This window comes from Arthrobacter sp. sptzw42 (assembly GCF_059089685.1).
In genome coordinates, this window is sequence record NZ_JBNHEX010000003.1 from 280,410 (window position 1) to 338,080 (window position 57,671).

Consider the following 57,671-nt stretch of genomic DNA (forward strand, 5'->3'; position numbering starts at 1 on the left):
GCATTCATCCCGGCCCGGGCTTCGGGGGCGAGGCCCGTGACGCCGGTGATGTCGACGAGGAGCGGCAGGGGCTGGTTGCTGCTAAGTCCGGCTAGCGCATTGGCAGCTTCGACGGCGATCTCGTAGGTGACGAAAGTCCGTGGAGCCCATCGCAGCTGCAGCGTGCCGTTATCCTTCGAAGCCGTAAACCATTCCTGGTGTTGCACAGTGTTGTTCCTTGCGGTGTTCTAAATCGTGACGGGTTATGAAGATCAGGGACAGGCTCCGGGCTCCCAGCAGGAAGTCCGGTGGCGAACCTGCGTCCACCACCGGACCTTTATCCTGTGCAGGGCTGCTTGCACTTATGCCGGCAGTCCTGATGCCTGTCGGTTATTATTCCTGCTGCAGGCTAGGCTGAGCGGCGCTTCATAAGAAGCAGCAGGCCAGCAATCAGAAGGACCAGGGCAAACGGGAGCAGTGAAGCGTCGGCACCCGTGTTGGCCAGGGCGCTGGAGCCCTGCGTCTGTGCATTGCCTGCTGAAGCAGCATTGACGGCGTTGCCGGCCGCGAGGCCTCCAGCGCTGATTGAACCAGCGCTGGTCTTAGCCTCAGAGTTGGTGGTGCCGGAGACCAGGGTAACGACGCTGATGCCGGCTCCCGGGGCAACTGTTGCGGTGCCGCCAGTGCCCGTTCCGGGAGCTACGCCAGTGCCCGTGCCGCCCGTGCCCGGGTCCACAGTTCCGGTGCCGCCAGTTCCGCCGCCGGGAACTTCTGTCCCGTTGCCGGAACCACCAATACCAACTCCCAGATCAACGTCCACATTCACGTCTCCGGTGTTCCCCGGGACAGTGGTGCCGGTGCCGTTGCTGCCGCCCAGGCCGAGGCCGAGGTTGATGTCAGCGAGGACGTCGGTGTTGGGGACGGTGGTGCCGTTGGTGCCGCCGAGTCCGAGGTCGAGGTTGATGTCAGCGAGGACGTCGGTGTTGGGGACGGTGGTGCCGGTGCCGTTGGTGCCGCCGAGTCCGAGGTCGAGGTCGATGTCTGCCAGGACGTCGGTGTTGGGGATGGTGGTGCCGGTGCCGTTGGTGCCGCCCAGGCCGAGGTTAACGTCGGCAAGAACGGCTGCGTCAACGAGGCTGCCGGTGTTGCCTGTGCCCGTGACATCGCCTAAATTGACCGCTGCGTCTACGTCTGCGACGGCGGTGGCATCGGGGAGCGCAGTGCCGGTGCCGTTGGTGCCGCCGAGGTTGAGGTCGACATCGGCGAGTACGGCAGCGTCGGCGAGGGTCCCATTGGTGCCCGTCACGTTTCCAAGACCGAGGTTAACGTCGGCAAGAACGGCTGCGTCGAGGCTGCCGGTGTTGCCTGTGCCCGTGACATCGCCGAGATTGACCGCTGCGTCTGCGAGGACTGTGCCATCGGGGAGCGCAGTGCCGGTGCCGTTGGTGCCGCCGAGGTTGAGGTCGACATCGGCGAGTACGCCAGCGTCTGTGTGGGTCCCATTGGTTCCCGTCAGACTTCCGAGGTTGACGTCGGCAAGAACGGCTGCGTCAACGAGGCTGCCGGCGTTTCCGGTATTTGTCACGCTGCCGAGATTGAGGGCGACGTCGGCGGCTACCGCTGCATCAGCAATGCTGCCGTTGGTGGCGCCAGTTTCGGTGATGCCGCCCAGGCCCAAGTTCACGTCCGCGGCAACTGCGAGGCCGGCCTGAGGGGTTTCGGGTGCGGTGGTGGCGTCTGCAGCGTTGGCTGCGGTGCAGCTCAGGGCAAGCAGCCCGCCGGCAAAGAGGGTGCCGATCAGCCCCCTGCGAAGGTTGGTACTCATGATTCGTTTCTCCTGAAGTAGTTGAGGTCGGGCGCTGGATCAGCAACCCGTTAGCCGTGTTCTGCCACACGTGCGGCAGTGGGCACTCAACTAATCAGGAGAGGAACCGGGGTCGAAAAACACCGGTGAAGGAGCGTGCTTGGCGTATTCGCCCAGCAGGCTGTTGCCCGCCAGGGGGAGCTGAAGAATGAAGGCGTCCAGCCAGGCTGCCGGACCGGAACCTGTTCCCGATGCCGTGCTGCTGCCGCCGCCTGAGGCAGGGGGAGCAGGAGCATGGGCAGGGTAAGGCGACCCGCCGGAGGGAACCGTCTGCACGCCCACCACTGCTATCGGGTTTACGCCGGAAGTGGGATAGGACGCGAAGTATGCAGGTTCGGACGTCGCCGGAGCGGCGGTGTATTCCGGGTCTTCGGCGGTCACAGGACCAGCGGAGCTTGGGATCGATTCTGGTACCGCAGTGCCGTCACTGATGCCAGTATTTTCGGCAGTCGGTTCCGCATCCGGTGCGGCCGGAAGTTGCGGGAGCTCCGGGAGGTCGCCAGGCAGGGGTGAGATACCGCCAACCAGATCGGTAATGGGTTGAACCACAGGTTCCGGAACGGGAACAGCTTCGGTCAGCGGTGATACCACCGCGCCAATGGCCCCGGCTGCCACGTTATCGGCGACAGCCGTTACAGGTGCCGTAACGGCAGAGACAGTATTTGCCGGCACAACATGGTTGACCACGGGTACCGAAGTAATGAGGCTGTCGACGGCGCCGGCCACTGGTGCCGCTGCGGGCTGCAGCAGTCCGTTCGGAACGGATGCGGGCGTACGGCCCGTTTCGACGCTTGGCGACAGGGCGGGCAGCACTTCGCCAACGGATGCCACCGAGGATGTGACACTGCCAAGCAGCGACGAAGGCTCAGGAAGCGTGTCAGCGCTGGCAGCAGTGGACGACACTGTGAGCCACGTGAGGGCGGCTGCCCCTGCCAAGAGGGTCGGCCGAAGGGTACGCCACAGAGAACTGGTTCCAGTCACGTGCACCACCCCCCGGTAATGTCTGCTTCAGACGACCGTCCCAGAATATGACGACGGCACAAAGAAAGTCTACTTATTGTCTCGCCAATGTAAAGTACGAAGCACCTTTTTACGGAATTGTCATATTTTGCTGACACTCGTTGGGGGAGTTGGCCGGAAATATCCTTTCCGATGACGAAAATAGCCTGATGCGACTGAACGGGAAGCGGTACTTGTGCTTGCCCCGTCGTCACCTCATCCCAGGTGTACCTCGCAGGGCAGGGCGGCTTCTATGCCGCTGAGCTCGTGGCGTGACGCCATCCGTACTTGTCAGCAGGGTTAGCCCCCAACATCCTCACTCTTGTGGAGGAGTCAGCGGCTGCACATCAGAGTGAGGCCCAGGTGCGCCACCTCGATCGGGATCAATTGTTTGTCCTTCGGGATGTGCCGGATTCTTTCGCCCACCAGGTGCGCGCCGGAGTTTCCTACGACGACGCGGTTGCTTCCGTTGAGGAGGGCAGCATCTCCCGGGATGGCCCGGAGCGCAGGCATGAATATCTCTTCGAGCTTGCGGATCCTGATGTCGCAGCCCGCCACTCCCGCGAATTCTCCACCCACCTGGATCGGCGCTGTGTAGGTGAGGATGTATTCGTCCACGCCCAGATAGTCGACGTAGGGGCCCCACATTGACCGTTCCCCTGTGCGGCTTGCCGAAGTGAAAAATGGCATGTTCTGGTAATCGTAAAAGCGCTCCCCGCCAGGGGTGAGGTCGAATTCAAGTTTCTCGATTCCTTCACCCCGCCTGATCCACCACTCGAGAACGCCGTCCCGGTTTTCGATGGCGTCTGACGAGAAGATGATCCCGGCTCCCACAACGAAACTATGGGTTGCAAGGAAATCCTTGCTCATGTTCTCCAGCTGCCCAACGTCCCGGGGCGTAACGGTGAAAGGGAAAGGGCTTTGGCGATTTGTCCACAAAGCGGCAGTTTGAAAGGCGAACTTGTCGACGTCGAGGCCGAGTGTGTCCGTCCAGGCGGCTATCTCCTGTGCGGCCTTGATCGCAGGGGTAGTGGTTGTCATGGGCGCTCCTGCTGATACGTCGGGTATCCGAGGGACAATTTCGCGTCCACCAAGTGGTGTACGTCATGCCGGATGTGTTTCAGCACCAGTTGTTGAGCGTCCTCAGGTGCGTCGTTTGCGATGGCACGTGCCAAGGCCAGGTGCTCGGCGGCAACCTGTTCGGGATCGCGGGTCAAGGATACCGGTGCCCACAGTGCTTGGACTGTCTCGGCCTGCAGCCTGATCTCTGCATTTGTGAGCCTGGGGGACTGCGCCAAGACCGCCAATTCGATATGAAATCTGCTGTCGGCGCGCGCCTGCAGTTCAGGCTTGTCAGTCATGACAACGCCGCGCGCAAGGTCTGTAAGTCTGTTGATCTCGTGGGGTTCGGCCCGTTCGCAGGCCAGCCTTACAGTTGCGGCGGCGATGGCAGCATGCTCGTCGCCCGCGTCCCGAATTTCGGCAATAGATGTGTCCTGGAACCACTTTTTTATGACATCAGCGGACGTGAAGGGCTGCTTCACAACGAATGTGCCGCCGTTGCGGCCCCGCCGGGTTGCAACAATTCCCTGATCCCGAAGGTCGGACAATGCCTCCCGGAGGGTAGACGGCGCAACGCCAAACATTTCCGACAGTGCCGTCTCGGGGGGAAGCCGCTCGCCGACCTTCAGCAGTCCAAGGGCAATTGCCTTGGAGATCCGGTTGACGATGGCTTCGGAGCGCTCTGTTTCCGGCAATGCCCGGTACACCTGGGCTTGGAAAGCGGTGGTAGATGCCAAGAACGACTCCATGGGGAATAGGGACAGCAGTAACTCTAGTCCGGCACTGACGGACTTCCCCGCCCAGCCGATGCGGCGCCGATCAGCCGGCCCCGCTCAAAGGTCCCGCATGCTTCCTTCTTCCCGCTGACACCTTCGGGCGCTGCTGGTTATGAAGTGTACTGCAGACGGATTAAAAGCGTGGAAACCATAGTTTATCGGGCCGGATTAGGCCGTGAGAGCCCCGAAGATCGCGATTTTCACGGCGTCCACGGTGAGGGTTGCGCGAATAAAGATATGAAACTATGGTTTTTACGACGTGGTCCCGCTCACAGGCAGCGATGTGACCGATTAGAAGGAGTCCAATGCGTGTAGAAGCACCTGAATCTGTTGGGGAAGCTGCGGTGGATGATGACGCTCAGCATCTCGCCAGCCTTGGTTACTCGTACGAGAGGCAATTCAAGCGGGAGATGACGTTTTGGGGAAACGTCTCGCTGGGATTCACGTACTTGTCTCCGGTAGTGGCGATCTATTCCCTGTTCGCAGCATCCCTGAGTGTGGCCGGGCCGCCGATGTTTTGGTCCCTGCTCATCGTCGGGGTCGGACAACTCCTGGTGGCAACAGTCTTCGGTGAAGTTGTGGCGGCGTACCCTGTGGCCGGCGGAGTCTATCCGTGGTCCAGGCGGCTCTGGGGCCGTAAATGGGGTTGGATGAACGGCTGGGTTTACCTGGTGGCGCTCCTGACAACTATCGCCAGTGTGGCGTATGGGGCAGGCCCGTTCCTGAGCACCCTGGCAGGCATGGACAGCAGCGTGGACGCCACGATCCTGTGCGGCTTGGTGGTCATAGCCCTTGCTACGGTGCTGAACCTCGGCGGCACCAAGGTGCTGAACGCCGTGGCCATGATCGGTCTTCTGGCAGAGCTCGGGGGTGCCCTGGTCGTTGGCATCTGGCTGCTTGCTACCGCCAGGCACCACGACCTCAGCGTCCTGTTCCAGACATTCGGTGCAGGAGAAGGCAGTAACTACTTCTTTGCTTTTGCGGCTGCCGGTCTCATAGGCATCTTCCAGTACTACGGCTTTGAGGCTTGCGGCGATGTGGCGGAGGAGGTCCCCAACCCGGGCCGCACCATCCCCAAAGCCATGCGGATGACTATCTACATTGGTGGTTTCGCTGCCATGTTCGTCTGCCTGTCCCTCATCCTCGCCGTTCCCGATTTCGCCGCCGTAATCTCAGGGACCGAGACGGACCCGGTCGGCAACATTCTCCTTTCGGCGTTCGGCCCCATCGGCTTCAAGGCAGTTCTCGCAGTCGTCCTGATCTCCTTCCTTTCCTGCGTGCTGAGCCTGCAGGCCGCAACCTCCCGCCTTGCCTACTCGATGGCCCGTGACGGAATCCTTCCGGCCAGCAAGCTCCTGAGCACGTTCAGCGAATCGCGCCATGTGCCCCCTTACGCACTGCTCCTGGCAGGGTTGGTGCCGGCACTCATCGTCATTGGATCCAAGGTCTCCAGCGACGCGCTGACAGTGATCATCTCCTTTGCTGCCATGGGCATGTACATGGGCTTCCAGATGGTTGTCCTTGCCTCGCTCCGGGCACGCATCCTGGGCTGGAAGCCGAACGGCGCCTTCCGCCTGGGCGTATGGGGCATTCCCGTAAATATCGCAGCTCTCGTGTGGGGCGTGCTCGGCATGGTCAACATGGCCTGGCCGCGGACACCGGAAGACGGATGGTTCGCCAACCATGTGGTCCTGATTTCCGCCGTCACGGTCGTCGTGGTTGGCCTGGTGTACATGGCATGGAAGAAACCGCACCTCAAGGGTGACGCCCCGGCAGCTGATGCAGTTCCCGCGCTTTCTGCCCGTCAGCCGGCGTGAAGGACGAAAGGTAACAAAATCCAATGTTGATCACCGGCATCAAGAGCCGACCCGTCTACGACGAGCTGGCGCCAATGGCGAGCGGCCTTAACCACCTCGCTGCCGCCCAGGGCAGCGGCGGAAAACCCCTAGTGCGCCTGCTTGGAGCGATGACCCCCGAGCAGTTGGCGGCCACCACCGTTCTGTATTCAACAGAGTCGTTTACCGGCCAGAACTATTTGATTGACCTCCAACAGTTCAAGGTGCGGGACCTGGCCGTGTTTTCCAGCAACGCGGAAGCCGTGCGCGGACTCGATGCGTCCCTCGCGATGGCAAAGATGGGCACCCGGCTGTACCTGGCCGGCTCTGAGGGGTTCATTGGTACGTCGATGCAGGTGGCTACCTCGTACGGCATGAACCGGGACGAAGTGCAGCGCGAGCATGCGGGCTCCTTTGTGAGGCGCGTGTGGTGCGCGCACTGTGGCCACTATTCCGAAAATGTCACCCACAGGGTCTTTGTATGCCCTGGCTGTGAACTAAATCTGATTGTGCGCGATCACTACTCCGGGAGGCTCGCAGCCTTCCAGGGAGTGAAAGCAGACAGCGAAGTACCCGGCGAAATGCCGGAAAATGAGGAGTTGGATACGTGAGCGAGTCCCAGCATGGAGCCCTGCGGCTCCGGGTTAAACGGATCGAAGCGGTGACCCCGGAAATCAACCGGTACACCTTCGGCGCAGCCGACGGCTCCTGGCTCCCTCCATTTTCGGGCGGCAGCCACCTTACCGTCTTGATTCCGGCCGACGGAGACACCAGGCGCAATGCGTACTCATTGATGAGTTCGCCGTACGACACCAGCGAGTACCAGATAGCTGTCCGCAGGGTGGATGACGGCAAGCGCGGCTCGCTGGCCATGCACACCAACGTGCGGGAAGGCGATGTCCTCCTCGCAGGTATTCCCGCGAATCTCTTCCCCGTCTCGAAACACGCACGGCACCATCTCTTCATCGCGGGCGGTGTGGGCGTAACGCCCGTTTTTGCCCAACTCGAAGAACTAAGCCTCAAGGGAAGCCCTTTCGAACTCCACCTGGCCGTCCGCGGCCCGGACCACGCCGCGCTTGGCCACGAACTTAAGGAACGCTACGGCGATCGGGTCACGCTCTACGGCCACGACGGCCAGTCCAGGCTCAACACCATGGACATCCTGGCAGGACGGCCGTTGGGTACGCACGCTTACGTCTGCGGGCCCACCCGGATGATCGACGACGTCGTCAGTTCCGCCCATGCCCTTGGCTGGTCGGACGCGAACATCCACTTCGAGAGGTTCGAGGACCTCGGTTCCACGGGAGACCCGTTCTCCGTGACATTGGCACGCTCGGGAGCCGTGATTGAGGTTTCTCCCGAGCAGTCGCTGCTGGAAGCGGTCGAGGAGGCAGGCCACAAGCTGCCCTACCTCTGCAGGGGAGGCGCCTGCGGGGAGTGCGAGACCGAGGTCCTGGAACTCGAGGGCACCATTGATCACCGTGACGACTGGTTGTCCGAATCAGACCGGGCAACATGCAAGCTCATCATGCCCTGCGTTTCGCGGGCCACCTGCACAAAACTCGTTATCAACGCTTAGGAAAGTGACATGACTGCCGTATCTGAACCAGCAGCCTTTAAGACGGATGAAACCTACACGCCGGAGGGCGAATACCAGTTCCGGAATTCACCCGAGGGTGTTCGCCGGCTGCCGTTCCCGTTCCCGGACGACGATTACATGTATTCAATGAACCTGGAACCGCACGTTCCGGCCGGAAACGGTGCCCTCAGAGCCGCATTCGATATTGATGAACACTATGTGTCGGAGTGCGCCCACCGCGCCCAAATGCTCAGCGATATGCCGGACGTACACTACCTTGCACTGCCGCACATGCTGGAAGCGCAGTGGGATCTGCTCGAGCTCATCTTTGAGTCTTACGCCAGGGATTTCCCGGAACACTTCACTCTCACTAAGAACGGAAACGAGTGGCGGTGGCAGAACCGGCTCCTCGGAATCGATGATTCGTTCACGTTCGGTGACCCGGCCACCTTGCCGATGGACCCCATGGAGTACGCCACCCGGCAAGCACAGGGCGAATTCGTCGTCCTCGAGGAAAAGGACAACACGCTCGTCATCGGCGCGGGCATGACCACCCAGCGTGCCGACTACTCCTTGAAGTTCAACCTCGGCATGAGCTTCTTTGAGTTCCACGGCCCGGTACCGAAGCTGCACGAGATGGGCATCCTGGACAGGGCCCTCAAGTTCCTGCTGCGCATGAAGGCCGGCCACCCTGTAAGGAGGGTCAACTGGTCGCTTACCGTCAACCCGCGCCTCGAGACGTCAGTGGAAACGCTCCCGGAATGGGCGCCGGACCGGACCACAGTCACCAGCGAAAACGCCGGCGAGAAGGTGTACCTGCGCATTGAACTGCAGCCGTTGCACCGTCTGCCCCGGTCAAACGCGATAGTGTTCCCCGTCCGTACTTACCTCGTCAGCCTCGCCGAACTGGTGGAGTTCGCTCCCGACTGGGCCAAGCGCATCCACCGGGCCCTCGCGTCGCTGGACTCCGAACTCGTGGATTACAAAGGCTTCCACCGCTACCACGGTGCAGCGGTCGAATGGCTTTCCCGCCACGACGACGGCGCACCCCTGGCCACCGGCTACCCCTGGGCCCCGGATGGAATACAGCCCGGCGATCGCTGACCGACACCGGTAAAAACCTCGACAAGAAAAGCCGATTAAAAGTGGAACCTGCAACACGTACTGCGTGGGCCCAAGTTGAACTTGGCACCGAAGTCTCACTCTCCAGCAACGGCCAACTCCTGCATCACGGGACGGTCGTGGCCAAAACCACGAGTGGTTCGGCGCTGTGGGTACTTTCGCCGACGCTGGAGCGCCGTATGTATCGCAGCAACACCGGGCATCACCTGACCGTGGAGAAAGCACCCACCGCGGGCAGCCGGTCCACCTATCAGCCCTAACCACATCAGACCCTGGACACCAGAAACCGTCAGAGAAGCAACACAAAAGGAGACATATGTCCCGGTACCGGGTGCAGAACCCTGCAACAGGTGAGGTCGTAGAGACCTTTGAAGCAGCTTCGGACGAACAGATACAGCAGGCAGTGGCCAGTGCTGACGACGCCTACGGCCAGTGGCGCGAAAAAAGCATCCAGGACCGGGCTGCCGTTGTCCGCCGCATCGCTGAGTTGTTCGAAGAGCGGAAGGAAGAGCTCGCCAGGATCATTGCCCAGGAGATGGGCAAACCCCTGTCAGAGGGCATCGAAGAGGTCGAGTTCGCCGCTTCGATCCTCGACTACTACGGCGTGCACGGCCCCGGCCTCGCTGTTGATCAGGAAATTCCCAGCACTGTTCCCGGCAAGGCGCTCATCGAGAACTGCCCCGTGGGAGTACTGCTCGGCGTCATGCCCTGGAACTTCCCGTATTACCAGGTGGCCCGCTTCGCTGCGCCCAATCTGGTCCTCGGCAACACCATCCTGCTCAAGCATGCAGACATTTGCCCCCGTTCGGCACTGGCGATCCAGCAGATCATGGAAGAAGCCGGTGTTCCCGACGGGGGCTACACCAACATCTTTGCCACACACGACCAGATCGCTGCGATCATTGCCGATCCGCGGGTGCAGGGCGTATCCCTCACGGGCTCCGAGCGTGCCGGCTCCATCATCGGGGAGCAGGCCGGCAGGCACCTGAAGAAGGCTGTGCTCGAACTCGGCGGAACCGACCCGATGATCGTGCTCGACTCCCATGACCTCGCATCGGTCGCTGCGGACGCCTGGAACTTCCGCGTCTACAACGGGGGCCAGGTGTGCAACGGCAACAAGCGGATGATCGTTATGGAAGATATCTATGACGAGTTCGTGGCCCAGCTCAAGAAACTCGCGGACGGGCTCGTACCGGGTGATCCCCTGAAGATGCCTGAGGGTGCCTATGGTCCGCTTTCCAGCAGGGCAGCCGCGGAGCAAGTGAACGCCCAGGTGCAGCGCGCTGTCGCCGAGGGCGCCACTCTTGAAGTCGGCGGTGTCCTCTCCGAGGGGGAAGGTGCTTACTTCTCACCCGCCGTCCTTACGGGTATCAGCCGCGATTCGGCTTCCTTCCGTGAAGAGATCTTCGGGCCTGTGGCGATCGTGTTCAAGGTATCAAGCGATGAAGAGGCTCTCGAACTTGCCAATGATTCCGACTTCGGCCTGGGCGGCTCAGTCTTCTCGACCGACAAGGCACGTGCCGCGAACATCGCGTCCCGACTGAATGTTGGAATGGCGCACGTCAACATCATCGCCGCGGAGGCAGCAGAGCTTCCCTTTGGTGGCGTGAAGCGCTCAGGTTTCGGCCGCGAGATGGGTCCGTTGGGCATGGGTGAATTCGTCAACAAGCGCCTGTACTTCGTCGCCGAGTAAGGGGATGACGCCCGTTACCAGTCCTGCCCGGTCACCGGTCCATCCCCCTCAACCCCGCATGCGCTGGTCCTCCCAGGCACCCCACCGGCCTCCGTTGGCAAAGCTCGCTGTAACCACCCTTACCAGCGTTGCCGCCCTCGCCTGCCTCGTGCTGCTGGGCAAGCTGTCGGGCCACCTCCTGCTCATCCCGCCGATGGCTGCGTCTATGGCGCTCGTGGCCGCAGCGCCCCATCTGCCACTCTCCCAGCCCAGGAGCGTGATCGGGGGCCAGGTTGTTTCCGCCTTGGTTGGTGTCGGCACGGGCTTGGTCAGCCACTCGTTCTGGGCCGCCGCAGTTGCGGGAAGTCTGGCTATTGGAGCCACCCTGTGGCTGAGAATGCCGCATTCACCGGCGGCTGCCACCGCAGTCATCGGTACCATGGCGACGACGGGCCAGGTCGCCTTTGTGGTGTGTTCCGGGATCGCGGCCTGCATCCTGGTCGGGTTCGGAATGGTCGGGTCCCGGCTCCGCGGAGCCACGTATCCGACCTATTGGTTCTGACAGGACAGTCCATCGTCGGAGTGACATACGCAGAGGTGCCGCTGCTGTCCTGGGAAGGAACAGCAGCGGCGCCGCGCGACGTAGGCCCTAGAACGTCCAGGGCATGGCGTCGTGGTTGAAGTCCCGGAATGATCCGAACTTCCCGGCGTTGAACGCCAGGCCCTCCCCGTCACGGTCACGGCAGGCCACAACCTGGCCGAAGAACACCTGGTGGTCGCCGACGTCGTACTGGTGGACCACCTTGCAGTCCGCCTGGGACAGCGCGCCACTGACCACTGACAGGCCAGCCTCTGTCCTGTCGAAGTCACCAGCTTCGAAACGCGCCCCGCCCCGCTGGGCGAACTGGCGTGCTACGGCTTCCTGTTTTGCGCCCAGGATGGAGATTGCGAATTTCCCGCTCGCCAGCACGGCATCACCGGTCCGGGTGTTGAAATTCAGCGAGATCATCAGGATGGGCGGGTCCAGGCTGATGGACGTCAGCGAGTTGATAGTCATGCCATAATGCTCGCCGTCGTGCTCGGTGGTCACGACGGCAACACCCGTGAGGAACCGGCCCATCGTCCGGCGCATGGCCAGCCCATCCGGCATTGCGAAAACAGCTGGAGTGCCCATGTCAGTTGGTTCCGTCCTGGTAATAGCGCACCTCGAACATCTTGGCACCACCTTCGGAAATCCACGGACCATGCTCCATACCCGGCGGACGGGTGGCCCAGTCACCGGCCTTGAAGGTCCGGCCGAGGCGCTGGTCCACGAAGGAACCTTCGAAGATGAAGACTTCTTCCCAGAAGTCGTGGGTCAGTGCACCGTTGGGGGACGTGTCGGTGCCCGGCTCGAACTTGAGGATCCGGGTGACGGAGTCATCCGAGTCATTGCGGGCCAGGATGGCCTCGGAGAGGCCTTCGATGTGGGGCACGCACGGCGTGAACTCCACCGAAGAGGTGGGCGTGAATTCGAATTCGGGCTTTGCCATTTCTAGTTCTCCTCCTGGCGTCCGTCAACGCCGTAGCCGGCCAGGAACTCGTCGAGTTCGGCGACCTGCGCCTCGTAGCCGTAGTTGCGGTAGGTGTAGACGCCCTTCACCACGAAGGGAGCGCCGGCGTAAAAGAGTTCGTACTGCTGGTGGCGGCCGGCGAACTCCGAGCCGATGATGTCCCAAGCCAGACGGAAGAGCTTGATGCGTTCCTCGCTCGTTACTCCGGGGGAGACGATGTAGCGCTCCACGTCGGGCGACGTCACCGGACTCTTCATGTCCACCACACTCGAAGGCAACTGCAGGACACCGCCGCCCACGAGGTCGCGGAGGATTGCGATCACGCGCGGGTACGTTTCGGATTGCAGGCCCATGACGCCGTAGAGGGCACGTTTGCCGGGGACAAGCATTCCGGCGGAGTCGGCCACAGCCGTGTATTCGGCAGCAATCAGCGAGGATTCCACAGAGGCGACCAGCGCGGCGAGTTCACCGAGCTTTTCCTGGACACCGGGGATCTTGTCCGTGCCGTTGACCTGGGTGATCTTGCGCGCCACGGCTGCGATGAACTGAAGCTTGGTGGTGAGGCGCGTCTGGGCCTGCCAGTTGCCCAGAGCGTGGGCTCCAGTGTCGAAGAACTGGCGGCGCAGGGTCTCCACGTTGCGGTCGATGAAGACGCGGTCCCAAGGAACCAGGACGTCTTCGAAAATGACCAAGGCATCAGGTTCGTCATAGTGGGTGGTAAGCGGATAGTCGAACTCGCTGGTGGCGGCCGGAGCGAACGGGCGGCGGCAGAGGAATTTAAGGCCCTCCGTCGCGGCGGGCAGGGCGAAGCTGATGGCGAAGTCAACGTCGTCCGGGCCGAGCGGCTTGATGCACGTGACGAACACTTCATCGGCTATGGCACCGCCGGTGGCCAGCATCTGCGAGCCGCGGACAATCAGGCCCTCCTCCGTTTCCTTCACCACGCCCACCTGCAGGAAGTCGCCCTCCCAGCCGGACGCCGTCGTCGCACGCGAAACCTGCGGTGGAATGATCGCGTAGGACACGTAGAGGTTCTCGGCGAGGATTCGCTCATGGAACCGGCGGATGTTGCCGGCGAAGTCACGTTCCGGGTGCTCAAAGACTTCCGGATGGGCGCCGAAGGCAGCAAAGAAGGTGCCCACATGGTCGGGGCTGCGTCCCACCCAGCCGTGAGTGTGCTTGGCCCAGCGTTCAACAGCCTGGCGGCGCAACTTGAGCTCCTCTGCGTTGCGGGGGATGCTGAAGACGCGGTTGGCGGTGCCGTTGATTTCTTCGCTGTGGTACTGCATGCCGTTGGCGGGGTCTGCGGCGATGTCGTACAGCTCGGCGATGGTGCGGATGACGTTGCGGAACGCCGGGTGCTCGGCCACGTTGTCCACGGCCTCACCGTCAATCAGTACGGTGCGCCCGTCATTAAGCGTCTTGATGTAGTGGTCTCCGGTCCTCATGACTGGTGTCCTTTCGTGATGGTGTACGTGTGGTTGATGGTGGTGCCGTCCGGGAAGGCGAGCTCCAGCCGCCATTCACGGCCGTAGACAAAGTCGCCGCCAATGACGGGCAGGGTGCCGCCGAGGCAAACGAAGTCGCCGCCCCTGATCCCGGTCCGCTCCAGGAGCAGTTCGACGACGTTGGCCGGCGTACGCAGGCCGTCCAGGGTTCCGTCCTGGTAGAGGCGGCCGTCCACCCAGCTCCGCGCCCGGCACTCATCCAGCGAGAGCTGCTGCAGGCTGCCGACGGGAATGACGGTTCCTGCCACGGGTTTGGGGCAGGCGCGTTTGGACTCGCCAATGTCGAACGTTTCGATATGCCGGTCCGTGTGGTCCGAGGCGATGCCGAGGTAGTAGCGCCCGCTGTGCCGGATGTAAAGGGGTTCGATCTCGCCGGACGTTTTGTCGCCGGTGACAGCCAGCTCAGCCGCAGGGCTGACCGTGGTCCTCTCCACCGGGTAGAACATCGGGACCTCGGGCGGTGGGGCAACGCCGATAGAGGCGAGTTCGTCGATGTGGTGCTGGACGGCTGCCGCATCACGGCCGGTGTATCCGGCGACGACGGCGTGGAACCCTGTGAGTTCGATCGTCCCACCGGTGCCGGCGACGTTGAACGTCAGCGTTTCCGTGCTGGTCTTCATGAGTCTTCTTTCCGGGTTAGCGGGCAAGGCCCGCGTAGTCCGCGAGCCGGTCGGCGATGACCGGGAATTCGCTGCGGGTGGCCTGGACAAGGCCGGGGTCGATGCTGGTGCGGAGGACTTCTTCGCCGGTTCCGGCTTCTGCCACAAGCCGCCCCAGAGGGTCCACGACGCGGCTGGTGCCGCCAAGTTCCACACCTTCCTGGGTGCCGGCGGAGTTGCAGGCCAGGACAAAGAGCTGGTGTTCGACGGCGCGTGCTGACGTCAGGAGTTTCCAGTGCTCCCGGCGGGCCGCCGGCCAAGCGGCGGGTACGACGACGATTTCGGCACCTCGGACGCTGAGCTCGGACCACAGTCCCGGGAAACGCAGGTCGTAGCAGGTGGTTCCGGCGATCTGCCCGAAGGGAGTTGCCGCCACAGGCAGCGAGGTTCCCGGCGCCAGCAGGTCGGCTTCGAGGGACTTGTAGCCGAAGACGTGGAGCTTGGAGTAACGGTGGGCGAGGTTGCCCTGCGGGTCAACCAGGACGGAGGTGTTCCGGTATGCGGGAGATGTCCCGCGAGATGTGCCGCCGATCCGTTCCACGATGCTTCCCACATGGACGTAGGCGCCGAGGTCCTTGGCAACGGCTGCGCACATCGCCACCGTTGGCCCGTCCACGGTTTCGGACAGTTCCGGGTACTGCCCGAAGTGGAAGTACCCGGCGCTCCAGAGTTCCGGGAGGACGATAAGGTCCGCTCCGCGCTGTTCGCGAAGCAGCGCGTCTGCGCGATCAATGCGCTGGTCCTGGGTTTCGTTGTCCGGGCTGGACAGCTGGACGAGTGCAATGTCCATGGGTGCTCCTTGATAGGTGGAAGTAGTGGCGGTCATGGTTGTGACACCGTGTCGGGCACCTCGTCGAGCTCACTGAGTCTGATGTCCCTGGTTTCCCTGGCGAAGGAAACCGCCACGATGGAGATGACCCCCATGACCACCAGATAGAGCGCGATGGCCTGGCCCGAGCCGAACGCCTGGTAGAGGGCAAGGGCAATAATGGGGGATAGGGAGCCTGCGATCAGCGAGGCCACGTTGTACGCCACCGAGGTTCCGCTGTAGCGGACCTTCGTGGGGAACAGCTCAGAAAAGAAGGCTCCGATGACTGAGCTGTAAGCGGCGAAAATCAGCAGTCCGCCCACAGCCGCCAGGATAATCAGGCCCGGCTGGCGTGAGTCCAGGAGGGCGAAGAAGGCGAAGCCCCAGACTGCAGTGGCCACCGAGGCGCCAACCATCATGGGTTTGCGCCCGATGCGGTCGGCGAAGATTGCCAGGAGGGGAATCGCGACGACTGCTACGCCTTGGCCGATCATGACGGCGGTGAGGCCGGTCTGCCGGTCCAGCTTCAGGATCTCCGTGACGTAAGTGATGAGGAACAGCGAATAGATGTAGAAGCCCGCGTTCTCTCCCATCCGGCTTCCGGCGGCGATGAGGATCTCTTTCCAGTGGCCGCGGAACAGGGCCATCAGGGGAAGTTTTGCCTGCTTCGCGTGGTCGGCGTCTGTCTTTGCCTGCGACGCCAGGAAGAGGGGTGTCTCCTGGACATACAGCCGCAGAACCAGTCCGATGATGACGAGCAGCGCCGAGAGCCCGAAAGCGATACGCCAGCCCCAGGCCAGGAATTCCGCCTGCGGCATGGCCGCCGCCAGGACAGCGAGGACGCCGGCCGCCATGAGGTTGCCGAGGGGAGGCCCGACGTTCGGCCACGAAGCCCAGAACGCGCGCTTGGTGCTGTGGTCACTGTATTCGGAGACAAGCAGGACGGCGCCGCCCCATTCGCCGCCGAGCGCGAAACCCTGTACAAGGCGCAGGAAAAGGAGGATCAGTGGAGCGGCGATGCCAATGGCAGCGTAGGGCGGGATGAAAGCGATCAGTGATGTAGCAATGCCCATCAAAAGAAGGCTCGCCACCAGCGTCGACTTGCGCCCGTGCTTGTCACCCAGGTGGCCGAGGACGATCGCTCCCAGGGGGCGGGCCACGAACCCTGCGGCGAAGGTTCCAAGGGCCAGCATGGTACCGACAAAGGGATCGGCGCTGGGAAAGAAGAGTTTGTTGAAAACCAGGGCAGCTGCCGTGCCGTAGAGGAAAAAGTCGTACCACTCCACTGCGGTGCCGGCGAGGCTGGATGCAGCAACTGCGGGGAGCGAGGTGTGCTTGCGCACAGCCCGGTCCTGTTGCGAGACATTGCTCATGGGAATCCTTGGGTTACGGGAAGGTGTCTGCTTCGGCGCACCGTTGCACCGAAGGTAGGTGGCCGACGTCTCGGCTGCATTGTGTTTGGGGAGGGCGGCCGCGCTCTTGACGCAGCATGTGACCCGGGTCAACAATAAGTGAATGGCATTCACTAATCAAGCGGCGGCAAAGACGCCTTCCGCAAACTCCGCCCCTATGGCCGGACTGAAAAAGAACGCAATCGGAACCCGCGATATCGTGTTCATGTTGGTGTCAGCGGCGGCGCCGCTGACCATCGTGGTCGGCATCGCCCCGCTCGCACTTGCGGTGGGAGGCGTCGGCGCCCCCGTGATCTATATAGCTGCCGGCCTGGGCCTGACCCTCTTCGCCATCGGCTTCATGGCGCTTACCCGGCACGTAAAGTCCTACAGCGGCTTCTACGGCTACATCGCCAAATCCCTGGGACGGGTGGTCGGACTAGGCTCCGGCCTTACCGCCTGGATGAGCTATAACGGCATCCAGATCGGGCTCTACGGACTGTTGGGAATCCAGGCCGATCTGGCGGTGAAATCGCTGACTGGCGTTGAACTTCCCTGGTGGGCCTACGCCCTCGTGGCGATCGGTGCCGTCTGGTACCTGGGCTGGCGGGGGATCGACGTCGGCGCGAAAGTCCTCGCCGTCCTGCTTACCCTCGAAACCGCCATCGTTGCCCTCGTCGCGGCCTACGTCCTGGCCCAGGGAGGCGCCGAAGGCCTCAGCTTCGATTCTTTCAGCCCTGACGCCATCTTCTCCCCGCAGTTCGCCGCTGTCCTGGCCCTCGGTTTCTCCGCTTTTATGGGTTTCGAGTCCGGTGCCCTTTACCGCGAAGAAGCCCGTGACCCGGACAGGAGCGTCCCCCGCGCCACCTACTTTTCCATCGCCTTTATTGGCGCCTTCTACGCATTCTCGGTATGGGTTATTGTCCAGGCCTTCGGACCGCAGGCCATCCAGGAGTTCGCTGCCGGACACCTGGACACGGGCGACACCGCCTACATCATGGCTGGAACCTTTGCCGGTGAATGGTGCGTGAACCTCATGAGTGTGCTGATCGTGACCAGCATCTTCGCGTCCCAGCTCTCTTTCCACAACACCATCAACCGGTACACCTTGTCCTTAAGCCGCGAAGGTATTTTTCCCAAGCGCTCCGGCCGCATCAGCCCGCGCCACGGCACACCCTCCGTTGCCGGATTCGAACAGACACTGCTTTCGCTGGCCCTTGTGGCGGGCGCGGCCCTCCTCCACCTTGACCCCTTCACGCAGTTCCTCATTTGGGCCAACACGCCCGGCGTGGTGGGGATCCTGCTCCTGCAGGCGCTCACCGGCGTCGGGGTGGTGGTCTTCTTCGCACGCCGCCGGGACCACGGGCTGCGCTGGTACGTCATTCCTTCCGCAGTAGCCGCAAGCCTGGTGATGTGCGTGGTTGCCTACCTGATGCTGGACAATGCGGAACTGATCACCGGGCTGCCGGACGGCGACCCCATCAACACTGCACTCCTGGTCACGGCGCCGCTGGTCTGTGTTGCCGGGATGGTCCTGGCCGTGGTGTTGCGGCGCATTAATCCGGCCGCTTATCAGCGGATCGGCCACGCAGATTGTTGAGCATAGTCTTGGGACATGCAGACTCCCGAAAAGACCAGCCGAATGGGACGGCCGCTGAGCCCAAGGCTTTCACGCAAGGCCATCGGCAGTGCAGCACTGGAGATGTTCGAGAAGGAAGAAGGACTCTCGATTCCGCGCCTCGCAGAGCGACTCGGGGTCCGGCAGTCTTCGTTCTACAAGCACGTCACAGGTCGCCAGGAAATCATCGAGCTCGCCCGGGGATCCCTGGTGGAGAAGGTCCGGATTCCGGAAATACCTGCAGGCGACCTGGATGGGGCCGTCCGTCAGATTTTCGAGGCGCTCAGGATTGCCTACAGCCAGGTACCTGCGCTTCTCCCGCAACTGCTCGCCCAGCCGGTATCGCATCCGGCGGCGCTCGTCCTCTACAACCGGTTTGCAGCGGCATTCATCCGGGCAGGCGTGCCGGAACACCTTGTTGTTCCCACTATCGAGACGCTGGACAGTGCAGCCATCGGCGCCAGCCTCGACGCCCTCACCATGGAATCCGCCTGGAGCATTGCGGAGGAAGACCGGCCGATGTACCCCCATCTGTCCGCTGCCCAGCAAGCCGTAGCAACAAACCATGTGGACCGCTTCGCATTCCTGGCCGACGTCCTGTCGGCCGGACTGCAGGCGGCCATCGGCCGCGACTCCTGAGTTGTCCCTGGGGTCGCCGCAATCCAGCCAACCCCTACAGGAGCCAGTCTTGAACACCGCTCATCCCATCGACGTCGTCATCCTCTCGTCCAGCATCCTTTATGGTAAGAAGCTCCAGGAAATGAGCGGATTCGTAGCCGTCGCGGAGGGGTGTATCGCCGCAGTCGGACCTTCCTGGGACGCGCCGGACTGGGTTGCGCGCGCCGGGCGCGTGATCGACGTGGGAGACGCCACCGTCACGCCGGGGCTGGTCGACGCCCACATCCACCCTGTACTGGGTGCGAGCGTAGCCCAGGGCCTGGACCTGAGTGGGGTTACGGAACTCGACGCAGTCCGTGGTGCGCTCGCAGAGTATGCCGAGGCAACGCCCCATACCCTGGGTGAGGACTGGCTCTTTGCCTGGGGGCTCGATCCTGTGGTCTTCGGCGATGGCGACTGCAGCAACAGCCTTTTCCGGGGAATCCTGGATGAAGAGCTGGTATTCATCACCCTGTTCGACGCACACGCGGCGTTGGTTTCCGACGCGGGGATCCGGCTCGCCGGCGTCACAGGGCAGGAGCGGCTCGACAGTTCCGGATACGTGGGGGTGGACGCCGGCGGAAAACCGAACGGGATGCTTTACGAAATGGCTGCCATGGACTTGGTCCGCGCTATCCTCCCCGAGCTGTCCTTCGAACAGCGCGTCGAGGAGCTGGACGGGCTCCTGCGCTCCATGGCCGGGTCGGGCCTGGTGGCGGGGCAGATGCTGGATTTCGCGCATGCCGATTCCCTTGATCTGCTCGAGGCTCTGGAAGAGCGGGGTGAGCTCGCCATCCGGCTGCGGGTTTCGCCATGGATCATGCCGGGAGCCACTCAGCAGGACCTTGACGCCATGCTGGCGTTACAGGGACGGAGCGGGCGCCGGTGGCATGTCCATGGCATCAAGCTCATGATGGACGGCACCATCGACAACGGCACCGCATGGCTGTTCGACGCCGACACGCATGGCGAGTCGCTGGACCCGCTATGGCGGCAGCCCGAGGACCTTGCCGCAGCAATGCGGTTCTTCCATGAGAAGGGCATCCCCACTGCGACGCATGCCATTGGGGACAAGGCCGTTGCTTTCGTGGCACAGGCCATCGGAGCGCTGGTTCCGAACGGGACGGTGCACCGGATCGAGCACGTCGAATCCATTCCGGACTCTGTCCTGGAAGAGATTGTCGACGCCGGTGCCACTACCAGCCTGCAGCCCACGCACTGCACTTTGTACAGCCGCGCGGACCACACCGACAACTGGTCACGCAGGCTGGGTGCGGAGCGCGCCAACCTTGCCTGGCGGACGCGCGATCTTCGCGACGCCGGGGCTGTGGTTGCCCTCGGTTCGGACTGGCCCATCGCGCCATTCGATCCCCGCGGGATCATTGCCGCCGCCCAGACCCGGCGGCCCGCAGGCCGGCCCGACGTCGAACCCGTCCAACCGCAGCAGGCACTTTCCGCCCGTGCTGCACTGGAGGGCTACACCAGCCAGTACTGGCAGTCTGTAGGCGAGGAGGGCGGCGAGCTGGCCGTGGGTGCCCGGGCCGATCTGACCATCTTTGGTTGCAATCCGTTGACAACCGACCCCGATGAGTTTGCGCACGCCCCCGTCGTCCTCACCATGGTGGACGGCGACGTGGTGGTGGACAGGCAGGGGGCTGTTGCGGGAGCAGGCTCTGCCGCCTGAGAGCCAAGCATCCAGGTGGCGGGCGGCCGGGGCCGCCCGCCATTCGTGCGCAGCGCGTCAGGCGAGGGCTTCGCTGATAGCTTCGAACATGGCTGCGGCGGCGGGGCCTGCCACCGCGTCAACGGGCTGGGCTGTGGAGGAGAACTTGACCCCCACCACTCCCGACCGCCGGTTGATATAAACCATTTGTCCATGGATGCCCAGGCAGTACGCCGTCTCCCAGTCGCCGGAGAGGAACCAAAACTGGCTCCGGTACTTCCCTCCGGGCATGGTTTCCGATTCCTTCGATGCGGCGAACGCTTCGCCGGAGTCCAGTCCGCCGGCGAAAATATCGTCAACCCAATCGGACTCCAGAACCCGCTGGCCGCCCAGGGAGACTCCGCCATCGCGGATCATCGCTCCGAAACGGGCCATGTCTTTGAGCGTGGCGCTGATACCTCCGTCGAACATCCCGGTGCCCGCGTCATCGGTTGTGATGTGAGCGTCATGGCGGGCGCCAAGCGGCGACCAGAGCAGTTCGGAGGCGAGCTCGGCGAAGCTTCGGCCGCTCACCGCCTCGCACAGCCAGCCCAGTACATCGGTCTCGCAGCTGCGGTACGCAAAAGGACCGCCGTGTTCGCGTTCCTGCCGCAGCGTGACCAGGAACTGCTTCAGCGAGGCCGCATCCCCGGGCAGGCGGGGCCCCCAGCCCACGGCCTTGTCCAGCTGCCGCACCTCGGAGGTGTGGTTCAGATAGTCCTCCGAGAACTTGATTCCGCTGCGCATGTCCAGGGCGTCCCTGACGGTCGCGCCTCGGTAGCCGCTGGCCACCAGCTCAGGGATGTAGTGGTCCAGCCGTTCGGAAGTGTCAATTTTGCCTTGAGCCACCAGGGCGCCTGCAACGGCAGAGACCATGGACTTGCTGACGGACATCAGCAGGTGCCTTCTGTCTGGGCCCATGCCGCCGAAGTACTCTTCGGCAAGCACCTTGTTGCCGTGGAGGACCAGCCAGGCATCCGTGTTGGTGGTGGCAATGACCGAGGCCGCGGTGGTGACTTCACCGCCGGGGAGATTCACCTGAAGGCCACCGAAATCCCGGGCCTCCTTTGCCAGTTCACTGGGGGGAAAACCGCTTGCCCTAATAGCGGCGGTGGGAAACAGCTGCTCCATGTGCTGGAAAGACCACGGCAAATTCTTCGGTTCCTGCCAGGTCTCCACGGTGATCATGCCTTGTTTGGCACCTGAGGTTGCCATGCGTTTCCTCCGTTGGATGCGGCGTACATGAGGGTAATCAGATAAAGCGAATGAGGTTCGCTTATAGATTATGCCAGCATTCCTTTTTTGCGCGCCCCAAGAGTCCGGTTCCCAGCCGCCGGACGTAAACTGACCTTCGCATCACGTCCCTATGAGCCTTCGGGCCAGCGCCGAGGACCGGGAGCCGCCCATGCTTTGGAAGCTGCTTGTTGAATACGTCCGCCCGCACCGGAAGCTGCTGGCCGCCGTCGTGGTTTTCCAGCTGGCGCAGTCCATCGCGTCCCTGTACCTGCCCACCCTGAATGCCGACATCATCGACGAGGGCGTGGCCAAGGGGAACGTCGGGTACATCCTCAGCCTCGGCGCCGTGATGCTGGGAATCACCCTGCTGCAGATCGTCTGCGCCATTATCGCCGTCTACTTCGCCGCGAAGGCCGCCATGGGCGTGGGCCGGGACCTCCGGAACGCCATCTTCACCAGGGTGGGGGAGTTCTCCGAGCAGGAAGTCACCAGATTCGGCGCACCCAGCCTGATCACCCGCTCCACCAACGACGTCCAGCAGGTCCAGCAGCTGGTGCTGATGTCCGCCACCATGCTGGTCACGGCGCCCATGCTCAGCATCGGCGGCGTGATCATGGCCATCCGGCAGGACGTGCAGCTGTCCTGGCTGATCGCCGTCGCCGTCCCGGTGCTGCTGGTTGCTGTGGCCCTGATCACCGTCCGGATGGTCCCGCTGTTCCGGACGATGCAGAAGCGGATCGACACCGTGAACCGCGTCCTCCGCGAGCAGCTCACCGGCATCCGTGTGGTCCGCGCCTTCGTCCGCGAGGACATCGAGATCGGACGCTTCGCCCGCGCCAACGAGGACGTCACGGACACCGCCCTGCGGGCCGGCCGGCTGATGGCGCTCGCGTTCCCGGTGGTGATGCTGGTCCTGAACGTCTCCAGCGTGGCCGTGATTTGGTTCGGCTCGTTCCGCATCCGCGACGGCTCCATGCAGGTGGGCACACTCATCGCGTTCCTCAGCTATCTGATCCAGATCCTGATGTCGGTCATGATGGCCACGTTCATGGCCGTGATGATTCCGCGCGCGGCCGTTTCCGGGGACCGCATCGGCGAGGTGCTGGCCACGGAGTCCAGTGTCCGCCCGCCCGCCAATCCCCTGAGCAGCGAGGTGCGCCGCGGCGAGCTGGAAATGCGCGACGTCGGATTCGCCTACCCGGGTGCCGACCAGCCGGTCCTCACCGGGATCAGTTTCACCGCCAGGGCCGGCCGGACGACGGCGATCATCGGCAGCACCGGCTCCGGCAAGACCACCTTGGTGAACCTGATGCCCCGGCTGTTCGACGCCACCAGCGGCTCGGTGCGGATCGACGGCGTGGACGTCCGCGAGCTGCACCCGGACCTGCTCTGGGGGCACATCGGCCTGGTCCCCCAGCGGCCCTACCTGTTCAGCGGCACCGTCCGCAGCAACCTGCTCTACGGCAAGCCGGACGCCACCGAGGACGAGCTGTGGGAGGCGCTGGAGATTGCGCAGGCCCGGGACTTCGTGGAGCGGATGGACGAGGGCCTGGACGCGCCCATCAGCCAGGGCGGCACCAACGTCTCCGGCGGCCAGCGGCAGCGGCTGGCCATCGCCCGGGCCCTGGTGAAGCGGCCCGAGCTGTACATCTTCGACGACTCGTTCTCCTCGCTGGACACCGGCACCGACGCCCGGCTCCGGCAGGCCCTCAAGCGCAGCACCGCCGGCGCCACGCTGGTGATCATCGCTCAGCGCGTGTCCAGCATTGTGGACGCGGACCAGATCCTAGTGCTCGACGGCGGCAGGATCGTGGGGCGCGGAACGCACGCCGAGCTGCTGGAGACGTCCGAAACGTACCGTGAGATCGTCTCGTCTCAGCTGGCGGCGGAGGAGACGGTATGAGCCGCCAGACCTCTCCCGGAACCGGCACCAAGGCCGCGCCCGCCTCCGCACCAGGAAGTGCCGCCGTCGTACGCATCCCGCGACCGGCAGGCGGCCCGGGGCGCGGCGGGCCCTTCGCGGGGATGAACGTCCCGGCGGAGAAGGCGATGAACTTCTGGCCGTCGGCCAAGCGGCTGCTGGGGACGCTGCGGCCGGAGTGGGCGTGGCTGCTGCTGGTGTTCGTGACGGCGGTGGCCGGCGTGGCGCTGTCCGTGATCGGGCCGCGGCTGCTGGGGGAGGGCACCAACCTGATCTTCGCCGGCGTCGTCTCCCGCGAGCTTCCGCCGGGGGCCAGCAAGGAGCAGGTGATCGCGCAGCTGCGGGCCTCCGGCGAGGGGCAGCGCGCGGATATGCTCACCGCGATGGACCTGGTGCCGGGGCAGGGGATCGACTTTGCTGCGCTGGGCAGCGTGCTGATGTGGGCGCTGGTGCTGTATGTGCTGTCGTCGGCGTTCATGTGGGTGCAGGCTTATGTGCTGAACGGGGTGGTGCAGCGGACGGTGTTCGGGCTGCGCGGGGAGGTCGAGGCGAAGATCCACCGGCTGCCGCTGCGGTATTTCGACTCGATCCAGCGCGGTGAGCTGCTGAGCCGGGTCACGAACGACGTGGACAACATCTCGCAGAGCCTGCAGCAGACCATCAGCCAGGCGGTCACGTCCGTGCTGACGGTGCTGGGCGTGCTGGTAATGATGGTGATCCTCTCGCCCACGCTGGCGCTGATCGCGCTGGTGACCATTCCGCTGACGCTGGGGATCACGGCGCTGATCGCCAAGCGCTCCCAGAAGCTGTTCGTGGCGCAGTGGAAGCACACGGGGGAGCTGAACGGGCAGATCGAGGAGACGTACACCGGGCATGCGCTGGTGAAGGTGTTCGGCCGGCAGCAGGAAGTGGGGGAGCGGTTCCGGCAGAAGAACGCGGAACTCTATGATGCCAGCTTCGGGGCGCAATTCATTTCCGGGCTGATCATGCCGGCCATGACGTTCATCGGGAACCTGGTGTACGTGGGGATCGCGGTGGTGGGCGGCCTACAGGTGGCCTCCGGGGCCATGCAGCTGGGTGACGTGCAGGCGTTCATCCAGTACTCGCGGCAGTTCACCATGCCGCTGGCGCAGCTGGGGTCCATGGCCAACGTGCTGCAGTCGGGGGTGGCCTCGGCCGAGCGGGTGTTCGAGCTGCTGGACGAGGAGGAGGAATCTGTTGAGCCACCTGCCTCTACTGCGCCGGTGTTCGGGCGCGGGCGGCTGGTATTCGAGGACGTGTCATTCCGGTATTCGCCGGACAAGCCGCTGATCAGTGGGCTTTCTTTGGTAGCGGAGCCGGGGCAGACGGTGGCGATCGTGGGGCCCACCGGGGCAGGCAAGACCACGCTGGTGAACCTGATGATGCGGTTCTACGAGCTGGATGCCGGGCGGATAACGCTCGACGGCGTGGACGTCACCTCGGTGCCGCGGCGGGAGCTGCGCTCGCGGATGGGCATGGTGCTGCAGGATACGTGGCTGTTCGGCGGGACAATCCGGGACAACATCGGCTACGGCCGGCCTTCGGCTACTGAATCCGAAATCCTGGAGGCAGCGCGGGCGACGTATGTGGACCGGTTCGTGCGGTCACTGCCGGAGGGGTATGACACGGTGCTGGAGGACGAGGGTGGCAACGTGTCCGCGGGGGAGAAACAGCTGCTGACGATTGCGCGGGCTTTCCTGGCCCGGCCTTCGGTGCTGATCCTGGACGAGGCGACGTCTTCGGTGGACACCCGGACCGAGGTGCTGGTGCAGAAGGCCATGAGTGCCTTGCGGTCGGACAGGACTTCGTTTGTGATCGCCCACCGCCTGTCCACCATCCGCGACGCCGACCTCATCCTGGTGATGGAGGCCGGCCAGATAGTTGAGCAGGGGACGCACGCTTCACTACTTGCTGCCGGTGGGGCCTACGCGCGGTTGTACGAGGCGCAGTTTGCGGCGCCGGTGGCGGAGGTTTGAGGCAGGATTAGCAGTCTTGCTGACTTACGGACCCAGGTCCTCCCTAATTACACGTATTTTGCCGCCCTGCTTCGGATGCCCAAGCAGGGTGAACCGGTTGTTACAGATAATTGGATGAAAAGAGTGATGACGGTACTATTTGAAAATAACTGAAAGTTCTACGCCCCGTCCTCGGGGACCGAATAATAGAAAGGTACTCATTGGCGACTTTGGACCGGATCACGGAATCTCTCCTGAATTCATTCATAGAGCAAGAGCAGTTACAACACCTCAAGAATCATGAAGCGTTTGAGCACTTCGCTGCATTTTCCGTGATCGCCCCAAAATTACATGAGAGCCTATCGACCGATGATGTGGCGGTTGGGCAAGACAGTACCCCTGGTATTGATTCTCTAGCCATCGTCACTAATGGAGCTCTAATCAGCTCGCCTGATGAGCTGGATGAGCTGACTAAGAGTGGCAGCAGTATTGATGTCGACTTCTACTTCATCCAAAGCAAGACCAGTGGGAAATTCGAAGGCGCCCGCATGGCCGACTTCGCCGATGAAGTTCGTTCCTTCTTCCAAAACGATGAGGTGCACGGCAGCCTGCGGGAAGCGAAGGAACTGACTACCAAGCTTCTCAGCCTTGGAATGCGTCTGAAGCGGAATCCAACATGCCACCTGTACTATGTCACGCCGGGCAGGTGGAGCGATGATACTTTTCTGCAAAAAAAGATCGCCACATCCGTTGAGCGATTAGAAGATACAAATATGTTTTCGAAGGTAGTATTCACCCCGGTGGGGGCTAATCAGCTTCAGGATATGTACAGGGCCGCGCACAGTAAAACTGAGGTGAATTTCACCTTCTCAAGCAAAGTGACCCTGCCAAAAATAGAGGGCGTTCAACAATCATACATCGGAGTGCTGCCCGGGTCGCAGTTCCTTCAAATAATTAGGGACGTGGATGGTGATCTCCGGAGGGGTATTTTCGAGGATAATGTTCGTGATTTTCAGGGTTCTAATAACCCTGTGAACGCGAAGATTAGAACATCTATCGAGAATAGCGGCGACCGCTTCAGTGTACTCAACAACGGTGTTACGATTGTGGCTAAGGCCGCAACAGTCTTGGGTGACGATTTCACTCTTGAAGATTTTCAAATCGTAAATGGCTGCCAGACGTCAAATGTTTTGTTCGAAGCAAGGGAATCGCTCGCGGATGTGACAATTCCGGTACGGATTATCGTCACTCAGGATGATTCGATTGCGACCCAAATCACTGATGCTACTAATAGCCAAAGCCAAGTAAAGACGGAAGATCTGTACTCCCTTCTTCAGTTCCAGAGGAAGCTGGAAGCTTTTTTTGCTACGTATTCTGAAGCGGAACGTCTTTACTATGAGCGACGATCGCAACAGTATCGAGCAATTTCGAATACACCCAGAAGCCGAGTTGTAACTCGAGCTCAATTGGTTAAATCCTTTGCGTCGGTCTTTCTTGATGAACCAAACCGTGCCAGTCGCTATTACTCGACACTCTATTCCGTCCTCGGTGAACGCCTTTTCAACGACGATCATGAACTTGAAAGCTATTACGCTGCAGCTGTTGCCCTTTTCCGGAGCGAAGCCCTGTTCCGCAGCGGTGTCCTTAGGAATGAGTTGAAGCCCGTCCGCTATCATCTATTACAGGCTGTCAGGCACCTTGTGGTAGGGAATCGGTTGGAGCCGTTCAATAGCGCTGCGCAAAAGAAGGCTGCAGCAGCATTTGCCGCACTTCTCTGGAGCCCGAACCATAGTGAGGCGATATTTACAACGGCAGCCAAAGTAGTGGTCGATGCATCAGACGGAAATGACCTGACTCGCGACTTTTCCAAGTTGGCGACGTTCACGAAGCGTGTGGCAGAAGAAGCCGCCACAGCCCGCGCCTTGGCAAAGAGCAAGCCCTGGATTCTCGGTTAATCTACTGCGTTCAGGAGGCCCGGGGCGGCAAAAACGTATCGCCGTCCCGGGATCCAGCTTCTCTTCATTAGGCCGCGGCAGGTGAGCTATGGGACCGCCAGCCCTTCGCTACTAGCAGCGGCCGCCAGCACTCCGTCGCGGATGCCTTAAATCGATAGGCCTTGGGTCCCCTTGTCGTTCATGGCGCGAGCTAAACTCCCGTCGTCCTCTAAGAACCGGTATTCCTTCTGAGTGTCACCCATCGGTGACACTGCACGTCCCAGAAAGACCAACCTCCGTCGTAGTACATAGACACACAGCGCAACGTTCCAGCCCCCACGCGTAGCCTTGTTTGATGCCCCGGTTTGCGCTTGACATCGAATCCGTGCCCCGCCCTGCCCGCGCCCAGGAACTCCTGGACGCCGTGAACCACAGCGTGGTCATCGCCGACGGCGCCATGGGCACCATGCTGCAGGGCCGGGACCTCACCCTCGAAACAGACTTCCAGGGACTGGAAGGCTGCAACGAGATCCTCAACGACACCCGCCCGGACGTCATCGCGGACATCCACGACGCCTACTTCGCCACCGGCATCGACGCCGTGGAGACCAACACCTTCGGCGCCAACTGGTCCAACCTCTCCGACTACGGCATCGACGACCGCATCGAGGAACTCGCCCGCAAGGGTGCAAAGATCGCCCGCGAACGCGCGGAAGCTGCAGAGAAAACAGACGGCCGGATGCGCTGGGTCCTCGGCTCCATGGGCCCCGGCACCAAGCTCCCCAGCCTCGGGCACACCAGCTACGACTACCTCAAGCGGACCTTCGCCCTGCAGGCCGAGGGCCTCATCGACGGCGGCGCCGACGCGTTCCTCATCGAAACCAGCCAGGACCTCCTGCAGACCAAGGCCGCGGTCAACGGCTGCAAGCAGGCCATCGTTTCCCGCGGCGTCCGGCTCCCCATCTTCGTCGAAGTCACCGTCGAGACCACCGGCACCATGCTCATGGGTTCCGAAATCGGCGCCGCACTCACAGCCCTCGAACCGCTCGGCGTCGACGCCATCGGCCTGAACTGCGCCACCGGCCCGGACGAGATGAGCGAGCACCTCCGCCACCTCTCCAAGCAGTCCTCCGTCGCCATCGCCTGCATGCCCAACGCCGGCCTGCCCGTCCTCGGCGCCAACGGCGCGCACTACCCGCTCTCACCCACCGAGCTCGCCACCGCGCACGAGCAGTTCGTCCGCGAATTCGGCCTGGGCCTGGTGGGCGGCTGCTGCGGTACGACGCCGGAGCACATGGCCGCCGTCGTCGAACGCCTTGCGCCCTTCCGCGCCCAGGCGACGAAGGCCGGCAGCGACAAGACGCAGCCCGCCCGCGTCCCCACCGAGCGCGAAGCCGGCATCGCCTCCCTCTATCAGCACGTGAACTTCGACCAGGAATCCGCGTACCTCGCCATCGGTGAGCGCACCAACGCCAACGGCTCCAAGGCCTTCCGCCAGGCGATGCTCGAAGAGCGGTGGGACGACTGCGTGGACATCGCCCGCGAGCAGATCCGCGTCGGCGCGCACCTTCTGGACGTTTGCGTGGACTACGTGGGGCGCGACGGCGTCGCGGACGTTAAGGAGATCGTCTCCCGTTTCGCGTCAGCCTCCACCCTCCCGCTGGTCATCGACTCCACCGAACCTCCCGTCCTGCAGGCCGGCCTGGAACTCATCGGCGGCCGCCCGGTGGTCAACTCCGTCAACTACGAGGACGGCGACGGCCCCAACAGCCGCTTCGCCCGCATCATGCCGCTGGTCAAGGAACACGGCACCGCCGTCATCGCCCTGACCATCGACGAACAGGGCCAGGCCCGCACCAGCGACGGCAAGGTGGCCATTGCCTCCCGCCTCGTCGATGCCCTGGTGGGCGAATGGGGCGTGCGCGTCGAGGACATCATCGTGGACGCCCTGACCTTCCCCGTCGCCACCGGCCAGGAAGAAACCCGCCGGGACGGCATCGAAACCATCGAAGCCATCCGCCAGATCACCGCCAAGTACCCCGGCATCAACACCACCCTGGGTGTCTCCAACGTCTCCTTCGGCCTGAACCCGGCCGCGCGCATCGTCCTGAACTCCGTCTTCCTCCACGAGGCCACCGAAGCGGGCCTGACCAGCGGCATCATCGACGCCGCCAAGATCGTCCCGCTCGCCTCGATCCCGGAAGACCAGCGCAAGGTGGCCCTGGACCTGGTCTGGGACCGCCGCGAATACGACGCCGACGGCAACACCACCTACGATCCCCTCGCCATCATGCTCGACATGTTCGCCGGCGTCGACACCGCAGCGCTCAAGGACCAGCGCGCTGCCGAACTCGCCGCGCTGCCCACGGGCGCGCGCCTTGAGCGGCGCATCATCGACGGTGAAGGCAAGGGCCTCGAGGCGGACCTGGACCTGGCCCGCAGCGAGGGCCTGACCCCGCTCGGCATCATCAACGACCACCTGCTCGAGGGCATGAAGGTGGTGGGCGAACGCTTCGGCGCCGGTGAGATGCAGCTGCCGTTCGTGCTGCAGTCCGCCGAGGTGATGAAGAACGCCGTCGCCCTGCTCGAGCCGCACATGGAGAAATCGGACTCCTCCGGCAAGGGCACGATGGTGATCGCCACCGTGCGCGGCGACGTGCACGATATCGGCAAGAACCTGGTGGACATCATCCTCACCAACAACGGCTACAAGGTAGTCAACATCGGCATCAAGCAGGGCATCGCCGAGATCATGGCCGCGGCCGAGGAACACAACGCCGACGTGATCGGCATGTCCGGGCTGCTGGTGAAGTCCACCGTGGTGATGAAGGAAAACCTCGCCGAGCTGCAGTCCCGCGGCTTGGCGAAGAAGTGGCCCGTGATCCTTGGCGGCGCCGCCCTTACCCGCGCCTACGTGGAGCAGGACCTGGCCGAGCAGTTCGACGGCGTGGTCCGGTACGCCAAGGACGCCTTCGAGGGCCTCGCCCTCATGGAGCCGCTGGTGAAGGTTGCCCGCGGCGCGTCCCCGGACGACGTCGGCCTACCGCCGCTGAAGAAGCGCATCCACAAAGGCGGGGCCAAGTTCACCGTGACCGAGCCGGAAGCCATGCCGGGCCGGTCCGACGTCGCCACCGACAACCCCGTGCCCGCCCCGCCGTTCTGGGGCACCCGCATCGTGCGCGGCGTCTCGCTCCACGACTACTCCGCGTTCCTCGACGAGCGCGCCACCTTCATGGGCCAGTGGGGGCTCAAGCCCGGCCGCGGCGAGGACGGCGCCTCCTACGAGGAACTGGTGGAACGCGAGGGCCGGCCGCGCCTGCGCTACTGGCTGGACCGCATCCTCGCCGAGGGCATGCTGGACGCCTCCGTCGCCTACGGCTACTTCCCGGTTGTCTCCGAGGGGGAGCAGGTGGTGGTGCTGCACCACGGGGAGGATCGCGACGGCGTCCTCGGCACCGCTGGTCTTCTCGCCCCGGACGGTGGTTCAGGCGGCCCGATCGGCACCGACCGGCTCCGCTTCGACTTCCCGCGCCAGCGCCGCGACCGGCACCTGTGCCTGGCCGACTTCGTGAAGTCCCGCGAGTCCGGGCAGATCGACGTGCTGCCGGTCCAGCTGGTCACCGCCGGTTCGAAGATCGAAGAGTTTACGTCGAAGATGTTCGCCGCCAACCAGTACCGCGACTACTACGAGCTCAACGGCCTGGTCATGCAGCTCACCGAGGCGCTGGCCGAGTTCTGGCATGCCCGTATCCGCAAGGAGCTGGGCTTCGCCGCCGAGGAGCCGAAGGACACGGCAGGGTATTTCAAGCTTGACTACCGCGGTGCCCGGTTCTCGCTCGGCTACCCCGCGTGCCCGGACATGGAGGACCGCCGCAAGGTGACGGAGCTGCTGAAGCCCGAGCGGATGGGCGTGATCCTTAGCGATGAGCTGATGTTGCACCCCGAGCAGTCCACCGACGCGTTCGTGTTCCACCACCCGGAGGCGAAGTACTTCAAGGTGTGAGTTAAAGCGGTGGGGCCGGGGACGGCGAGGTTTGCACTAGGTGGTGCTCACTTCGCTGTCCCCGGCCCCTTCTGCTGCGGTTCTACGCCTTGACGTATCCGTTCGGGTTCAGCACGAATTTCGTTGCCGAGCCGGCGTCGAATTCGGCGTAGCCGCGGGGTGCTTCCTCCAGCGGGATGGCTGTGGCGTTTACTGCCTTCGCGATCTGGACCTTGTCGTGCAGGATGGCCATCATCAGCTGGCGGTTGTACGACATGACAGGGCACTGGCCGGTGGTGAAGGACAGGGACTTCGCCCACCCGGTACCCAAGGACAGCGACAGGGAGCCGTGCTTGGCGGCGTCGTCGATTCCACCGGGGTCGCCCGTGACGTAGAGTCCGGGAATGCCCAGGGCCCCGCCAGCGGCGGTGATGTCCATCAGTGAGTTCAGTACGGTGGCCGGGGCTTCATGTGAGGCGTCCTTGCCGTGTCCCCGGGCTTCGAACCCTACGGCGTCCACGCCGCAATCCACTTCGGGGACGCCCAGGATCTGCTCGATTTGGTCCTTCGGATCGCCGTTGGAGACGTTCACCGTTTCGCAGCCGAAGGAGCGGGCCTGGGCCAGCCGGTCTTCGTTCATGTCAGCGACAATCACGACGGCGGCACCGAGCAGCTGCGCGCCCACGGCGGCTGCGAGGCCCACCGGGCCGGCACCGGCAATGTAAACGGTGGATCCGACGCCCACTCCGGCAGTGACCGCGCCGTGGAAGCCGGTGGGGAAGATATCGGAAAGCATGGTGAGGTCCATGATCTTTTCCAGGGCCTGGTCGCGGTCCGGGAACTTGAGCAGGTTCCAGTCAGCGTAGGGGACCAGCACGTATTCCGCCTGGCCGCCCACCCAGCCGCCCATGTCCACGTAACCGTAGGCGCTGCCCGGGCGGTCCGGGTTCACGTTCAGGCAGATCCCGGTCTTGCGCTCCTTGCAGTTCCGGCAACGGCCGCAGGAGATGTTGAAAGGTACGGAGACGATGTCTCCCACCTTGATGAACTCCACGTCCGGACCGACTTCCACCACTTCACCGGTGATCTCGTGGCCGAGGACGAGGTCCTTGGGAGCTGTGGTCCGGCCCCGCACCATGTGCTGGTCCGAGCCGCAGATGTTGGTGGTCACTGTGCGCAGGATCGCGCCGTGGGGTACTTTTCGGCCCACATTGGCCGGGTTAACGCCGGGGCCATCCTTGAGTTCCAACGTCGGGTATTCGGTGTTGATGATTTCGACGACACCGGGTTCTTTGTAGGCGACGGCTCTGTTTCCTGACATGGACACTCCTGTTGGTTGTGGGGTGCAAAGCCTTCCGATCGGATGGCCTTGCACTGGTCCGGCAAAATTGCAGGCACTGCCCCATAGCCCGAAAGCGGTGCTTCGATGGCCATACCTCCCCAGGTTTTAGGCCACCGAAGCACCCTTTACGCGCACGGGACAGCTTTGATGAGACTAGGGTCACAACAGCTGCAATAAAAGCGCAAAATTTTGTAAATCACCGTGCAGATTTGCTGCATGATTGCTTCGCGGCGGACGGCCATTGATCAAGGCAGGATTCTCAGGCCCTCAGTTGTTGCCGGTCCCTGACCTGCACGGACTCATTGTGCGCAGTGCCTCCGCCGGCGTTTCCGCCCAGACAGGAGACCGGCTTCACCCGCCGGAACGCGGCCAACACGGCCCTGCCGATCACGGCGATACCAATGATGGTGGTGATGGCACGTAGGGTGTCCCAGCCCGCCGTCGACGTCACCATCGAGTACAGCAGGAAGCTGCTCAGGTTGGTGCTGAGCGGGGCGCCGGGCTGGTAGGAGATGCCGGTGCCGGCACCGACGGCAAAGGGCCAGAACCACAGGTTGGTCATCAGGCCGAACAGGTAGGACGCTACGACGCCGTAGCCGCACAGCATCCACAGTTCCGCCTTTCCGCGCACACGTCGGGGGAGCAGGCCGGCCCCTGCGCCTACCCATGCGCAGGCGAAGATCTGGAACGGCGTCCAGGGCCCGACGCCGCCCCACAAGGCACTGGAGACGGCAATGGTGGCGGCGCCGAGGAGCAGGCCGAACCGGGCACCGAACGCCCGGCCCGCCAGGATCAGCAGGATAAAAACCGCCTCCACGCCCCCGACGCCGGTACTCGCTACCCGCACCGCGGAACCGACTGCTGCCAGGACGCCGAGCAGCGCCACCATGTGCGCGGATCGTACCGAGCCGTCGAGGGACACCATGATGGCGACGACGGCGAGCGGCGCCATCGCCAGGGCCGCGTAGGGGAGCGCCGCGGCGGCGTCCTGGGGGAGGGCTGTTGCGAGCAAGGGCCAGCAGAAGGCGGCGAGGGCCAGCAGGTTTGCGGCGGCTAAGACTGCGAGTTCGACGGCGCGTGGCATCTGAATGCGGTGCTGCCTTTGTGGGGTGTGGGAGACTGCTTGTTCCTCGATGGCCTTGGTCTTCAGTCCCGCGCCTGCAGGCTGGAAAGTGGGAAGGACCGGTTCGGGAGCGTTTGCCGGCACCGGTGAAGGCGCCACGCCGTCGCGCATAGGGAGGATCCGGGCGCCGAGACCGTGTGCAAAGTCGAGGTCGTGGGTAGCGATCAGGACCGCGGCACCGGCGTCCGCTGCCGCCCGCAGCGCACCCGCTACTGCTGTGCGCGCCTCCTGATCGAGGCCGCGGGTGGGCTCATCGATCAGGAGCACCTGCGGATCGTCCATGGTCTGCAGTGCGATGGCCAGGATCCTGCGCTCGCCGGCGGAGAGGTCCCGGGGATGCTCGTGCCCAACCGGAATCGTTACGTCCCCGCGCAACCGGGCGAGGCGTGACGCCGCCGGCATCGGAGATCTCCCGTCGCTGCCAGGGCGACGACGATGCGCGCCTTTTCGTTCTGCCTGGCGCTCAGCGCGTGCCTGGCGCCGGTCGGCTGCGCGGAGCTCTCCCGCGACCGTGTCCCTGGTGAAGAGGTCATCCGAGGCGTCCGGCACCAGGGCGACCCGGCCGCCGTCGTCCGTGCCGCCGTCGACAGTTGTTACTGCGCCGGTGCCTTCACCGAGGGCGAGGGCGACAAGCAGGGACGACTTTCCGGCACCGTTCGGCCCCACGAGGGCGACCACTTCACCGCGGTGCAGGGTGAGGGAGGCGTCGCGCACCAGCGGCTTGCCCTTCCGGTGTACCGCGAGGTTTGTCGCCGTCAGCACGGGCTCGTTCTGCGGTGGCTCGAATGGCGACAGAAGGATTTGGGCAGCCCGCGAGGACGTGGCTGGTGCAACACCCGGGACCAGGGCGCCGTCCTCGATGGTCCACCAGGAATCGGCAACGGGTACGAGCGCTTCCGCCCGGTGCTCGGCCGCGATGATGCAGACACCTGCATCGCGGGCGAGCGCGTGAAGCACGGTGATGACACGCCCGCGCGCTGAAGTGTCGAGGTCGGCCAGGGGCTCGTCCACCAGGAGCAGGGGCGGGTGCTCCACCACCGCGGCGGCGATGGCCACGAGCGTTGCTTCGCCTGCCGAGAGGGTGCTGAGATTCCGGTCCAGCAGCGCCGACACCCCGATACTTTCGGCCACGTCCAGCACACGGGCTTTGGCCGCGGCGGACGGCACGCCGCGCAGCTCCAGGGCGAGGGAAATCTCGTCCCGGACCCGGGTGGTGGCGAAGGCGGCGCGGGGATTCTGCAGGACGACGCCGACGAGGCCGGCCGTATCGCGCGGGGGAGTGGCGGCACGGTCCGTTCCGGCGACACGTACCGTGCCGGAGTTGTCGCCGCCGTCAGCGTGGGGAAGGAGGCCGGAGATGCCCCGGAGGATGGTGGATTTGCCGGAACCGGTCGGTCCGGTGATGACGTTGATGGATCCGCTCGACGGGGTGAATTCGTCGACGGCCACCCGTGCGTCACCGATGCGGAACTGGGCGTCGCGCACCAGAAGCGGGCCGCCGTCGTCGTCCCCGGCTTTGTGTAAGGCCCGGCTCCCGAAGCCGCGCAGCTCGAGGGCTGCGGCAACCCGGCCAGCGTGCTCGAGAGTGCGCTCGAGTACGGGCACCAGGGCACGGGCTCCGAAGCGTTCACCCCGCAACCGGAAGGCCAGGCGCACGGAGGTTACGGCGTCGGAAAGTGCGGGGAGCGCCGCCCAGGCCACCACCAGAATCCGGGCGATGCCCTGCACGGGCCCGCCGCGTGCCAGGCGCATGAAGACGCGGGTCACGTCCACGCAGGCGTTGAGCATGCCGAAGGCGAGGATCATCCCGGCGATCGGCAGGGCGGACAGGACTGCCGCCCACAGGCCGGGTGCGGTGACCGGGCCGAGGAGGACCACATGGGCGTACGGGGCCGGCAGTGGCACCTGCGGCAGGTTGAGCAGGACGGGGCTGCCGATGCCGGTTCCGTTAAAGAGGACCCGGTAGATGACCCGCGCCGCTACGAAAATGACGGCGAGGGCCGCCCCTGCCCGTAACGGCGCGGGTCGGAAGGTCATGCTGCGGGGGTGGCCGGTTCGCCGTCGACCGTGAACAGCAGTTCCAGGCTCTCTCCCGGGCTTACCTTCAGGGTGGAGTGGCCTTCCTGGGCGTAGGCCCACTCACCGTCGGCCGGCTTGACCCAGAGTGCCCAGTAGGCGAAGGCGGCGGGCGCATCTTTGCATTCTTCCCGGTACTTGCCGCCCTTGTGTTCGATGTCGAAGTCCGCGGCGGGCACGCCGTTCACCCGGCACACCAGTTCAGTGGGGTATTTGGCAGTACCCTCGGTCTTCACGTTGGCCTTGGCGAGCAAGTCGGTTGCCACTGTCGGCTCGGTTACGGGAACGCAAGTGGAGCTATCGGCAGCGGCCTGGTCCAAGGCGCCCGAATCGACGATGACCTTCACGCCGTCGCACGGGGCGTCGGCGGCGGCCGATGACGTGGCGCTCGCTGAGGTGGTTGGGGCGGCGGGTTCAGAGGCCGCTGGCTGGGTGGCCGGAGCGGAACAGGCGGCAAGGGAAAAGAGGAGACCAGCGGCGGCGAGGGAGGTCGCGGCGGCGGTGCGGATCCTAGTCAAAGTCACCAGTCAAGGGTAGGGCGTTGCTTGTCCTGATCCCGAGGCTGTCTCGTTGTATGACGTTAGCGGACCGCGCTGTTGCCCGTCGCTTGCACCTTCAGATCGAGACGTACGACGGCGGGAGGGTCCTGCCGTCGTAGGTCCCGAATTGTCAGACCCCCCTGCGATGCTTTGTGTATGGAAGCAGGTGTGGTTATCGATGCGGGAGGCAGGGCCGCGGTGGCGGCTGCCGTAGCGTCGGTGGCCGGGCTGGTGGATGAGCTTGCCGGTGTTGTTGCCTGTCCTTTGGCTGCAGCGGAAGGACGTTTTCTCGATGCTGATACTGATCCGGTCCAGGAGTTGTCCGAAGCGTGCTTGGCGGGGTTGGAGGTACTGGCACGGGTTGAGGCCGCGACGGCCGCTGCGAAAGTGAGGCTGGTGGCCGCCTACGCGGAGGTTGCAACCGTGCTTGAGGGCCCGCCCGCCAGCGCGTATGAGACGTCGGCGCAGGAGATGAGCCTGGTGGCGGAAGTCGCCGGCGTACTGACCATTGGCGGACGCGCCGCTTCCGCCCTCCTGGGAGAAGCCCATGCGCTGACCACGTCGCTTCCGTCGGCACTAGAGGCGCTGCAAACCGGCAGCATCAACTGGCAGCACGCCCGCATCGTGGTGGAGGAAACAACCGGCCTAACCCCCGCAGCAGCCGCTGCTTTGGAAGCGCACTTCTTCGGTCCGGACGCATCGGCCCGGGGTGCCGCACCGGGAGAGTTGGTGCCTGCCCGGTTCCGGCGGAAGGTCCGGGCGTGGCGCGAACGCCACCACCCCGAGTCCCTTGAGAAACGCCATGCGGAAAAGCTCCTGGACCGGCGGATGGAGTACAGCCCGGACCGGGATGGCATGGCCTGGATCTCGCTCTACCTCCCGGGGGACACAGCCTGCGCCATCTGGAACAGGACCACCGCCATCGCCCGCGGCCTTCAAGGCCCACACGAAACACGAGACCTTGCACAGTTGCGCGCCGACGTCGGCGGCGGGCTGCTGCTGGGCAACGCGACTCAGAAAGCCGGGGACGTGCCCTCTCCTAAAGCTGAAGTGCTCGTTACTGTCCCGGTCTTCTCCCTCCTGGGCCTCACTGACGAACCCGCTGACGTCGATGGGCTTGGCCCGGTCCCGCCGTCGATGGCTCGCCGGCTTCTTGCCGACGGTGCCGGCTCGTTTTACCGGGTTTTGGTCGATCCCCGCGACGGAGCGCCGCTGGAGATCGGGCACACCAACTACCGGCTCCCGGAAGCGATCAAGCGGTGGCTCAAGATGCGGGACGGCAGATGTACCTTCCCGGGCTGCAGCAACCACAGCCTGGACAATGACTTTGACCATCTCACCGCGTACCAGCACGGCGGCACCACCGGGGTCAGCAACCTTGGACAGGCGTGCCCAAAACACCACCGCCTCAAACACCGCTCCACGTGGACGCCGACGCCGGCCACGAAGGATGAGCCGCCCGGCTGGATTTCACCCACCGGCCGGTACTACCCGGCCGAACAGCCGGACCGGGAACCGCCACTCCTGCCACCACGCCTGCCGCGATACGGCCTGCCGCGTGACTTTCTGCGCGCTACTGACAGCCCTTTGGAAAAGGCAATCGGGGCGTGCCTCGCCGCTTGATGCTTTTGGCCGCCTCGTAGCATCCCTCGCGCGTTCTCCTCTCCTAGAACTGGGTGGTCCCGCGCATCTTGCGGGGGTGGCCGTCCGGATCCACCAGGAAGCGGTTGACAGGATCGGCCCAGAAACGCTGAAACCGCGACACGGGTTCGGTGACGTGGTGCCGTACTTGGCCTGAAGGGCGGGGCGAACGGCGGCCCGTTGTGTGCCAATGATCCAAAGCATCAGCGGCAGCATTCCACAGGCCCAGCGCGCCCGCAGGGTCGTCGAGCTGGGGGTCGTTCTCATCGAGGCCCAGGTGTTCGGCCCACAGTTGGCGCCGGAGCCTTTGGGCCAACGGTTGGGCAGCCTCAGAACGAGCGCCCGCGCCGGTCGCCTCCCCCTGGACAGGGGAGGTATCCATAACCGCGCAGGTCAGCTCGCTGTCCGTGGTCCAGGATCGACGGTTGAAGTTGTCGGATCCACACGTGAACCAGGTGTCGTCAATAATGCAGATTTTGGCATGGATATAGATCGGAGTCCCGGCTTTGTTCTCCAGATTGAACACGCCGAACCTCTCGGGCGCGACGCGGCTTATAGTCTCGATGGCACGCAACTGCCCGAGCCTCTTGGGCGGACCGCCAAGCGGACCGTCTGAGTCCGGGTAACGGGGCACCACGGCGATCACGTTCAGTCCGGGGTTCTGCTCGAGGGCGGCTGCGATTCCCGCGGCGACCTCTGCCGACCACAGGTACTGGTCCTCGATGTAAATCAGTGAGCGGGCCTGGGCGAAAGCCTTTGTGTAGGCCCGGGCGACGCTCCGTTCACCGCCGGGAGCGAACGGGAACGGCGGATGCTTCACGCCGTAGGTGCGCAGCAGTTGCACTGCGTGAGGGCCGGCAGGTGGCGGTGGCGGTGCAGTCTCCGGCAGGGGCTCGGGATGTCGGGGCATGTCAGCAAGGCGTTGCAGCAGCATCCGGTACGGTGTGCGCCGGTCCAGGGGATGAGGATCGTTCCACCGTTCAGCGAACAACTCCAGCACATCCGCCACAACCGGGCCGCGCAGTTCAAGGGCAGCATCGTGCCACGGAGGCTGCTTGCCGTAGCGGGAGTCCATATCCACCGCCTGGGGGTCGCCCGCGTGGTCGGCATCGTCCCGGCGGCCGTGGGAGAGGTCGATACCGCCCACGAACGCGACGTCCCGGGAAGGGTCGTCGCGACGGCGGATAACGAACAGTTTCTGGTGATGGCAGCCGAAGAGCCGCACGCGCTGGTCGAGCAGCACCTCACCGCCGGCGTCGTTGATTTGGCGGCTGAGGAGCTCGTTTGACCGCCAGCTCATCGGCGCCGAGACGCGCTCTCCGTGGGATCTCCAGATCAGGCCGCGTACTTCCACTCCGGCCCGGGCTAACTGAGCCAGCAAGTTACCGATCGTCGGGCCGTCCGGCGTCAGCCGCTCGTCGCCGTCGCCACGCCAGTCGGTGAACCACACGCGATCGCCCGCGTTCAGAGCCGTCAGCTCCTCATGCAGCCGGGCAAAGTAGATGGCCCCGTGAACCAGGGGCCGCACGAGGTTGCCCTTTGACCAGGCCGCCGATCCAGCATCTTCCGCGTGCACGTGGGTGGCTGCGTTCCCCCGCTCACCGCCACTCAAGAACCATGTACCAGGATCACTGCCCACTCGATGTCCCTTCCGGGGCCCGAGGCCCGTCACTAGGCGTCCCGCCTATCCAGTAGCCTACGACGGCGAGTGAACCGATGGCCGCTGCGGGCTGGGCGCAACGGATCTGAGCCCCCGCCTAGAGTCGCAGTTCCATAAAAACGCTGTGGGGGTCCAGGGCATAGTCGGCGAAGGGCGGGCACTCGGTGAAGCCGTGGCGGGAATACAGGCGCCGCGCGGGAGCAAAGTAGTCCTCGGTGCCGGTTTCCAGGTAGACCCGCTCGAAGTTCCGGCTCCGGGCGTCATCGAGGATGTGCCTGAGCATGCTTGTGGCGACGCCCCGTCCCCGCGCCGTCGCTGTAGTGCGCATGGACTTGATCTCGCCGTGCTGTGCGGCACCGGGCGGGGAGTCCAGCAGTTTGAGCGCGCCGCAACCCAACAGATCGCTGTCTTCACGTGCGGTCCAGAACGTGATCGACGGCGCGGTCAGCGCGGAGTGGTCCAGGGCGTGGACGCTTTCGGCAGGCGAGGTGGCGAACATGTCAGCCAGATGCTCGCTCAGGAGCTGGCGGACGTCGCCCCGTGCGGGGTCGTCCCGGTCAATGGAAATCATGGCCACAAACTTACCGCGGGCCAGGTGACGCCTACGCCGTCAGCCACCTCGCCGGCGGTCAACGCCACATCTCCTGCCGCCGTTCGCCTCCTTCTGGTCCTGCGCCGCGTCCAACTGCCCGGAACCTAGAGCGGTTCCTTTATACGGCTGAAGAGCAGACCAATCAGCGAGATGATCACCACCACTGCCAGCACAGTCAACGCAGGGTTGACCCATTCGGGAACGAGGTCATAGGCAGCGTTGCACCTGTTGTGCAGCGGAAAGACCGGCAGGCCGTCGTGAGGGTGCCGAAGACGAAAGTTCCGGTCAAAGTCCTGTCCAACGGCCAGGCAAGCGGCATACAAACTTCTCGTTGTGGCGGCGAACTGGGCGAGGATGAGGCCGCCCAGCAGGACGGCGGAAACCAAGGCCAGTCCCAACCAGGTGCGCGTAGCTTTAGTAGTTTTTTGCACCAAAGCCAGCTCCCCACGATTGCTGGGCCGGCTCTGTGCCCGAGTTGTGCGCGTCGTGGCGGCCACATCGGCGGGCTGAATCCACCTTGTACATGCTTGGCCGCCTCCCATGCTCCTCGCGCTGCCGGGGAAGGAGAATCAGCGGTCCCCGAAGCCACCCGGTACCGGGTTAGGCCTGACCTTACGAGGAGACCGCAACCGGCGCACGAGTGTGGAGTACCTGACATGCCGCCTACGGCTACTTGCCCCACCTCGAAGGAAACATGACGACGGCGGGAGCGTCCCGCCGTCGTAAGCCCACCACTCTCTCGCTAGCAAGATAGGACGGCCGGAGACAGCGTTCAGGTGCTGAGGTTCCAGTGGACGCGGATGGCTTCTGCCATCGGGCCGGCGGCGACGTCAACCCGGAACGCAACGGGCGCGGTCCCTGTTTCTTCGATGACGGCGTCGCGGTACACGCGGCCGCATCTGGGGCACAAGGTGTAAAGGTCCTCATCCGCCGGCCAGGGCGCCAGTTCTGCAGGGACAACAGGGGTGTCGCCCCCGGCATGGACGGTATGCCCTGCGAGTTCGCCTGAATCAATCCGTCCTGGCTGACGGTGTTGCCGCAGACGCAGACGATTGTGGTGACATCATGCCCGGTCACACTGGCGGTTTCGGTGTCCACGATGACCTCCCGATGCTGGAAGGAACCTGTTGGTATCAGCTTATGCCTGCTGAATCCTGCATGCTGCCTGAATTGTCTGCGCCGCTTCAGGCCTACCCAACTTCCGCTGCATCCATTGCCCGGCCGCAGTGCCGGGTCCACTATTAAGCCTGTCGGGGAGGCTGGGGCCTACTGAAAAGTGCTTACCGCCCTAGGACCAAGGACTCGATATGACTAATGGTGCCGTTTCCCCAAACCGGCGTACGTTGCTCAAAGCGGCCGGAATTGGGGCAGCCAGTGTTGCCTCAATGCCCCTTTTGTCCTCGTGCAGCGCCCAACCTGCACGGCGTGCGTCAACGTCGTCGCCGGCGCTTCTCCCGGCCCCGCCGGGACAGGTGGAACCGCTGCTGGACCTGAAGGCAATCACCAACGCGCTGGCCAAGCTCGACGAACAGGCCGACGTCGCCATGGAAAGCACGGGGCTTCCGGGGATGGCAATAGCCGTTGTGTACCGGGACGAGGTGTTGTACTCCAAAGGCTTCGGCGTGCGGGAGGTCGGAAAGCCCAAAAAAATCAGCCCTGACACGGTGTTCCAGTTGGCTTCTGTATCCAAGCCCCTGGCGTCCACAGTGGTGGCAGGGGTGGTGGGGCGCAAGGTTGTCAACTGGACCGACCCCGTAATCCAGCACAACAAGGGCTTCTCGCTCAAAGATGACTACGTCACACGGAACGCCACCTTTGCTGATCTGATGTCCCACCGCAGCGGGTTGAGAACGGGCGCGGGTGATCTGCTTGAGGACCTTGGGTTCGACAGGGCCTACATCCTCAGCCACCTCAACCAGGAGCCCCTTGATACGTTCCGGTCCAGCTACAACTACAGCAACTTCGGCTTCACCGAGGCTGGCCAGGCGGCAGCTGATGCGATGAACATGTCCTGGGAGGATCTGGCCGAGGAGATCCTGTTCCGGAAGCTGGGCATGTCCGCCACCAGTTACCGTTACTCGGACTATGAAAAGGCCACAGACAAGGCCATCCTTCACGTGCCGCTCGGAAACAAGGAATGGGCAGCGAGATACCGCCGCAATGCCGACGCCGAGGCTCCCGCGGGCGGAGCAAGTTCGTCGGTGCGGGACCTGGCGCAATGGCTCCGGCTGCAGCTCGGAGACGGCCAATTTGAGGGCAGGCCCATCATTGATCCCGCTGCCCTTCAAACAACCCGTGTTCCCCATGCAGTCTCCAACCCCGCGGCTGCTCCGGCCGCCCGCTCCCGTTTTTACGGGCTGGGCTGGAACGTCTCGTACGACGACCAGGCCCGCGTCCAGCTGGGCCACTCCGGGGCTTTCAATCTGGGCGCAGCCACCGCCGTCTCCATGCTGCCCGGCGAGCAACTGGCCATCGTGGCCCTGACCAACGGCCGCCCGCAGGGCATTCCTGAAGCAATCGCCGCCGGTTTCCTCGATACCGCCCAGCACGGATCGCCCACGGTGGACTGGCTGGCCTTCACCGCAAGTATCTTCAAGCAACAGGACGAAGCCGACAAACCTGAAGTGGATTACACCAAAGTTCCGGCCAACCCCGCTCCCGCCAAAGCGAACAGTGCCTACACAGGCACTTACAACAATTCCTACTACGGCCCGCTTGCGGTCCTTGACGACGGCGGGAAGCTGGCCATGAGGATGGGACCGGCCGGCAGCCCCACAACCTTCCCGCTCACCCACTTCGACGGCGACACGTTCAGCTTCGAATCCATCGGCGAGAACGGCAACGGCCTGGCCGGTGTAATCTTCACTGTGGGAAGCGGCGGCGCCGCCCAGAGCGTCACCCTGGACTTCTACGACAGGACCGGACTGGGGACTTTCACCCGGGCCGCGTAGGCCAGGGATTCGGACGACGGCGGGACGTCCCGCCGTCGTCCGCTCAAGTCCTCATTGTGGTGGCTGCCCAACTGCGCCACCATGATCCTATGGATGCTGAAACTCCTAAAACAGTGGAACTTAGCCTTCCCCAGGCGTTCCTGCTTCTGGCCACAAACGACTCAAACGGCAAACCTGAAGTGCCGCTGTTCGCGCTCAGGACCACGGTGGCGGGGGCAATATTGGCTGAACTGGACCTGCTCGGCGCGATCGAGCTCCAGGGAAAGCGGGTCAGGGCCACCGGCGCCACCCCGGCAACCGAGTTCGAGCACGAGCTGGAACTGATCCGCGGCAAGTCCCGGCCCCACACTCCCAAGTGGTGGGTGGGCGTGCTGGAGAGCCGCGCCGAAGTGCTGCGTGTGTACGAGGCGCTGGTGTCACTGGGCATCGTGGAGCATGCCGGTGAAAAGCACCTGGGCAGGTTCCGGGCCGCGCGGTACCCGGAGAAGGACCATGCCCCGGAGGCGGCGCTCCTGGAGAAGATCCGGGCTGCGCTCAGCGGTCCGCCGTCCAGCCTGGAGGTGCCGGACACAGCAGCGGAGGCCGGGGCCCCGAGTGCCGAGGCAGCCGAGGCCGGGGCCGCAGGGTCGGCGGAGGCAGGGTCCAAAGTGCCGAATGCCAAGCCCGTTGCCAAGGGGCCCGACGCCCGGACCATCGTGCTGATCGCCCTGCTTCAGGCGTCCGGGTTGCTCGGCAAGCTCTTCCCCGAGGCAGACAGGATCCGGGCAAGCGAGCTGGCGAAGGACTATTGGCCGTCCCGCGCCGTGGAGGACGAACTTCGCCTGATCAGGCTTGCCGAGGAAGAAGCAGCAACGTTGTGACGGGTCATGTCCAGTAGAGGAGCCGGGCGGCCGGCAGCCGCCGCTCCAGCTCCTCTGTGAACCACCCGCGCATCTCCGTCATGGTCTGCTTCGGGTACACGTACTTGACGCCGCCAAACTTGGATCGCTTCTGGCTCCGCGATTCCTCGTCCATCTCAAGCTTGGTTCCCGGATACCAGCCCAGCAGCACTTCCTTGCTCGCCGGAGTGAAGCGGTGCGTGATGATCTCGGCGGTCAGATCGAGGTCATTGATGCCGGCGACAGCATCGGCGACGCTGTCCAGCAGCGCGCCATACTGCTCCCGCCAGCCAGGTACGGGCATAACAGGGGCAATTGTCAGGCCTACCCGGTAACCCGTCGCTGCCACAGCTCGGAGAGCGGCAAGCCGGGCGGGCATCCGCGCAGTGCCTCCTTCAAACCGGCCCGCTACGTCTGCGGCGTTGACCGAAAACCGGATCCGCGTCCTGCGCCCATGATTGAGGGTTACCAACTCACCGATATCGTCGAACTTCGTCGTAAACCGCAACTGCACGTCGTCGCCGAATTCCCCCGCCCCCACGCGGGAAATTGCGGCAGCGAGCGACCCGGTCACGCTCTCGATGCCCAGGGGATCGGTGTAGCAGGACAACTCGAACGTCGTGCCCTCATGGCCACGGTCCAGGGTCCCGCGGGTGACAGAGCCTCTGCCGGCGTGGGTGCGTATTCCGCCCAGCACATCGTCAATGTTCGCGTACACGCGTGTCACGGGAGGACCCTGCAGGGATCCGGCCAGGTAACAGTACTGGCAGTGGGCGGGGCAACCCTTGGCGAGGTCGATGCGCCAGTCAGCGCTCGGCGGGATTGGCTGTGGCTTGAGGACGCTGGGCGGGGCCACGACCACCGCAAGCGTGTTCTTGGCGGACGCGTACGTTTCGCGCTCACTGGCGCCGCGCAGGCCTGTTAAGGCGTTCGCGGGCAGGAACCGAATGTCGTCAACACCGGCACGCTCGCAGCGCCGAAGGATTTCAGCTGTGTGGGGCAGGTCTGCTGCGGCCCTCGTGATCAGCACGTGTTTGGGAACCCATAAACGGGTGGGAGAAAGTGTGGTCAGGTCCGATTCCTGAAGAGTCATCATTGCCTTTAACAACAATGATGATGGTGCGGTTGTTCCACGTATTTTGCCCGGAATACCCTAAAGGCGAGGTAAGAGTCCGTGGAAAACTACGACGGATTCAGTCCGCTCACCAGGACTCTTTCGTTGCTCCCCGCACCACCTGCCGTGCCGCGCGACCGATTATTGAGCTGTACGTCGGGTAGGCAAACTTCACGCGTGCAAGGGTGGCCACGTCTGTGCCGGCGGCCATTGCGGACGCAACTGCCTGGATGACCTCCACTGCGTTCTCGCCAACCGCGTGTGCGCCGAGTATCAGCTCCCGGTGCCGGTCCGTGACCAGTTTCAGAAATCCCTGCTCCCGGTCATCGATGATGGGACGTTCCACCGACGCATAGGGAACGACGACGACGGCGCACTCCGCGTCGCGTTCCCGGGCCTTCGCCTCGGTGAGGCCCACTCCGGCGTAGTCCGGGTCGGTGAACCCGCCCTCCGGCAGCAGGTGGTGCGGCGTGGTCCGGTGCGCTCCCAGGACGGCATTCTCTGCGGCAGTCTCACCCTCGAAGACAGCGGCCTGCACCAGCATGGACGTCCCGTTCGCGTCTCCGGCAACAAAAATGTGCGGGACGTTGGAGCGAAGGTAGTTGTCCACCGGGATAGCTCCCCTCCCAGCGGCGACGCCTGCCGCCTCCAGGCCAAGACCGTCAATATTCGCTGGCCAGCCGGCAGCCATAATTACCGCACCCACCTGTGCCGACTGCGCGCCGTCCCCGCCCTGCCAGCGGATTTCCAGGCCTCCGCCGTCGTGCTTCTCAATGCCATCCACACCGCGGATGCCGACATCCACGTGCACGCCGCGGGAACGGAAGCCTTCCGTGACCGCCATGGAGACGTCATCGTCCTCGGTGGTGAGGATGCGCGGTGCGAGGTCCAGAAGGGTAACGTGCGATCCAAGGGCATCGAAGATCGTGGCCAGCTGCGCACCGGTGTGGCCGCCGCCGATAATTGCGACGGAGCTGGGAAGTTCAGGAAGGTCCAAGACTTCGTGAGGCAGCACGGCGTGCTCCGCGCCCGGGATGGGCAGCCTCCGGGCACTTCCGCCCACACACAGGATGACCGAAGCAGCGGTAACCGGGCGCCCGCCGATCAACATTTCCTGCGGCTCGCTGAACGCTGCATCCCCTTGAAGGAACGTGATGTCCAGTTGCCGCATGGCCTCGTTGTACGCTTTGGCGTCAAGTACGCGGTCCACGGTCGATTGCACCCGCCGGACCAGCTGCGGCCAGTCCACCGCAGGCTCGTGGACCACAATTCCGTAGTCCCGGGCGGTGCGCACTTCCCTGTACAACCGCGCAGTCTTCGCCAGCACCCGCGTGGGCACGCAACCTGAGTTCACGCAGGTGCCGCCCAGCCGGGCACGCTCAACAACGGCGGTACGTGCACCCAGCTCCGCTGCCCGTGTTGCGGCAGCCATGCCCGCCGGTCCGGCTCCGACTACCAGGACATCAAAATCCATAACGCCTCCCTTGGCACCCATCCTGCCCCATGCGGCACGCACTTCGTCAGGGGGAACGTAGATCAGCCTGGCGCTCGCCGTCGTCGGGCTGCTTGTCCTGGCCTTCTGCGCGGGTTACGTGCTCGGCAGAAGAACGCACTCCAAGGAGCAGGAACTTCTTCGCAGGAAATTGAAGGGGTGCAGTGGTGGCTTTCTACGTCAAAATGGCAAGGTACAGCACCGGCACAGCCAACCCAAGGAGGAGTCTGATGAGCCACGTAACAACCAGTCCTGAGGCAGCAGCCGCGGCGCAAAGCCTTTTCAGGGTTGCGCTTGGAGGTGTTCTTATTGCCCACGGATCCCAAAAACTCTTTGGGTGGTTCGGCGGGGGAGGGCTCGAAGGTACCAGCAAGGGCATGCACGCCATGGGTTTCCGTCCCGCAAAACCCAGCGCAATCCTCGCCGGTGTAGGTGAAGCTGGAGCAGGTGTTGCCTTGGCCCTGGGCCTGGCTACCCCTGCCGCCGGCGCCGCCGCTGCAACCACGATGGGTGTGGCTGCAAGCGTTCACGCGCCGAACGGCTTTTTTGCCACTGAGGGCGGCCTGGAGTACCCGGCGGTCCTGGGTTTGGCGGCAGTGGCGTTCACTATCGGTGGTTCCGGCCCCTTCTCCCTGGACGCATTAACCGGTCACGTGTTGGACCGGCCCTGGATGCGCGCCACCGCTCTGGCTGTGATCCCCGCAGCCATGGGCATCCAGATTTACCGCCGGCGCAAAGCCCTGGCAGCCGACGCGCAGGCGCCGGCTGTAGCCACCGCGCCGGAAGAAGGCTGAGGGACTGCACGCCGCGACTGTCGACGGCGGGCACATCCCGCCGTGACTGTCGACGGCGTGGGACATCCCGCCGTCGTCCACTTGCGATGGGCGGCCGGGTAAGGGGCAGAATTCCCGAACCATCGGACGGTAATTTTGCATCCCGCGCCCTAACACGGTAACGTGTGAGCCGTGTCACCGAACAGTGACATGTGCTGATGATCTGCGGCGGGAGAGTCCTGCCGGTACGTTCTGCAGGCGCCGTAGGAGCAAATCCTCCCCAGGAATCTCTCAGGCCCACGTACCGCCGCGGCAAGGCAACTCTGGAAAGCAGTCCGGGCAACCGGGCTCACCGACGGTGCAAGTGGCGCTCTGCAAAACGCAGGGCAACGCAAAACTCTCAGGTCCGATACAGAGCGGGGAGGAACCCGAATCAACGTGGAGCTTAGGCGCCACCTGAATTATGGAGTTCCTCTCATGACGGTTCATTCGTCCCCTACCACCTTCGCAGACCGCCATATCGGCGCGCGCCGCCAGTCCGACATCGACACCATGCTCAAGGCCGTTGGCTACGACAGCGTTGATGGCCTCGTTGACAGTGCGGTCCCCGATTCCATCCGCCAGGACACGCCGCTCACCCTCGAAAGCGCCCTGAGCGAAGTCCAGGTCCTCGCCGAGCTCCGCAAGCTTGCGGGCAAGAACAAGATGGCCGTGCAGATGATCGGCCAGGGCTACTACGACACCGTGACCCCGCCGGTGATCCGCCGCAACATCCTCGAAGCACCCGCCTGGTACACCGCCTACACGCCGTACCAGCCCGAGATCTCCCAGGGCCGGCTCGAGGCGCTGCTGAACTTCCAGACCATGGTCCAGGACCTCACCGCACTCCCGGTGGCCAACGCCTCCCTCCTCGACGAAGCCACCGCCGTGGCCGAAGCAGTCCTCCTGATGCGTAGGGCCAACAAGTCCAAGACGGCCAAGGACGGCAAGACCGTCCTGGACGCCGACCTCCTCCCGCAGACCATCGCCATTGTGCTGGGCCGCGCGGAGGCCCTCGGGTTCGAAGTGGAAATCGCCGATCTCGCGGACGGCCTGCCCGACGGCGACATCAACGGCCTGGTCCTCCAGCAGCCCGGCGTCTCCGGCCGCGTCTGGGACCAGTCCGCCGTCATCGCCGAGGCGAAAGACCGCGGCGCGCTGGTCACCGTCGCCGCCGACCTCCTGGCCCTCACCCTCATCACCCCGCCGGGCGAGCAGGGCGCGGACATCGCCGTCGGCTCCACCCAGCGCCTGGGTGTCCCGCTGTTCTTCGGCGGCCCGCACGCCGCCTACATGGCCGTCCGCCAGGGCATGGAGCGCACCCTTCCGGGCCGCATTGTCGGTGTGTCCAAGGACGACGCCGGTGTCCCCGCCTACCGCCTGGCCCTTCAGACCCGCGAGCAGCACATCCGCCGCGAGAAGGCCACCTCCAACATCTGCACCGCGCAGGCGCTTCTGGCTATCGTTTCGTCGTTCTACGCCGTCTACCACGGCCCCGACGGCCTGAAGGCCATCGCCGAAACCGTCCACAACAACGCCCGCGCCCTGGCCACCACGCTGAAGATTGCCGGCCGCGAACTGGTGTCCGACACCTTCTTCGACACCGTCACCGTCCGCGTGCCCGGCAAGGCCGCCAAAGTGATCACTGCCGCCGAAGCCCGCGGCATCAACCTGCGCCTCATCGATGCGGACACAGTTGGCGTGTCAGTCGATGAAACCACGACGCCGGAGGTCCTCTCCGCGGTTGTTGTCGCCTTTGGCGCCGGTCCGGTTGTGGAGGCGTCCGGGTTCGAACTGCCCGAACCGGTGCTGCGCACCTCCACCTACCTGCAGCACCCGGTGTTCAACACCCACCGCTCCGAAACACAGCTGTTGCGTTACATCCGCCGTCTTTCGGACCGGGACCTGGCACTGGACCGCACCATGATCCCGCTGGGCTCCTGCACCATGAAGCTGAACGCCACGGCCGAGATGGAAGCTATCTCCTGGCCGGAGTTCGCCTCCATCCACCCGTTCGCTCCGGATTCCCAGACCGAGGGCTGGCGTGAGCTGATTTCCGGGCTTGAAGCGGATCTTGCGGAGATCACCGGGTACGACCAGGTGTCCATCCAGCCGAACGCCGGCTCCCAGGGTGAGCTCGCGGGCTTGCTGGCGATCCGCGGCTACCACCACTCCCGCGGCGAGGCCCAGCGCAATGTCTGCCTGATCCCGGCGTCCGCCCACGGCACCAACGCCGCGTCCGCCGTCCTCGCCGGCATGAAGGTGGTTGTGGTGGCCACCGCAGCCGACGGCACCATCGACCACGCCGACCTGGAAGCCAAGATTGAGGCCCACAGGGACGTCCTCTCGGCCATCATGATCACCTACCCGTCCACCCACGGCGTGTACGATTCCGATGTTCGCGAAGTTTGCGACGCCGTCCACGCCGCCGGCGGCCAGGTGTACGTTGACGGTGCAAACCTGAACGCTCTGGTTGGCCTCGCACAGCCGGGCAAGTTCGGGGGCGACGTCTCCCACCTGAACCTGCACAAGACCTTCTGCATCCCGCACGGCGGCGGCGGCCCCGGCGTCGGCCCGGTCGCTGCCAAGGCGCACCTGGCGCCGTTCATGCCGGGTGACGCGAACAAGGCAGCGCACGAGGAGGGACACGGCGTCGCAATCTCCGCTTCGCGCTTCGGCTCCGCCGGCGTGCTCCCGATCTCCTGGGCCTACGTGAAGCTGATGGGCGGCCAGGGCCTCACCGAGGCAACCAAGTCCGCGCTGCTCGCCGCCAACTACGTGGCGGCCCGGCTGGACGAGCACTTCCCCGTCCTCTACACGGGTACCAGCGGGCTGGTGGCCCACGAGTGCATCCTGGACCTGCGCGAGCTCACGGCCAAGACCGGCGTCACCGCCGAGGACGTGGCCAAGCGGCTCATCGACTTCGGCTTCCACGCCCCCACGCTGTCCTTCCCCGTGGCAGGCACCCTCATGGTGGAGCCCACCGAGTCCGAGGACCTCGCGGAGATCGACCGGTTCATCGAAGCCATGATCACCATCCGCAGGGAAATCGACCAGGTGGCTGCCGGTGACTTCACTGTGGAGAAGTCCCCGCTGCGCAACGCACCCCACACGGCAGCCGCCGTCGTCTCCTCCGAATGGAACCGGACCTACCCGCGTGAGCAGGCTGCATTCCCCCTGGCCTCGCTCCGGCAGGACAAGTACTTCCCGCCGGTGGGCCGCATCGACGGCGCAGCAGGAGACCGCAACCTGGTCTGCTCCTGCCCGCCACTTTCAGAGTTTGAGAACTAAGGAATTTGTGATGACCGAGAACTACACCGCGCTGTACGAGCAGCACAAGATTGCCGGGGCCTCCTTCACCGATTTCGGTGGCTGGCAGATGCCCCTGAAGTACAGCTCCGAACTGGCTGAGCACCACGCCGTGCGCAACGCCGCCGGCCTGTTCGACCTCTCCCACATGGGCGAGGTCTGGGTCACCGGCCCCGACGCGGGAGCTTTCCTCGACTACGCCCTGGTTGGCAAGTTGTCCGCCGTGGCAGTGGGCAAGGCCAAGTACACGCTGATTTGCCAGGAAAACGGCGGCATCATCGATGACCTCATCACGTACCGCCTTCCCGCCGCTGCGGACGGAACAGCAAAGTATCTCGTGGTTCCCAACGCGGGCAACGCCAAAGCAGTGGCCGCTGCCCTGGCCGAGCGGGCTGCGAACTTTGATGTCACCGTCGAGGACGCCAGTGCTGCGACTTCGCTGGTCGCTGTGCAGGGGCCGAACGCGGCGGCCATTTTGCTGGCACTGGTTCCGGCCGAGCAGCACCCGCTGGTGACCGAACTGAAGTACTACGCGGCGGTTGAGGTAGGCATCGCGGTCAACGGTACTGTCCAGGAGCTGCTGCTGGCCCGCACCGGCTACACCGGCGAGGACGGCTTCGAAATCTATATCCCCAACGAGGACGCGCCCGGACTGTGGAACGCCCTGCTGGAGGTCGGCGCCGGGCACGGCCTGATCCCCGCTGGCCTGGCCTGCCGTGATTCGCTCCGCCTGGAAGCCGGCATGCCGCTATACGGCAACGAACTCTCCCGCGAGGGCAACCCCTACGCCGCCGGCCTGGGCCCCGTTGTTTCGCTGGCCAAGGAATCGGACTTCATCGGCAGGGCCGTGCTGGCCGAACTCAAGGCACTGGGCGCCGGTTCCACGTCCGGCCGCAGGCTCGTGGGGCTCAAAGGTTTGGGCCGCCGCGCCGGCCGCAGCCACTACCCGGTCCTCAAGGACGGCAACGTCGTGGGCGAGGTGACCTCCGGCCAGCCAAGCCCCACTTTGGGGTACCCCATCGCCCTGGCCTACGTCGACGTCGAACACTCCAACCCCGGCACCGCCCTGGAGATTGACCTCCGCGGCAAGCCGGAGCCGTTCGAGGTAGTGCCGCTCCCGTTCTACAAGCGCCAGCAGTAGCGACGCTCTCTCACTTGATGCGCGTTCTGTCCCAACGCTCACTCACTTGATGCGCCTTTTGGCCTGACGCTCTCTCACTTGACACACCTACCTAAGGAAACACACATGGCAAAAGTTGTTGCTGAACTGAAGTACTCCGCCGAGCACGAGTGGGTTGCTGCTGACGGATCCGGCCCTGCCAACATTGGTATTTCGGCCGTCGCAGCCGAAGCGCTGGGCGACATCGTCTACGTGGACCTGCCCGAGGTGGGCTCCACGGTGACCGCGGGGGAGACCTGCGGCGAGGTTGAATCCACCAAGTCCGTCTCGGACCTTTATGCGCCTGTCACCGGCGAGGTGGTGGAGACCAACGACGAAGTGGTTTCCGACCCCGCCCTGATCAACAACGATCCGTACGGCGCCGGCTGGCTCTTCAAGGTAGCCGTGACCGAAGAGGGTCCGCTGCTGTCCGCTGAAGAGTACGCTGCAGCAAACGGCGGCGAGCTGTGAGCGGCGCGGGCATGACGGCCACGGCAGCTTTCGAGCAGGTGGTCTCCCCGTCCCTGGACGCGGACCTGTCCGCCCTGGATCCAGAGATCGCAGCGAAGATCGACGACGAACTGACCCGCCAGCGTGACGGCCTGGAGATGATCGCGTCGGAGAACCACACCGCCGTCGCCGTCATGCAGGCGCAGGGTTCGGTGCTGACCAATAAGTACGCCGAAGGCTACCCAGGCAAGCGCTACTACGGCGGCTGCGAGCACGTGGACGTTATTGAACAGCTCGCCATCGACAGGATCAAGGCATTGTTCGGCGCTGAGTTCGCCAACGTGCAGCCGCACTCTGGCGCGCAGGCCAACGCCTCGGTAATGCACGCGCTGATCAAGCCGGGCGACACCATCATGGGCCTGAACCTGGCCCACGGCGGACACCTCACGCACGGCATGAAGATCAACTTCTCCGGCAAGCTCTACAACGTGGTGCCCTACGGCGTCCGCGAGGACACCCACACCGTTGACATGGCCGAGGTGGAGCGCCTGGCCCAGGAGCACAAGCCCGCGCTGATCGTGGCCGGCTGGTCCGCCTACGCCCGGCAGCTGGACTTCGCCGAATTCCGCCGCATCGCCGACTCCGTAGGCGCCTACCTGATGGTGGACATGGCCCACTTCGCCGGGCTTGTGGCCGCGGGACTGCACCCCTCACCGGTGCCGCACGCGCACGTCACCACGTCCACCACGCACAAAACCCTGGCAGGCCCGCGCGGCGGCATCATCCTGAGCAACGACGCCGACATCGCCAAGAAGATCAACTCGGCTGTGTTCCCGGGCCAGCAGGGCGGCCCGCTGGAACACGTCATCGCCGGCAAGGCCGTAGCATTCAAGATCGCCGCGTCCGCCGAGTTCAAGGAACGGCAGGAACGCGTCCTGGCCGGCGCCCGGATCCTGGCCGAGCGCCTGGTCCAGCCGGACGTCACCGCCAAGGGCATCAGCGTGGTTTCCGGCGGCACCGATGTGCACCTGGTCCTGGTGGACCTGCGCAACTGCGAGCTTGACGGCCAGCAGGCCGAGGACCGCCTCGCGGCCATCGACATCACCGTCAACCGCAACGCGGTCCCGTTCGACCCGCGCCCGCCCATGGTCACCTCCGGCCTTCGCATCGGCACCCCCGCCCTTGCCACCCGGGGCTTCGGCGAAGCTGCCTTCAGCGAGGTTGCGGACATCATCGCCGAGGCTTTGACGGCCGACGCCGGCACGGACCTTTCGGGGTTGCGCGCACGTGTGGAGGCCCTTGCCGCCGCACACCCGCTGTACCCAGGCATCACCAACCTCGCCTAACCCACACCGACCTGCGTCTTTTAATTAGGAACCAAGCACATGGCTGTTGGCGTTTTTGATCTCTTTTCCATCGGTATTGGCCCCTCCAGCTCGCACACCGTGGGGCCGATGCGGGCTGCCGCCGTGTTCGCGGAGGAGCTCAAGGGCCTCGGCAAGCTGGCGGAGGTGGCGTCGTTGCGGGTTGACCTGTACGGGTCGCTCGCAGCGACGGGCCATGGGCATGGGACGATGACGGCGATCCTGCTGGGGCTGGAGGGGTTCCATCCGGAGCTGATCCTGCCCGATGAGGTGGAGGAGCGGCTGGCGGCCATTGCAGAGACGGGGATGCTGCAGTTGGCTGGTGCGGTGGCCCTGCCGTATGGAGTGAAGGACATGGTGCTGCGGCCGCTGACCGTGTTGCCGCGGCATACCAACGGAATGACGTTCACCATTTTTGATGCGGAGGAACAGATCCTGCATACGGCGACGTTCTTTTCGGTGGGCGGCGGTTTCATTGTCCGGGAGGGTGAGGAGGACGCGGCCCGGCAGGAGCTGGAGGAGTCCAAGAAGGAGCTGCCGTTGCCGTTCCGGACCGCTGCGGAGCTGCTGGAGCATTGCCGGGAGACCGGCCTGGGCATCAGTGATGTGATGCGGGTGAACGAGGAGGACAGCCGTTCGGAGGAGGAGATCCGGGCGGGTCTGTTGCATATTTACTCGGTGATGGAGGGCTGCGTGGCGACGTCCCTGAAGCGTGAGGGTGTGCTGCCCGGGGGGTTGAAGGTCCGCCGCCGGGCCCCTGACTGGTATGACCGGCTGCGGAAGGAAAGCGCCCGCCCGGCCGCGGAGGGCCAGGACGGTGAGGTCCAGGAGGGGGAGTTCCATGACCCGAAGTACTGGCAGGAGTGGGTGAACTTGATTGCCCTGGCCGTGAATGAGGAGAACGCCTCCGGCGGCCGGGTGGTCACCGCGCCTACGAACGGTGCGGCGGGGATCATCCCGGCGGTGCTGTACTACGCGCTGCATTTTGCGCCGGGGATGGAGAACGCCAGCCAGGAGGACCGTGAGGATGTGGTGGTGAAGTTCCTGCTGGCCGCCGGTGCTGTCGGGGTGCTGTACAAGGAGCAGGCCTCGATCTCGGGGGCTGAGGTGGGGTGCCAGGGGGAGGTGGGTTCGGCGTCGTCGATGGCCGCGGCGGGCCTGGCTGAGGTGATGGGTGGTACCCCGGCGCAGGTGGAGAACGCGGCCGAGATCGCGATGGAGCACAACCTGGGCCTGACGTGTGATCCGATTGGCGGGCTGGTGCAGGTGCCCTGCATTGAACGGAACGCGATCGCCGCCGCGAAGGCGATCAACGCGGCGAAGATGGCGCTCTGGGGTGACGGCTCCCACCGGGTGTCCCTGGATGAGGTCATTGTGACCATGCGCGAGACCGGCAAGGACATGAGCTCCAAATACAAGGAAACGGCCATGGGCGGACTCGCCGTCAACGTGGTGGAATGCTGAAGAAAGAAGAACAATGACATTGGCACCTGAAGGCCGGAAGATGCTGCGGATCGAGCAGCGCAACTCGGCTGTCCCGGTGGAGCGGAAGCCGGAGTGGATCAAGGCCAAGGTCCAGATGGGCCCGGAGTTCGTGGGCCTGAAGAACCTGGTGAAGAAGGAAGGCCTGCACACGGTGTGCGAAGAGGCCGGCTGCCCCAACATCTTTGAGTGCTGGGAGGACAAGGAAGCCACGTTCCTGATCGGCGGGTCCGAGTGCACGCGGCGGTGTGATTTCTGCCAGATCGATACCGGCAAACCGTCCCCGGTGGACCGGTTTGAACCCACCAAGGTCGCCCGGTCGGTGCAGTCGATGCAGCTGCGCTACGCCACCGTCACCGGTGTGGCCCGCGATGACCTCGAGGACGAGGGCGTGTGGCTGTACGCCGAAACGGTCCGCAAGATCCACGAGCTGAACCCCGGCACCGGCGTTGAACTGCTGATCCCGGACTTCTCGGGCAAACCCGAGCACATCGCCGCGATCTGCGATTCCCGGCCGGAGGTGTTCGCGCACAACGTCGAGACCGTGCCGCGGATTTTCAAGCGGATCCGGCCCGCGTTCCGCTACGAGCGGTCCCTTGATGTGATCACGCAGGGCCGGAACCTGGGCATGGTGACCAAGTCCAACCTGATCCTGGGCATGGGTGAAACCCGCGAGGAAATCTCCGAAGCCCTCCGGAACCTGCACCAGGCCGGCTGTGACCTGATCACCATCACCCAGTACCTGCGCCCGAGTGAGCGGCACCTGCCGGTGGACCGCTGGGTCAAGCCGCAGGAATTCGTGGACCTCCAGGACGAGGCCACCGAGATCGGCTTCCTCGGCGTCATGTCCGGACCCCTGGTCCGGTCCTCCTACCGGGCCGGCCGGCTCTGGGCCACCGCGATGCGGAAGAAAGGCTGGGAAATCCCCGCCGAACTGGCCCACATCGAGTCCTCCGGCACCACCCGCCAGGAAGCCAGCTCACTCCTGGCCGCCACAGCCTAAGTGCCCCCGCAGGCAGCCCAACCTGCCGCCCGGCGCCCTGATGTTGAAAGAGGACCAATGACGTTCCCCGTCAGAATCGAAATCATCCCTGCCCAGGGAATCATCGAGCGGGTCCGGGCCCTGGTGCCCAGGACCACCCCGCTCAGCGTGACCTGCCTGCCGCACCATGGCATCGAGCGCACCATGCGCACCGCCGTGGAGCTTTCCGATGCCGGCTTCAAGGTCATCCCGCACCTCGCCGCCCGCGGCATCCGCACCCGTGCCAAACTGACCGAGATTGTCCGCGGCTGCGACGCGGCCGGCATCCGCGAAGTCTTCGTTATCGGGGGAGACCGGAAACAGCCCGCCGGGATTTATGACTCGGCCCTTCCGGTGCTCGAGGACATCGCACAGTACAGCAGCGGGATGATGCGGGCGGGTGTTGCCGGCTACCCGGAAGGCCACCCGTCAATCAGCCCGGTGGACCTGCTGGACGGCCTTTTGGCGAAGCAGCACCTGGCCTCCCATGTCGTCACCCAGATGTGCTTCGCCGCAGAAAAATTCCATGACTTCGCGGCGCTGCTGCGCCGCGAAGGCGTCCACCTGCCCGTCTGGGCGGGCGTGGCCGGCTCCGTCCCGCGGACCAGGCTCGTGGCACTGTCCACGCAAATCGGCGTCGGAAGTTCCCTGAAGTTCCTCAGTCGCAAGGGTCCGCTGGCCCGCAAACTCCTGAGCGGCGACCGCTACTCGCCGGACAGCCTGATTGCCGGCCTGGCAACCCAGCCCGGCAACATCGCCGGGATCCACCTTTACAGCTTCAACAGCCTTGACTCCCTGCCCCCTGGCTTCCGGTCGGAGCTGGGGCAGGACAT

The 57,671-nt window shown here is 64.3% G+C and carries 45 protein-coding genes and 2 riboswitches (2 of these 47 cut by a window edge); of the genes, 25 read left to right on the forward strand and 20 right to left on the reverse strand.

Annotated features, from left to right (window positions below; genetic code table 11):
- From AC5RT4_RS05385 to AC5RT4_RS05405, 5 genes are all read right to left on the reverse strand, one after another.
- A protein-coding gene (locus AC5RT4_RS05385) for a SpoIIAA family protein (protein WP_494105073.1) crosses the window boundary here: on the reverse strand, positions 1-206 show its 5' portion. The gene continues 148 nt to the left of window position 1, outside the view; only the first 206 of its 354 coding nucleotides appear in the window; its start codon is at positions 204-206; its stop codon lies beyond the left edge, outside the window.
- 182 nt (positions 207-388) lie between these two features.
- Entirely contained in the window at positions 389-1,804 is a 1,416-nt protein-coding gene (locus AC5RT4_RS05390; protein ID WP_494042136.1) for a hypothetical protein, read from the reverse strand.
- Between the two features lie 90 nt (positions 1,805-1,894).
- Positions 1,895-2,824: a hypothetical protein gene (locus AC5RT4_RS05395; protein ID WP_494105074.1), complete on the reverse strand. Its 930-nt coding sequence runs from the start codon at positions 2,822-2,824 to the stop codon at positions 1,895-1,897.
- Between the two features lie 351 nt (positions 2,825-3,175).
- Positions 3,176-3,883 carry a cache domain-containing protein gene (locus AC5RT4_RS05400; RefSeq protein ID WP_494042138.1) on the reverse strand — a complete coding sequence of 236 codons (708 nt, stop codon included), beginning with the start codon at positions 3,881-3,883 and terminating at the stop codon, positions 3,176-3,178.
- Positions 3,880-4,641, reverse strand: coding sequence for a FadR/GntR family transcriptional regulator (locus AC5RT4_RS05405; protein WP_494105075.1), 762 nt, complete (start codon positions 4,639-4,641; stop codon positions 3,880-3,882). Before AC5RT4_RS05405 ends, AC5RT4_RS05400 begins: the two co-directional genes overlap by 4 nt.
- 344 nt (positions 4,642-4,985) lie before the next feature.
- Between AC5RT4_RS05405 and AC5RT4_RS05410 the strand changes: the two genes are divergently transcribed.
- The 7 genes from AC5RT4_RS05410 to AC5RT4_RS05440 are packed head-to-tail and all read left to right on the forward strand — an operon-like array spanning position 4,986 to position 11,450.
- The gene (locus tag AC5RT4_RS05410) at positions 4,986-6,497 is read left to right on the forward strand and encodes an APC family permease (protein ID WP_494105076.1); all 1,512 of its coding nucleotides are present in this window, start codon (positions 4,986-4,988) and stop codon (positions 6,495-6,497) included.
- 23 nt (positions 6,498-6,520) lie between these two features.
- Positions 6,521-7,126, forward strand: a complete 606-nt coding sequence (locus tag AC5RT4_RS05415) for a dimethylamine monooxygenase subunit DmmA family protein (RefSeq protein WP_494042141.1) — start codon at positions 6,521-6,523, stop codon at positions 7,124-7,126.
- Positions 7,123-8,094 (forward strand): PDR/VanB family oxidoreductase, encoded by a 972-nt coding sequence (locus AC5RT4_RS05420; protein ID WP_494042142.1) that lies wholly within the window; start codon positions 7,123-7,125, stop codon positions 8,092-8,094. The genes AC5RT4_RS05415 and AC5RT4_RS05420 overlap by 4 nt, the downstream gene beginning before the upstream one ends.
- A 9-nt stretch (positions 8,095-8,103) precedes the next feature.
- Entirely contained in the window at positions 8,104-9,198 is a 1,095-nt protein-coding gene (locus AC5RT4_RS05425) for a heme-dependent oxidative N-demethylase family protein (protein ID WP_494042143.1), read from the forward strand.
- A 41-nt stretch (positions 9,199-9,239) separates the two neighbouring features.
- Positions 9,240-9,476, forward strand: coding sequence for a hypothetical protein (locus AC5RT4_RS05430; RefSeq protein ID WP_494042144.1), 237 nt, complete (start codon positions 9,240-9,242; stop codon positions 9,474-9,476).
- 56 nt (positions 9,477-9,532) lie between these two features.
- The gene (locus tag AC5RT4_RS05435; protein WP_494105077.1) at positions 9,533-10,909 is read left to right on the forward strand and encodes an NAD-dependent succinate-semialdehyde dehydrogenase; all 1,377 of its coding nucleotides are present in this window, start codon (positions 9,533-9,535) and stop codon (positions 10,907-10,909) included.
- A 4-nt stretch (positions 10,910-10,913) separates the two neighbouring features.
- On the forward strand, positions 10,914-11,450 hold the full coding sequence (locus AC5RT4_RS05440; RefSeq protein WP_494105078.1) for an HPP family protein: 537 nt from the start codon (positions 10,914-10,916) through the stop codon (positions 11,448-11,450).
- 87 nt (positions 11,451-11,537) lie between these two features.
- Here the strand turns inward: AC5RT4_RS05440 and AC5RT4_RS05445 are convergent, their stop codons facing one another.
- Genes AC5RT4_RS05445 through AC5RT4_RS05470 form a run of 6 tightly spaced genes read right to left on the reverse strand, consistent with a single transcriptional unit; the run spans position 11,538 to position 16,789 of the window.
- Positions 11,538-12,062: a flavin reductase family protein gene (locus AC5RT4_RS05445; protein ID WP_494105079.1), complete on the reverse strand. Its 525-nt coding sequence runs from the start codon at positions 12,060-12,062 to the stop codon at positions 11,538-11,540.
- A 1-nt stretch (position 12,063) separates the two neighbouring features.
- The gene (locus AC5RT4_RS05450) at positions 12,064-12,420 is read right to left on the reverse strand and encodes a cupin domain-containing protein (protein WP_494105080.1); all 357 of its coding nucleotides are present in this window, start codon (positions 12,418-12,420) and stop codon (positions 12,064-12,066) included.
- Positions 12,421-12,422: 2 nt separating this feature from the next.
- A complete protein-coding gene (locus AC5RT4_RS05455) occupies positions 12,423-13,889 on the reverse strand; it encodes a 4-hydroxyphenylacetate 3-hydroxylase family protein (protein ID WP_494105081.1) in 1,467 nt (488 codons plus the stop codon).
- A complete protein-coding gene (locus AC5RT4_RS05460) occupies positions 13,886-14,569 on the reverse strand; it encodes a DUF2848 family protein (protein ID WP_494105082.1) in 684 nt (227 codons plus the stop codon). The genes AC5RT4_RS05455 and AC5RT4_RS05460 overlap by 4 nt, the downstream gene beginning before the upstream one ends.
- Before the next feature lie 16 nt (positions 14,570-14,585).
- The gene (locus AC5RT4_RS05465) at positions 14,586-15,398 is read right to left on the reverse strand and encodes a carbon-nitrogen family hydrolase (protein WP_494105083.1); all 813 of its coding nucleotides are present in this window, start codon (positions 15,396-15,398) and stop codon (positions 14,586-14,588) included.
- Positions 15,399-15,430: 32 nt separating this feature from the next.
- Positions 15,431-16,789: an MFS transporter gene (locus AC5RT4_RS05470; RefSeq protein WP_494105084.1), complete on the reverse strand. Its 1,359-nt coding sequence runs from the start codon at positions 16,787-16,789 to the stop codon at positions 15,431-15,433.
- A 142-nt stretch (positions 16,790-16,931) separates the two neighbouring features.
- Here AC5RT4_RS05470 and AC5RT4_RS05475 point away from each other — a divergent pair, with 142 nt between their 5' ends.
- The 3 genes from AC5RT4_RS05475 to AC5RT4_RS05485 are packed head-to-tail and all read left to right on the forward strand — an operon-like array spanning position 16,932 to position 20,766.
- Positions 16,932-18,407 (forward strand): APC family permease, encoded by a 1,476-nt coding sequence (locus AC5RT4_RS05475; RefSeq protein WP_494105085.1) that lies wholly within the window; start codon positions 16,932-16,934, stop codon positions 18,405-18,407.
- 15 nt (positions 18,408-18,422) lie between these two features.
- A complete protein-coding gene (locus AC5RT4_RS05480; protein WP_494105086.1) occupies positions 18,423-19,064 on the forward strand; it encodes a TetR/AcrR family transcriptional regulator in 642 nt (213 codons plus the stop codon).
- A 49-nt stretch (positions 19,065-19,113) separates the two neighbouring features.
- Entirely contained in the window at positions 19,114-20,766 is a 1,653-nt protein-coding gene (locus AC5RT4_RS05485) for an amidohydrolase (protein WP_494105087.1), read from the forward strand.
- 57 nt (positions 20,767-20,823) lie between these two features.
- Here the strand turns inward: AC5RT4_RS05485 and AC5RT4_RS05490 are convergent, their stop codons facing one another.
- Entirely contained in the window at positions 20,824-21,999 is a 1,176-nt protein-coding gene (locus AC5RT4_RS05490) for a serine hydrolase domain-containing protein (RefSeq protein ID WP_494105088.1), read from the reverse strand.
- 190 nt (positions 22,000-22,189) lie between these two features.
- Here AC5RT4_RS05490 and AC5RT4_RS05495 point away from each other — a divergent pair, with 190 nt between their 5' ends.
- The 4 genes from AC5RT4_RS05495 (at position 22,190) to metH (ending at position 31,854) form a co-directional block, all read left to right on the forward strand.
- Positions 22,190-23,923, forward strand: coding sequence for an ABC transporter ATP-binding protein (locus AC5RT4_RS05495; protein WP_494105152.1), 1,734 nt, complete (start codon positions 22,190-22,192; stop codon positions 23,921-23,923).
- On the forward strand, positions 23,920-25,938 hold the full coding sequence (locus tag AC5RT4_RS05500; protein ID WP_494105089.1) for an ABC transporter ATP-binding protein: 2,019 nt from the start codon (positions 23,920-23,922) through the stop codon (positions 25,936-25,938). Before AC5RT4_RS05495 ends, AC5RT4_RS05500 begins: the two co-directional genes overlap by 4 nt.
- A 200-nt stretch (positions 25,939-26,138) precedes the next feature.
- The gene (locus tag AC5RT4_RS05505; RefSeq protein WP_494105090.1) at positions 26,139-27,872 is read left to right on the forward strand and encodes an AIPR family protein; all 1,734 of its coding nucleotides are present in this window, start codon (positions 26,139-26,141) and stop codon (positions 27,870-27,872) included.
- Between the two features lie 334 nt (positions 27,873-28,206).
- Complete coding sequence (gene metH, locus AC5RT4_RS05510) at positions 28,207-31,854, forward strand: methionine synthase (RefSeq protein ID WP_494105091.1); 3,648 nt, start codon at positions 28,207-28,209, stop codon at positions 31,852-31,854.
- Positions 31,855-31,936: 82 nt separating this feature from the next.
- On the opposite strand, the gene fdhA is transcribed toward metH, so the two are convergent.
- The 3 genes from fdhA to AC5RT4_RS05525 form a co-directional block, all read right to left on the reverse strand.
- A complete protein-coding gene (gene fdhA / locus AC5RT4_RS05515) occupies positions 31,937-33,154 on the reverse strand; it encodes a formaldehyde dehydrogenase, glutathione-independent (protein ID WP_494105092.1) in 1,218 nt (405 codons plus the stop codon).
- Between the two features lie 280 nt (positions 33,155-33,434).
- The gene (locus tag AC5RT4_RS05520; protein WP_494105093.1) at positions 33,435-36,335 is read right to left on the reverse strand and encodes an ATP-binding cassette domain-containing protein; all 2,901 of its coding nucleotides are present in this window, start codon (positions 36,333-36,335) and stop codon (positions 33,435-33,437) included.
- Positions 36,332-36,898 carry a hypothetical protein gene (locus tag AC5RT4_RS05525; RefSeq protein WP_494105094.1) on the reverse strand — a complete coding sequence of 189 codons (567 nt, stop codon included), beginning with the start codon at positions 36,896-36,898 and terminating at the stop codon, positions 36,332-36,334. The genes AC5RT4_RS05520 and AC5RT4_RS05525 overlap by 4 nt, the downstream gene beginning before the upstream one ends.
- A gap of 171 nt (positions 36,899-37,069) precedes the next feature.
- On the opposite strand from AC5RT4_RS05525, the gene AC5RT4_RS05530 reads away from it, so the two are divergent.
- Positions 37,070-38,536, forward strand: coding sequence for an HNH endonuclease signature motif containing protein (locus AC5RT4_RS05530; RefSeq protein WP_494105095.1), 1,467 nt, complete (start codon positions 37,070-37,072; stop codon positions 38,534-38,536).
- A gap of 43 nt (positions 38,537-38,579) precedes the next feature.
- Here the strand turns inward: AC5RT4_RS05530 and AC5RT4_RS05535 are convergent, their stop codons facing one another.
- The 3 genes from AC5RT4_RS05535 to AC5RT4_RS05545 all read right to left on the reverse strand — a co-directional run bounded on the left by AC5RT4_RS05535 (position 38,580) and on the right by AC5RT4_RS05545 (position 41,237).
- Positions 38,580-40,193: a phospholipase D family protein gene (locus tag AC5RT4_RS05535; RefSeq protein WP_494105096.1), complete on the reverse strand. Its 1,614-nt coding sequence runs from the start codon at positions 40,191-40,193 to the stop codon at positions 38,580-38,582.
- A 118-nt stretch (positions 40,194-40,311) separates the two neighbouring features.
- Positions 40,312-40,785: a GNAT family N-acetyltransferase gene (locus AC5RT4_RS05540; RefSeq protein ID WP_494105097.1), complete on the reverse strand. Its 474-nt coding sequence runs from the start codon at positions 40,783-40,785 to the stop codon at positions 40,312-40,314.
- Between the two features lie 125 nt (positions 40,786-40,910).
- Positions 40,911-41,237, reverse strand: coding sequence for a hypothetical protein (locus AC5RT4_RS05545; protein WP_494042156.1), 327 nt, complete (start codon positions 41,235-41,237; stop codon positions 40,911-40,913).
- A 954-nt stretch (positions 41,238-42,191) separates the two neighbouring features.
- Between AC5RT4_RS05545 and AC5RT4_RS05550 the strand changes: the two genes are divergently transcribed.
- Both AC5RT4_RS05550 and AC5RT4_RS05555 read left to right on the forward strand, forming a co-directional pair.
- The gene (locus tag AC5RT4_RS05550; protein WP_494105098.1) at positions 42,192-43,757 is read left to right on the forward strand and encodes a serine hydrolase; all 1,566 of its coding nucleotides are present in this window, start codon (positions 42,192-42,194) and stop codon (positions 43,755-43,757) included.
- 89 nt (positions 43,758-43,846) lie between these two features.
- The gene (locus tag AC5RT4_RS05555; RefSeq protein ID WP_494105099.1) at positions 43,847-44,617 is read left to right on the forward strand and encodes a GOLPH3/VPS74 family protein; all 771 of its coding nucleotides are present in this window, start codon (positions 43,847-43,849) and stop codon (positions 44,615-44,617) included.
- Positions 44,618-44,621: 4 nt separating this feature from the next.
- Here AC5RT4_RS05555 and AC5RT4_RS05560 read toward each other — a convergent pair whose 3' ends face one another.
- Together AC5RT4_RS05560 and AC5RT4_RS05565 are read right to left on the reverse strand one after the other, a co-directional pair.
- Positions 44,622-45,728: a spore photoproduct lyase family protein gene (locus AC5RT4_RS05560; RefSeq protein ID WP_494105100.1), complete on the reverse strand. Its 1,107-nt coding sequence runs from the start codon at positions 45,726-45,728 to the stop codon at positions 44,622-44,624.
- Positions 45,729-45,837: 109 nt separating this feature from the next.
- Positions 45,838-47,223, reverse strand: coding sequence for a dihydrolipoyl dehydrogenase family protein (locus tag AC5RT4_RS05565; RefSeq protein WP_494105101.1), 1,386 nt, complete (start codon positions 47,221-47,223; stop codon positions 45,838-45,840).
- A gap of 248 nt (positions 47,224-47,471) precedes the next feature.
- Between AC5RT4_RS05565 and AC5RT4_RS05570 the strand changes: the two genes are divergently transcribed.
- From AC5RT4_RS05570 to AC5RT4_RS05605, 8 genes are all read left to right on the forward strand, one after another.
- Entirely contained in the window at positions 47,472-48,035 is a 564-nt protein-coding gene (locus AC5RT4_RS05570) for a DoxX family protein (protein WP_494105102.1), read from the forward strand.
- Between the two features lie 198 nt (positions 48,036-48,233).
- Positions 48,234-48,331: riboswitch (glycine riboswitch) on the forward strand.
- A 1-nt stretch (position 48,332) separates the two neighbouring features.
- Positions 48,333-48,439, forward strand: a riboswitch (glycine riboswitch).
- Positions 48,440-48,491: 52 nt separating this feature from the next.
- Positions 48,492-51,344, forward strand: a complete 2,853-nt coding sequence (gcvP, locus tag AC5RT4_RS05575) for an aminomethyl-transferring glycine dehydrogenase (protein WP_494105103.1) — start codon at positions 48,492-48,494, stop codon at positions 51,342-51,344.
- 10 nt (positions 51,345-51,354) lie between these two features.
- Complete coding sequence (gene gcvT / locus AC5RT4_RS05580; protein ID WP_494105104.1) at positions 51,355-52,503, forward strand: glycine cleavage system aminomethyltransferase GcvT; 1,149 nt, start codon at positions 51,355-51,357, stop codon at positions 52,501-52,503.
- A gap of 105 nt (positions 52,504-52,608) precedes the next feature.
- Positions 52,609-52,992: a glycine cleavage system protein GcvH gene (gene gcvH, locus AC5RT4_RS05585; protein ID WP_494042166.1), complete on the forward strand. Its 384-nt coding sequence runs from the start codon at positions 52,609-52,611 to the stop codon at positions 52,990-52,992.
- A gap of 11 nt (positions 52,993-53,003) precedes the next feature.
- Entirely contained in the window at positions 53,004-54,317 is a 1,314-nt protein-coding gene (glyA, locus tag AC5RT4_RS05590) for a serine hydroxymethyltransferase (protein WP_494105105.1), read from the forward strand.
- Positions 54,318-54,356: 39 nt separating this feature from the next.
- On the forward strand, positions 54,357-55,799 hold the full coding sequence (locus tag AC5RT4_RS05595; protein WP_494105106.1) for an L-serine ammonia-lyase: 1,443 nt from the start codon (positions 54,357-54,359) through the stop codon (positions 55,797-55,799).
- Positions 55,800-55,812: 13 nt separating this feature from the next.
- Entirely contained in the window at positions 55,813-56,820 is a 1,008-nt protein-coding gene (gene lipA / locus AC5RT4_RS05600; protein WP_494105107.1) for a lipoyl synthase, read from the forward strand.
- A 57-nt stretch (positions 56,821-56,877) separates the two neighbouring features.
- Positions 56,878-57,671: the 5' portion of a methylenetetrahydrofolate reductase gene (locus AC5RT4_RS05605; RefSeq protein ID WP_494105108.1), read on the forward strand. The gene runs 34 nt beyond the window's last position; the window shows 794 of its 828 coding nt (coding positions 1-794); its start codon is at positions 56,878-56,880; its stop codon lies off the right edge, out of view.

Excerpts from the sequence above, each read along its gene's own strand:
- AC5RT4_RS05520 (WP_494105093.1), bottom strand. The coding sequence starts at position 36,335 with ATGACCTTCCGACCCGCGCCGTTACGGGCAGGGGCGGCCCTCGCCGTC.
- AC5RT4_RS05495 (WP_494105152.1), top strand. The coding sequence starts at position 22,190 with ATGCTTTGGAAGCTGCTTGTTGAATACGTCCGCCCGCACCGGAAGCTG.
- AC5RT4_RS05465 (WP_494105083.1), bottom strand. The coding sequence starts at position 15,398 with ATGGACATTGCACTCGTCCAGCTGTCCAGCCCGGACAACGAAACCCAG.
- fdhA (WP_494105092.1), bottom strand. The coding sequence starts at position 33,154 with ATGTCAGGAAACAGAGCCGTCGCCTACAAAGAACCCGGTGTCGTCGAA.
- lipA (WP_494105107.1), top strand. The coding sequence starts at position 55,813 with ATGACATTGGCACCTGAAGGCCGGAAGATGCTGCGGATCGAGCAGCGC.
- AC5RT4_RS05550 (WP_494105098.1), top strand. The coding sequence starts at position 42,192 with ATGCCCCTTTTGTCCTCGTGCAGCGCCCAACCTGCACGGCGTGCGTCA.
- AC5RT4_RS05455 (WP_494105081.1), bottom strand. The coding sequence starts at position 13,889 with ATGAGGACCGGAGACCACTACATCAAGACGCTTAATGACGGGCGCACC.
- AC5RT4_RS05500 (WP_494105089.1), top strand. The coding sequence starts at position 23,920 with ATGAGCCGCCAGACCTCTCCCGGAACCGGCACCAAGGCCGCGCCCGCC.
- AC5RT4_RS05390 (WP_494042136.1), bottom strand. The coding sequence starts at position 1,804 with ATGAGTACCAACCTTCGCAGGGGGCTGATCGGCACCCTCTTTGCCGGC.
- AC5RT4_RS05470 (WP_494105084.1), bottom strand. The coding sequence starts at position 16,789 with ATGAGCAATGTCTCGCAACAGGACCGGGCTGTGCGCAAGCACACCTCG.
- AC5RT4_RS05560 (WP_494105100.1), bottom strand. The coding sequence starts at position 45,728 with ATGACTCTTCAGGAATCGGACCTGACCACACTTTCTCCCACCCGTTTA.
- AC5RT4_RS05435 (WP_494105077.1), top strand. The coding sequence starts at position 9,533 with ATGTCCCGGTACCGGGTGCAGAACCCTGCAACAGGTGAGGTCGTAGAG.
- gcvP (WP_494105103.1), top strand. The coding sequence starts at position 48,492 with ATGACGGTTCATTCGTCCCCTACCACCTTCGCAGACCGCCATATCGGC.
- AC5RT4_RS05530 (WP_494105095.1), top strand. The coding sequence starts at position 37,070 with ATGGAAGCAGGTGTGGTTATCGATGCGGGAGGCAGGGCCGCGGTGGCG.
- AC5RT4_RS05415 (WP_494042141.1), top strand. The coding sequence starts at position 6,521 with ATGTTGATCACCGGCATCAAGAGCCGACCCGTCTACGACGAGCTGGCG.
- gcvH (WP_494042166.1), top strand. The coding sequence starts at position 52,609 with ATGGCAAAAGTTGTTGCTGAACTGAAGTACTCCGCCGAGCACGAGTGG.
- gcvT (WP_494105104.1), top strand. The coding sequence starts at position 51,355 with ATGACCGAGAACTACACCGCGCTGTACGAGCAGCACAAGATTGCCGGG.
- AC5RT4_RS05400 (WP_494042138.1), bottom strand. The coding sequence starts at position 3,883 with ATGACAACCACTACCCCTGCGATCAAGGCCGCACAGGAGATAGCCGCC.
- AC5RT4_RS05595 (WP_494105106.1), top strand. The coding sequence starts at position 54,357 with ATGGCTGTTGGCGTTTTTGATCTCTTTTCCATCGGTATTGGCCCCTCC.
- metH (WP_494105091.1), top strand. The coding sequence starts at position 28,207 with ATGCCCCGGTTTGCGCTTGACATCGAATCCGTGCCCCGCCCTGCCCGC.
- AC5RT4_RS05555 (WP_494105099.1), top strand. The coding sequence starts at position 43,847 with ATGGATGCTGAAACTCCTAAAACAGTGGAACTTAGCCTTCCCCAGGCG.
- AC5RT4_RS05445 (WP_494105079.1), bottom strand. The coding sequence starts at position 12,062 with ATGGGCACTCCAGCTGTTTTCGCAATGCCGGATGGGCTGGCCATGCGC.
- AC5RT4_RS05570 (WP_494105102.1), top strand. The coding sequence starts at position 47,472 with ATGAGCCACGTAACAACCAGTCCTGAGGCAGCAGCCGCGGCGCAAAGC.
- AC5RT4_RS05540 (WP_494105097.1), bottom strand. The coding sequence starts at position 40,785 with ATGATTTCCATTGACCGGGACGACCCCGCACGGGGCGACGTCCGCCAG.
- AC5RT4_RS05425 (WP_494042143.1), top strand. The coding sequence starts at position 8,104 with ATGACTGCCGTATCTGAACCAGCAGCCTTTAAGACGGATGAAACCTAC.
- AC5RT4_RS05565 (WP_494105101.1), bottom strand. The coding sequence starts at position 47,223 with ATGGATTTTGATGTCCTGGTAGTCGGAGCCGGACCGGCGGGCATGGCT.
- AC5RT4_RS05490 (WP_494105088.1), bottom strand. The coding sequence starts at position 21,999 with ATGGCAACCTCAGGTGCCAAACAAGGCATGATCACCGTGGAGACCTGG.
- AC5RT4_RS05475 (WP_494105085.1), top strand. The coding sequence starts at position 16,932 with ATGGCATTCACTAATCAAGCGGCGGCAAAGACGCCTTCCGCAAACTCC.
- AC5RT4_RS05410 (WP_494105076.1), top strand. The coding sequence starts at position 4,986 with ATGCGTGTAGAAGCACCTGAATCTGTTGGGGAAGCTGCGGTGGATGAT.
- glyA (WP_494105105.1), top strand. The coding sequence starts at position 53,004 with ATGACGGCCACGGCAGCTTTCGAGCAGGTGGTCTCCCCGTCCCTGGAC.
- AC5RT4_RS05450 (WP_494105080.1), bottom strand. The coding sequence starts at position 12,420 with ATGGCAAAGCCCGAATTCGAATTCACGCCCACCTCTTCGGTGGAGTTC.
- AC5RT4_RS05440 (WP_494105078.1), top strand. The coding sequence starts at position 10,914 with ATGACGCCCGTTACCAGTCCTGCCCGGTCACCGGTCCATCCCCCTCAA.
- AC5RT4_RS05460 (WP_494105082.1), bottom strand. The coding sequence starts at position 14,569 with ATGAAGACCAGCACGGAAACGCTGACGTTCAACGTCGCCGGCACCGGT.
- AC5RT4_RS05480 (WP_494105086.1), top strand. The coding sequence starts at position 18,423 with ATGCAGACTCCCGAAAAGACCAGCCGAATGGGACGGCCGCTGAGCCCA.